This window comes from Paraburkholderia sp. RL17-383-BIF-A (assembly GCF_046028015.1).
Classification (GTDB): Bacteria; Pseudomonadota; Gammaproteobacteria; order Burkholderiales; family Burkholderiaceae; genus Paraburkholderia.
In genome coordinates this window covers 346,029-403,699 of record NZ_JARESR010000002.1, presented here as the reverse complement: position 1 = coordinate 403,699, position 57,671 = coordinate 346,029, and the positions used below count along the sequence as shown (strand labels likewise).

47 protein-coding genes (1 of these 47 only partly in view) are annotated in these 57,671 nt (G+C 64.3%); 17 read left to right on the top strand and 30 right to left on the bottom strand.

The window, feature by feature from the left end:
* Positions 1–398 precede the first annotated feature (398 nt).
* Complete coding sequence (ppsR, locus tag P0D71_RS04005; RefSeq protein ID WP_091793354.1) at positions 399–1,214, top strand: posphoenolpyruvate synthetase regulatory kinase/phosphorylase PpsR; 816 nt, start codon at positions 399–401, stop codon at positions 1,212–1,214.
* Positions 1,215–1,311: 97 nt separating this feature from the next.
* On the opposite strand, the gene P0D71_RS04000 is transcribed toward ppsR, so the two are convergent.
* The 16 genes from P0D71_RS04000 to rpsB all read right to left on the bottom strand — a co-directional run bounded on the left by P0D71_RS04000 (position 1,312) and on the right by rpsB (position 17,637).
* Positions 1,312–2,097 (bottom strand): TrmH family RNA methyltransferase, encoded by a 786-nt coding sequence (locus tag P0D71_RS04000; protein WP_408479303.1) that lies wholly within the window; start codon positions 2,095–2,097, stop codon positions 1,312–1,314.
* 81 nt (positions 2,098–2,178) lie between these two features.
* Complete coding sequence (rnhB, locus tag P0D71_RS03995) at positions 2,179–2,925, bottom strand: ribonuclease HII (RefSeq protein ID WP_408302766.1); 747 nt, start codon at positions 2,923–2,925, stop codon at positions 2,179–2,181.
* Entirely contained in the window at positions 2,922–4,091 is a 1,170-nt protein-coding gene (gene lpxB / locus P0D71_RS03990) for a lipid-A-disaccharide synthase (RefSeq protein WP_091793348.1), read from the bottom strand. The genes rnhB and lpxB overlap by 4 nt, the downstream gene beginning before the upstream one ends.
* 3 nt (positions 4,092–4,094) lie before the next feature.
* Entirely contained in the window at positions 4,095–4,883 is a 789-nt protein-coding gene (gene lpxA, locus P0D71_RS03985; protein ID WP_091793346.1) for an acyl-ACP--UDP-N-acetylglucosamine O-acyltransferase, read from the bottom strand.
* Positions 4,884–4,984: 101 nt separating this feature from the next.
* Positions 4,985–5,449: a 3-hydroxyacyl-ACP dehydratase FabZ gene (gene fabZ / locus P0D71_RS03980; protein WP_006048683.1), complete on the bottom strand. Its 465-nt coding sequence runs from the start codon at positions 5,447–5,449 to the stop codon at positions 4,985–4,987.
* A 234-nt stretch (positions 5,450–5,683) separates the two neighbouring features.
* Complete coding sequence (lpxD, locus tag P0D71_RS03975) at positions 5,684–6,796, bottom strand: UDP-3-O-(3-hydroxymyristoyl)glucosamine N-acyltransferase (protein WP_091793344.1); 1,113 nt, start codon at positions 6,794–6,796, stop codon at positions 5,684–5,686.
* A gap of 75 nt (positions 6,797–6,871) precedes the next feature.
* On the bottom strand, positions 6,872–7,393 hold the full coding sequence (locus tag P0D71_RS03970; RefSeq protein WP_177205078.1) for an OmpH/Skp family outer membrane protein: 522 nt from the start codon (positions 7,391–7,393) through the stop codon (positions 6,872–6,874).
* 61 nt (positions 7,394–7,454) lie between these two features.
* On the bottom strand, positions 7,455–9,758 hold the full coding sequence (bamA, locus tag P0D71_RS03965; protein ID WP_091793340.1) for an outer membrane protein assembly factor BamA: 2,304 nt from the start codon (positions 9,756–9,758) through the stop codon (positions 7,455–7,457).
* 67 nt (positions 9,759–9,825) lie between these two features.
* A complete protein-coding gene (rseP, locus tag P0D71_RS03960; protein WP_408479302.1) occupies positions 9,826–11,211 on the bottom strand; it encodes an RIP metalloprotease RseP in 1,386 nt (461 codons plus the stop codon).
* Between the two features lie 7 nt (positions 11,212–11,218).
* Positions 11,219–12,424: a 1-deoxy-D-xylulose-5-phosphate reductoisomerase gene (locus P0D71_RS03955; RefSeq protein ID WP_091793338.1), complete on the bottom strand. Its 1,206-nt coding sequence runs from the start codon at positions 12,422–12,424 to the stop codon at positions 11,219–11,221.
* A 10-nt stretch (positions 12,425–12,434) separates the two neighbouring features.
* Positions 12,435–13,256, bottom strand: a complete 822-nt coding sequence (locus P0D71_RS03950; RefSeq protein ID WP_408479301.1) for a phosphatidate cytidylyltransferase — start codon at positions 13,254–13,256, stop codon at positions 12,435–12,437.
* Entirely contained in the window at positions 13,250–14,032 is a 783-nt protein-coding gene (gene uppS, locus P0D71_RS03945; protein WP_091793334.1) for a polyprenyl diphosphate synthase, read from the bottom strand. Before uppS ends, P0D71_RS03950 begins: the two co-directional genes overlap by 7 nt.
* 169 nt (positions 14,033–14,201) lie before the next feature.
* The gene (gene frr, locus P0D71_RS03940; protein WP_012433445.1) at positions 14,202–14,762 is read right to left on the bottom strand and encodes a ribosome recycling factor; all 561 of its coding nucleotides are present in this window, start codon (positions 14,760–14,762) and stop codon (positions 14,202–14,204) included.
* A 100-nt stretch (positions 14,763–14,862) separates the two neighbouring features.
* Positions 14,863–15,576, bottom strand: coding sequence for a UMP kinase (gene pyrH, locus P0D71_RS03935; RefSeq protein WP_011488865.1), 714 nt, complete (start codon positions 15,574–15,576; stop codon positions 14,863–14,865).
* Positions 15,577–15,797: 221 nt separating this feature from the next.
* Entirely contained in the window at positions 15,798–16,679 is an 882-nt protein-coding gene (gene tsf, locus P0D71_RS03930; protein WP_408479318.1) for a translation elongation factor Ts, read from the bottom strand.
* 205 nt (positions 16,680–16,884) lie between these two features.
* Positions 16,885–17,637, bottom strand: coding sequence for a 30S ribosomal protein S2 (gene rpsB, locus P0D71_RS03925; RefSeq protein ID WP_007181432.1), 753 nt, complete (start codon positions 17,635–17,637; stop codon positions 16,885–16,887).
* A gap of 585 nt (positions 17,638–18,222) precedes the next feature.
* Between rpsB and map the strand changes: the two genes are divergently transcribed.
* The 3 genes from map to P0D71_RS03910 are packed head-to-tail and all read left to right on the top strand — an operon-like array spanning position 18,223 to position 23,774.
* Positions 18,223–19,032, top strand: coding sequence for a type I methionyl aminopeptidase (gene map / locus P0D71_RS03920; RefSeq protein ID WP_091793331.1), 810 nt, complete (start codon positions 18,223–18,225; stop codon positions 19,030–19,032).
* Between the two features lie 29 nt (positions 19,033–19,061).
* A complete protein-coding gene (locus P0D71_RS03915; RefSeq protein ID WP_408479300.1) occupies positions 19,062–21,641 on the top strand; it encodes a [protein-PII] uridylyltransferase in 2,580 nt (859 codons plus the stop codon).
* Between the two features lie 6 nt (positions 21,642–21,647).
* Positions 21,648–23,774, top strand: coding sequence for a pseudouridine synthase (locus P0D71_RS03910; RefSeq protein WP_408479299.1), 2,127 nt, complete (start codon positions 21,648–21,650; stop codon positions 23,772–23,774).
* Between the two features lie 295 nt (positions 23,775–24,069).
* On the opposite strand, the gene def is transcribed toward P0D71_RS03910, so the two are convergent.
* The 5 genes from def to P0D71_RS03885 form a co-directional block, all read right to left on the bottom strand.
* Positions 24,070–24,603, bottom strand: a complete 534-nt coding sequence (gene def / locus P0D71_RS03905; RefSeq protein ID WP_408479298.1) for a peptide deformylase — start codon at positions 24,601–24,603, stop codon at positions 24,070–24,072.
* Positions 24,600–26,666, bottom strand: coding sequence for an NAD-dependent DNA ligase LigA (gene ligA, locus P0D71_RS03900; protein ID WP_408479297.1), 2,067 nt, complete (start codon positions 26,664–26,666; stop codon positions 24,600–24,602). Before ligA ends, def begins: the two co-directional genes overlap by 4 nt.
* Before the next feature lie 190 nt (positions 26,667–26,856).
* Positions 26,857–28,149, bottom strand: coding sequence for a cell division protein ZipA C-terminal FtsZ-binding domain-containing protein (locus tag P0D71_RS03895; protein ID WP_408479296.1), 1,293 nt, complete (start codon positions 28,147–28,149; stop codon positions 26,857–26,859).
* A gap of 139 nt (positions 28,150–28,288) precedes the next feature.
* The gene (gene smc, locus P0D71_RS03890; RefSeq protein WP_408302783.1) at positions 28,289–31,807 is read right to left on the bottom strand and encodes a chromosome segregation protein SMC; all 3,519 of its coding nucleotides are present in this window, start codon (positions 31,805–31,807) and stop codon (positions 28,289–28,291) included.
* A gap of 158 nt (positions 31,808–31,965) precedes the next feature.
* Entirely contained in the window at positions 31,966–32,961 is a 996-nt protein-coding gene (locus P0D71_RS03885) for a DMT family transporter (protein WP_091793321.1), read from the bottom strand.
* 464 nt (positions 32,962–33,425) lie between these two features.
* Here P0D71_RS03885 and dapC point away from each other — a divergent pair, with 464 nt between their 5' ends.
* From dapC to cls, 6 genes are all read left to right on the top strand, one after another.
* Positions 33,426–34,643 carry a succinyldiaminopimelate transaminase gene (gene dapC / locus P0D71_RS03880; protein ID WP_408302787.1) on the top strand — a complete coding sequence of 406 codons (1,218 nt, stop codon included), beginning with the start codon at positions 33,426–33,428 and terminating at the stop codon, positions 34,641–34,643.
* Between the two features lie 72 nt (positions 34,644–34,715).
* Positions 34,716–35,543, top strand: coding sequence for a 2,3,4,5-tetrahydropyridine-2,6-dicarboxylate N-succinyltransferase (dapD, locus tag P0D71_RS03875; RefSeq protein ID WP_027213332.1), 828 nt, complete (start codon positions 34,716–34,718; stop codon positions 35,541–35,543).
* Entirely contained in the window at positions 35,543–35,908 is a 366-nt protein-coding gene (locus P0D71_RS03870; protein ID WP_091793317.1) for an ArsC family reductase, read from the top strand. The genes dapD and P0D71_RS03870 overlap by 1 nt, the downstream gene beginning before the upstream one ends.
* 205 nt (positions 35,909–36,113) lie before the next feature.
* Positions 36,114–37,253: a succinyl-diaminopimelate desuccinylase gene (gene dapE, locus P0D71_RS03865; RefSeq protein ID WP_408302837.1), complete on the top strand. Its 1,140-nt coding sequence runs from the start codon at positions 36,114–36,116 to the stop codon at positions 37,251–37,253.
* A gap of 16 nt (positions 37,254–37,269) precedes the next feature.
* The gene (prmB, locus tag P0D71_RS03860) at positions 37,270–38,154 is read left to right on the top strand and encodes a 50S ribosomal protein L3 N(5)-glutamine methyltransferase (protein ID WP_408185692.1); all 885 of its coding nucleotides are present in this window, start codon (positions 37,270–37,272) and stop codon (positions 38,152–38,154) included.
* A gap of 146 nt (positions 38,155–38,300) precedes the next feature.
* The gene (gene cls / locus P0D71_RS03855; RefSeq protein ID WP_408479295.1) at positions 38,301–39,752 is read left to right on the top strand and encodes a cardiolipin synthase; all 1,452 of its coding nucleotides are present in this window, start codon (positions 38,301–38,303) and stop codon (positions 39,750–39,752) included.
* 230 nt (positions 39,753–39,982) lie between these two features.
* On the opposite strand, the gene P0D71_RS03850 is transcribed toward cls, so the two are convergent.
* A complete protein-coding gene (locus P0D71_RS03850) occupies positions 39,983–40,462 on the bottom strand; it encodes a glutathione peroxidase (protein WP_091793311.1) in 480 nt (159 codons plus the stop codon).
* Between the two features lie 135 nt (positions 40,463–40,597).
* On the opposite strand from P0D71_RS03850, the gene P0D71_RS03845 reads away from it, so the two are divergent.
* Positions 40,598–42,553, top strand: coding sequence for an ATP-binding cassette domain-containing protein (locus P0D71_RS03845; protein WP_408353995.1), 1,956 nt, complete (start codon positions 40,598–40,600; stop codon positions 42,551–42,553).
* Between the two features lie 157 nt (positions 42,554–42,710).
* On the top strand, positions 42,711–43,769 hold the full coding sequence (locus tag P0D71_RS03840) for a CaiB/BaiF CoA transferase family protein (protein ID WP_408185717.1): 1,059 nt from the start codon (positions 42,711–42,713) through the stop codon (positions 43,767–43,769).
* Between the two features lie 38 nt (positions 43,770–43,807).
* Here P0D71_RS03840 and P0D71_RS03835 read toward each other — a convergent pair whose 3' ends face one another.
* The 3 genes from P0D71_RS03835 to alr all read right to left on the bottom strand — a co-directional run bounded on the left by P0D71_RS03835 (position 43,808) and on the right by alr (position 46,785).
* Positions 43,808–44,086 carry a DUF2866 domain-containing protein gene (locus P0D71_RS03835; protein ID WP_091793307.1) on the bottom strand — a complete coding sequence of 93 codons (279 nt, stop codon included), beginning with the start codon at positions 44,084–44,086 and terminating at the stop codon, positions 43,808–43,810.
* 142 nt (positions 44,087–44,228) lie between these two features.
* Positions 44,229–45,605: a DNA repair protein RadA gene (gene radA, locus P0D71_RS03830; RefSeq protein ID WP_091800361.1), complete on the bottom strand. Its 1,377-nt coding sequence runs from the start codon at positions 45,603–45,605 to the stop codon at positions 44,229–44,231.
* A 109-nt stretch (positions 45,606–45,714) separates the two neighbouring features.
* Positions 45,715–46,785, bottom strand: a complete 1,071-nt coding sequence (gene alr / locus P0D71_RS03825) for an alanine racemase (protein ID WP_091793305.1) — start codon at positions 46,783–46,785, stop codon at positions 45,715–45,717.
* A 218-nt stretch (positions 46,786–47,003) separates the two neighbouring features.
* On the opposite strand from alr, the gene lplT reads away from it, so the two are divergent.
* Positions 47,004–48,311 carry a lysophospholipid transporter LplT gene (gene lplT / locus P0D71_RS03820; protein ID WP_091793303.1) on the top strand — a complete coding sequence of 436 codons (1,308 nt, stop codon included), beginning with the start codon at positions 47,004–47,006 and terminating at the stop codon, positions 48,309–48,311.
* Positions 48,312–48,370: 59 nt separating this feature from the next.
* Positions 48,371–49,177 (top strand): bifunctional hydroxymethylpyrimidine kinase/phosphomethylpyrimidine kinase, encoded by an 807-nt coding sequence (gene thiD, locus P0D71_RS03815; RefSeq protein WP_091793301.1) that lies wholly within the window; start codon positions 48,371–48,373, stop codon positions 49,175–49,177.
* Positions 49,178–49,244: 67 nt separating this feature from the next.
* Here thiD and P0D71_RS03810 read toward each other — a convergent pair whose 3' ends face one another.
* From P0D71_RS03810 to tsaB, 4 genes are read right to left on the bottom strand one after another with little or no spacing between them, the layout of a single operon-like run.
* Entirely contained in the window at positions 49,245–50,336 is a 1,092-nt protein-coding gene (locus P0D71_RS03810; RefSeq protein WP_408302800.1) for a DUF1853 family protein, read from the bottom strand.
* Positions 50,333–51,607 carry a uracil-DNA glycosylase family protein gene (locus tag P0D71_RS03805; RefSeq protein WP_408302802.1) on the bottom strand — a complete coding sequence of 425 codons (1,275 nt, stop codon included), beginning with the start codon at positions 51,605–51,607 and terminating at the stop codon, positions 50,333–50,335. Before P0D71_RS03805 ends, P0D71_RS03810 begins: the two co-directional genes overlap by 4 nt.
* Positions 51,594–52,088 carry a ribosomal protein S18-alanine N-acetyltransferase gene (rimI, locus tag P0D71_RS03800; RefSeq protein WP_095418979.1) on the bottom strand — a complete coding sequence of 165 codons (495 nt, stop codon included), beginning with the start codon at positions 52,086–52,088 and terminating at the stop codon, positions 51,594–51,596. Before rimI ends, P0D71_RS03805 begins: the two co-directional genes overlap by 14 nt.
* Positions 52,085–52,888, bottom strand: coding sequence for a tRNA (adenosine(37)-N6)-threonylcarbamoyltransferase complex dimerization subunit type 1 TsaB (tsaB, locus tag P0D71_RS03795; RefSeq protein ID WP_408302804.1), 804 nt, complete (start codon positions 52,886–52,888; stop codon positions 52,085–52,087). The genes rimI and tsaB overlap by 4 nt, the downstream gene beginning before the upstream one ends.
* A gap of 205 nt (positions 52,889–53,093) precedes the next feature.
* On the opposite strand from tsaB, the gene P0D71_RS03790 reads away from it, so the two are divergent.
* The 3 genes from P0D71_RS03790 to aceA all read left to right on the top strand — a co-directional run bounded on the left by P0D71_RS03790 (position 53,094) and on the right by aceA (position 57,287).
* Complete coding sequence (locus P0D71_RS03790; RefSeq protein ID WP_408185686.1) at positions 53,094–53,363, top strand: acyl-CoA-binding protein; 270 nt, start codon at positions 53,094–53,096, stop codon at positions 53,361–53,363.
* 454 nt (positions 53,364–53,817) lie between these two features.
* Complete coding sequence (locus P0D71_RS03785; RefSeq protein ID WP_408185685.1) at positions 53,818–55,449, top strand: DEAD/DEAH box helicase; 1,632 nt, start codon at positions 53,818–53,820, stop codon at positions 55,447–55,449.
* Between the two features lie 533 nt (positions 55,450–55,982).
* Positions 55,983–57,287, top strand: a complete 1,305-nt coding sequence (aceA, locus tag P0D71_RS03780; RefSeq protein ID WP_408302807.1) for an isocitrate lyase — start codon at positions 55,983–55,985, stop codon at positions 57,285–57,287.
* Between the two features lie 243 nt (positions 57,288–57,530).
* Here the strand turns inward: aceA and P0D71_RS03775 are convergent, their stop codons facing one another.
* Positions 57,531–57,671, bottom strand: the end of a protein-coding gene (locus P0D71_RS03775) for a universal stress protein (protein ID WP_091793288.1). The gene runs 294 nt beyond the window's last position; the window shows 141 of its 435 coding nt (coding positions 295–435); the start codon falls outside the window, past its right edge; the stop codon is at positions 57,531–57,533.

Genomic DNA, 57,671 nt, shown 5'->3' with positions numbered 1-57,671 from the left:
ATGTGCGACGAAGAAGGCGAATGGACGAATTTACCGATCGATCCACCACGTTCGCCGCAACTTGGCGACTAAAATACCGGTTAAAAGCGAGGCGTTGAACGACCGTTCACGGTGAGTTAGACGCCAATCGCCTGCAATTGCTTATCCAACAGGTTGCCGCTATTCTACCGTGCCGACTTTGAAAATGTGACTGTCGGACGAGAATTGCGCCTCGAAACGCGCCCCGGACCGGCCAGCGGGCTTTTGCGAGGCCCCGCCACCATCCGGGCGCAGTTGCGGTGCCCACGGCGCGCTGGTTGAACGCCGCTGCAGCCTCCGGTTAGCCACCGGGCAGCGGCGTCGACACAGCGATGTTTCATTCGAGCGATTTTCCCCGCTCACGTTCCCCAGCCCCACTGATGCCGCCCACCGTATTCATCGTCTCCGACGGTACCGGGATCACTGCCGAAACCTTCGCGCATTCGATCCTCTCCCAGTTCGACCAGAAATTCCGCCTGGTTCGCGTGCCTTTCGTCGACTCGACGGAAAAGGCCTATGCCACGCTCGAAAAGATCAACGAAGCGATCCAGCAGGACGGCCGCCGCCCCATCGTGTTCACGACGCTGGTGGACAGCGCGTCGAATCAGATCGTCAAAGGCTCGAACGCGCTTGTGCTGGACATGTTTCAGACGTTCGTGGAACCGCTCGAACAGGAACTGGAACTGAAGTCGAGCCACGCGATGGGCCGCGGCCACCAGAACGCGGACACCGAGGAGTACAAGAACCGGATCGAGGCGATCAATTTCTCGCTCGCTCACGACGACGGCCAATCGAACCGCAATCTGGCCGACGCCGACGTGATTCTGGTCGGCGTATCGCGCAGCGGCAAAACGCCGACGAGCCTCTATCTGGCCATGCAGTATGGCGTGAAAGCGGCCAACTATCCGCTGATTCCGGAAGATTTCGAGCGCGGCAAATTGCCTACGCCGCTACTCGCGCATCGGCAGAAAATGTTCGGATTGTCGATCGATCCACAGCGGCTTTCGGAGATTCGCAACGAGCGTCGTCCCGGCAGCAAGTACGCGGCGCCGGAGAATTGCCGCTATGAGATCAACGAGGCCGAAACGATGATGCGGCGGGAAGGGATCAAGTGGCTGTCGTCGACGCACAAGTCGATCGAAGAGATTGCAACAACCATCCTGCAGGAAATCAAGCTGGACCGGCCGGCTTATTGAACCGCCGCGTCAGCCCGGCAGCCTGAAGAGGAGACACGCGCGGCAGCGCGCGCGTGTGTCAAAACGGCGTCAAACGCAAGGCGTCGAGCGAACGGCGTCAAGCGCGCCCGCGCTGCTGGCGGCACTGCTCGAACACGCATACAGCCGCCGCAGCCGCCACATTCAACGACTCCATGCCGCCCGGCTGGGGAATCGTCACCCGCAACGAGACCGCGTCGCGCCAGAGCTGCGAAACGCCCGCCCCTTCGTTGCCGAACACCCACGCGAGCGCTCCGCTCAGATCGCAGTCGTAGATCGCCTCGGCGCCGTGCGAATCCGTAATGACGATCGGCACCGCGAGGCGCTCGATCAGCGCCTGCGCTTCCACGTCCTCGTGAATCTGCAGGAGGAAATGCGCGCCCATGCCGGAGCGCAAGACCTTCGAGGACCACGCGTACGCCGTCCCCGGCGCGCAGAACACCTGCTGAATGCCGGCGGCCGCCGCGCTGCGCAGAATCGAGCCGACGTTGCCCGCGTCCTGCACGCCGTCGAGTACGAGGCAGGTTTGCGCGACGTTGTCTGGCAGCGGCGTGTCGAGCTTTTCGACCAGCAGCAGTATGCCCACACCGTGCACGACATTCGACAACTGCCCGAATAAAGCGTCCGGCAGCGTCACGACACGGTGATCTTCGATGCGTGAAACGATCGCCTGCGCTTCGTCATGGCGCAGCGCGCCGTCGGTGACGATGCACATTTCCGGCTGCCCGGCGACGTCGAGATACGCGCTCGCGAGATGAAACCCTTCGAGCAGCGCGTGGCCGCTCTTGCGCTGTTGATGCGTCGAGCCGGCCAATGCCTTCAGGCGTTTATAGAGCGGATTGTCCCGCGAGGTGATGGCTTTCACAGGCAGCGAAGACAGTGAGAATGAGGAAAGGGTTGTGACACGCGCCGCTAATGAAGCGCTCGCGCGACGTTCGCGTCAAGCTCAGACGGCGCTGCTGCGTTCGCCGAAGGCGTCGTCGTCGAACATCACTTCGGATACGACGATCACGTCGCGGGCCGGCAGCGGCACGCCGGTACGCAACCGCAGATGCGCCTCACGCACCGGCGCGAACGAACGCCGATGATGCTCGCAAGGTCCATGTTCGCGCAACGCCGCGAGATGCTGCGGCGTGCCGTAACCGGCATGCGCATTGAAGCCGTAGACGGGATACGTCTGGTGCAATTCGAGCAGCATGCGGTCACGCGTGACCTTGGCAAGAATCGACGCCGCGGAGATGCTCTTCACGAGCGCGTCGCCGCCGATCACCGCTTCACTGCGAACGCTCAGTGTCGGACAGCGATTGCCGTCGACTTTCACGAGCGTCGGCACGACGGACAGGCCCTCCACGGCGCGCTTCATTGCCAGCATGGTGGCGTGCAGAATATTAAGCGAATCGATTTCTTCGACCGATGCCGAAGCGATGCAGTAAGCGAGCGCACGGTCGACGATCTTGTCATACAGCTCGTCGCGCTTCTTCGCGGTCAGCGCTTTGGAATCGTCGAGGCCGCGAATCATCGGCTTGGCCGGATCGAAAATCACCGCCGCTGCCACCACCGGGCCGGCTAGCGGTCCGCGCCCCGCTTCGTCCACGCCGCAGACAATGTCCTCCGGCGTCTCGAAGTTCAGGCCGACCTGCTGGGCCGCCGCTCCGGCAACGGTTTTGCGGCGCGGTGCGCGTGCGCCGGTCACGGCCGCCCCTTGCGCTTTTCGATGACGCTCGCCACGACTTCCGCCGCGCGCTGCGCGGTGTTCTGCTTCAGCACGTGATGCATCTCCGTGAAGATTTCCGTCAGCGTGCGCCGGTTGGTCTCGTCGCGCAACTGTTTCAGCGTGGCTTCGGCCAGCGCCTGCGGCGTGGCGAAGTGCTGCAGGATCTCCGGCACCACGAACCGCCCCGCCAGGATGTTCGGCAGACCGACATAGGGCAGATACCCTTGACGGCGCATGATCTGGCCGGTCAGCCAAGGCACCTTGTACGAGATCACCATCGGCTTTTTCAGCAGCGCGGCTTCCAGCGTCACGGTGCCGCTCTTCACCAGGATCGCGTCGGCCGCGGTCATGGCGAGCTGCGACTGACCGTCGGTAATCGTCAGCGCGAGACCGGGGTGCGAATCCACCAGCGGCCGCAGCATCTCGCGCAGCGCCGGCGTGGCCGCCGGCATGACGAAGCGCAGACCGGGCTCCTGGTGCTGCATCATCTCCATCGCGGCGAAGAACGTCGGGCCGATCAGATCGATCTCCGAGCGCCGGCTACCCGGCAGCACCGCGATGATCGGGCCCTCTTCGGCCAGACCTAGCGCCCGCCGTGCACCGAGCGTGTCCGGTACGAGCGGAATCTCGTCGGCAAGCGGATGGCCGACGTACGATGCCGCGACGCCCGCCTTTTCCAGCAGCGCCGTTTCGAACGGGAACACGCACAGCATGTGGTCGACCGCCTTGGCGATCTTCTTGATGCGGCCACCGCGCCACGCCCAGATGGACGGACACACGAAGTGAACGGTCGGAATGCCGGCGTCGCGCAACGGATGCTCGAGCCCGAAGTTGAAATCGGGCGCATCCACGCCGACGAACACCGAGGGCGGCTCGGCCAGCAACTGGCGCTTCAGTTCGTTGCGGATGCCGAGAATGCCGGGAATGTGCTTCAGTGCCTCGACATAGCCGCGCACCGACAGCTTTTCCATCGGAAAATGGGCGTCGAAGCCCGTGGCGATCATGCGTGGGCCGCCGATTCCGTAGTACTGGGTACCGGCCGGCAAACGGCTCGCGAGACCGTCGAGCAGCGACGCCGCCAGCAGGTCGCCGGACGGTTCGCCGGCCACCATCGCCACGCGCAGTGGACTGGGTTGCAATGCCATCGGTTAGCGGATGATGCCGCGTTGCGACGCTTCGACGAACGCGAGCAGCGTCTGCACCGGTTCGTCACCGTCGCCGCCCGCGGACGCGAGTTCGCGCAGTTGCACCTTCGCCTCTTCCAGCGACAGGCCGTTCTTGTACAGCACGCGATAAGCCGCGCGCAGCGCCGAGATGGCGTCCGGCGAAAAACCGCGGCGGCGCAGGCCTTCGACGTTGATGCCGTGCGGCTCCGCCTTGTTGCCGGCGGCGATTACGAACGGCGGAATGTCCTGAACCAGCGCCGAGGCGCCGCCCAGCATGGAATGCGCGCCGATGCGCACGAACTGATGCACGCCCGACATGCCGCCGACGATCGCGTGGTCGCCAATCGTAACGTGGCCGGCCATCTGCGCATTGCTCGACAGAATGACGTTGCTGCCCACATGGCAATCGTGCCCGATGTGCACGTACGCCATGATCCAGTTGTCGTCACCGAGCGTGGTGACGCCCGCGTCCTGCACCGTGCCGGTGTGGATCGTGGTGAACTCGCGGATCGTGTTGCGGTTGCCGATAACGAGCCGGGTCGGCTCGTTGTTGTACTTCATGTCCTGCGGACGGCCGCCGACCGATGCGTAGTGGCCGATCCGGTTGTCTTCGCCGAGCGTGGTGTGACCTTCGATCACGCTGTGCGAACCGATCGTGGTCCGCGCACCGATCGTCACATGTGCGCCGATGACGGCATACGGTCCGACTTCGACGGATTCGTCGAGTTGTGCGCCCGGTTCGACGATCGCAGTGGGATGAATCCTGCTCATGCGTCCTCGCTTCTGATTCTGTTGCGTTGTCTGGATGGGCATCTGGCGGAGCGGCCAGCGTGTATGTCACGTCGCCGACCGCCCGGACACTGGCTAGCGCATCAAGCGTCCTTGTCCGTGTGCCGCACCGCGCACATCAGGTCCGCTTCCGCCGCTACCACGCCATCCACTTCGGCGCGCGCCTTGAACTTCCAGATGCCGCGCATATGACGCTCGAACGTGCAGTTCAGGATCAGCTGATCGCCCGGTTCCACCACGCGCTTGAAGCGCGCGTTGTCGATGCCGACGAACAGGTACAGCGTGTTCGACGGGTCGCTCGGCTCTTCAGAAAACGTCAGCAGAGCCGCCGTTTGCGCGAGCGCTTCGAGAATCAGCACACCCGGCATCACCGGACGCGTCGGGAAGTGACCCTGGAAATACGGTTCGTTGATCGACACGTTCTTCAACGCTTTGATGCTCTTGTGCGGCTCAAGTTCGAGCACCCGGTCGACCAGCAGGATCGGGTAACGATGTGGCAGCAGCGTGAGAATCTTATGAATGTCGAGATTGATTTTTTCGGTGCTCATGGTGTTTCTGCTCGCGCATTGACTGCGCGATGATGACTGCGGATGCTGGTGCAGGTGGGTTGATAACGCATGCTGCCGGCGCTCGCCATGACCCGGCGGCCGTGCCACCCGGTCACGGCAACCGACTTTGCTTCCTGATGCTCGCCCGCTATTTTACGCGGTGCCGGCAGGTTGCCCTGCGAAATGCATGGCGAATTGTCCCGCGAGTCGCCCTGAGAGTTACCCTGGTGCCGCTCAGGCCTGGTCGTCTGCGGAACGGCTCGCTGCATTGGCGGCCGGGCTGCCTTCTTTCTCAGCCGCGGCGTTTTCAAGCGCCTTGATACGATCACGGAGTTTGTCGATGTTACGCAGCAATGCCGCGCTCTTGTTCCAGTCTGCATGGTTCACGGCCGGGAAGGCACTGGTGTACATACCAGGCTTCAACAGCGATTTCGAAACGCCCGACTTGGCCGTGACGATCACGTAATCGGCCAGCGTGACGTGACCGGCGATCCCGACCGCGCCGCCGATCATGCAATGGCGGCCGATCGTGGTACTGCCCGCAATGCCCGCGCAGCCGGCGATCACCGTATAGGCACCGACCTTGCAGTTGTGACCGATCTGCACGAGATTGTCGATCTTCACGCACTCTTCGATGATGGTGTCGGCCATTGCGCCGCGGTCGATGGTGGTGTTCGCACCGATTTCGACGTCTGCCGCGATCGACACGCCGCCCACCTGCGGAATCTTCACCCAGCTGCCGGTGCGCGCGTCACCCTCGCCGACGAAATCCGGCGCGAAGCCGAAACCGTCCGAGCCGATCACCGCGCCCGCGTGCACGATCACGCGCTCGCCGAGCTTGCAACCGTAGTACACCGCGACATTGGGATAGAGATGTGAACCCGCGCCGATGCGCGTGCCACGGCCGATCACGACATTGGCGTCGAGCCGCACGTTTTCGCCAATCACCGCACCCGCCTCGACCGTGACGTGCGGACCGATCACCGCGCTCGCGGCAATCTGCGCCGACGGGTCGATGGTTGCGCTCGGATGCACGCCTGGCACCGCCTTGGGCGATGCGAGGTCGATGAAGGTCTGCGCGACCCGCGCAAAGTAAGCGTACGGATTCGGCGTGACGATGAAGTTACGATTCTCGCGGGAAGCGAGTTTGGCGAGGTCGTCGGCGTTGATCAACACCGCGCCCGCACGGGTCGTTTCGACCTGCGACAGGTACTTCGGATTGGCGAGGAACGCCAGCTGGTCCGGGCCTGCCTGGTCGAGCGGCGCGAGACTGCCGACGCGCTGCGAACCGTTTCCGACTACTTCACCGCCGAACCGTTGGACGATGTCCTCGAGCGTAAATGCCATGCCTATCCTGTCTCCTACCGTTCAGTCCAACTTGTCAGATCTTCTGTTGCCGGGCGACCTGCCCCACTGCAGCACTCAGTTACCCGACGCCGCCAGCGCCTTGAGCACCTGATCGGTGATGTCGATGCGCGGGCTCACGTACACCGCTTCCTGGACGATCAGGTCGTAGTGCTGGGCCTCTGCGATCTGCTTGATCACCTTGTTGGCGCGGTCGAGCACCGCCGCCAGTTCTTCGTTGCGGCGCTGGTTCAGATCCTCGCGAAACTCACGTTGCTTGCGCTGGAAATCCGTGTCCAGTTGCGACAGATCGCGCTGTTTTTGCGCGCGATCGGCGGGCGACATGGACGCGCCGTTCTTGTCGAGGGAGTCGGACATCGACTTCAGCTTCTGCGCCATGTCGGCCAAGTCCTTGTCACGCTTGGCGAACTCTGCCTCGAGCTTGACCTGCGCGGCCTTCGCAGCAGCGGATTCGCGCAGGATACGGTCGGAGTTGACCGCCGCGATCCTCGCCTCCTGCGCATGCGCCACCCCGACCCCCAAGGTCATTGCCAGCGCCAGCGCGCACGCCACACGTTTCGAAAACATACCGGTTAGCAAAGTCATCCTCTCGATACTGTAGTTTGGCCAGCCGCTTCTGGCCCAGCCGCCAGCCGCCCGATCAGAACGCCGTCCCGATCTGGAACTGGAATTTCTGATACTGGTCGCCCGTATGCTTCGTGAGCGGGAAGCCCAGGCTCAGCTTCAGCGGACCGATCGGCGAGATCCACGCCAGACCGACACCATAGCCGTAACGCAGACCGTTGGCGCCGATGCTGTTACCTTCCGTGCCCCACACGTTACCAGCGTCGAGGAACGTGAAGACACGCAGCGTGCGGTCGTAACCCGTGCCCGGCAGCGGGAACGTCAACTCGACGTTACCCACCAGCAGCTTCGAGCCGCCGATCGGGTCGTTCGTCTTGGCGTCGCGCGGACCCAGCGAGCTCGGCTCGTAGCCCCGCACCGAACCGATACCGCCCGCATAGTAGTTCTTGAAAATCGGATAAGGCTTGCCGCCGAGGCCGTTACCGTAACCGCCCTGGAAGTTGAAGCCCAGCACGAACCCGCGCGAGAACGAGTAATAGTACTGCGCGTTGATGTCGGCCTTGTAGTACTGCGTGCCACCGATCGGCGTGCCGTATTCGGCGTTCGCCTGCGTGAAGTAACCGCGGCTCGGCACCAGTGCGCTGTCACGCGCGTCGCGCGACCAGCCTACCGTGATCGGCACGTTGTTCGACACACGGCCGAATTCGTGCACGTAGTCGATATAGCTTTGCGGCGTGTTCGAGTCGATGTCGAGCTGGTTCTGCTCGAGGCCGGCGCCGAAGTAGACCGTGTCCACTTCGGAGAACGGAATACCGAACTTCAGGTCACCACCGATCGTGACGATCTTGAAGCTCGAATCCGTGGAGTAATACAGCGGCTGATACGTGCGGTAATAAACGTCGGTAATCCGCTTGATACCGTCGACCGTAAAGTACGGATCGACCTGCGTGACCGTCAACGTACGGTACGTCTTCGCGGTATTCACGTTCACCGCGAGACTCGTACCCGAGCCGAACACGTTGTCCTGCGAGACGCCTGCCGAGAGCACCACCTTGTCGGTCGACGAAAAGCCCGCACCCAGCGTGATCGCGCCAGTCGGCTTTTCCGCCACCTTGACGTCCACATCGACCTGGTCCGGCGTGCCTTCCACCGGCACCGTGGTCACGTCGACGTCCGTGAAATAGCCGAGACGGTTGATCCGGTCTTTCGACAGCGCGAGGCGGTTCGAATCGAACCACGAGCTTTCGAGCTGGCGCATTTCGCGGCGCACCACTTCGTCACGCGTGCGGGTGTTGCCCACCACGTTGATGCGGCGCACGTAGACGCGGCGGCTCGGGTCCACCTGCAGCGTCAGGTCGACCTTGTGGTTCGACTGATCGATCTGCGGCTGCGCATTGACGGTGGCGAACGCATAGCCGTATTCGCCCAGCTTGTCGACGATAGCCTTGGTGGTGGCTTGCAGCTTTTCAGCCGAGAAGCGGTCACCCGGTTTGATCTTGATGAGCTTGGCCAGCTCCGGCTCGCGGTCGAGCAGATTGCCTGCCAGCTTGATGCTCGAAATCGTGTACGGCTCGCCTTCATGCAGCGTGACCGTCAGATACATGTCCTTCTTGTCCGGCGAGATCGAGACCTGAGTCGAGTCGATGTTGAACTCGAGGTAGCCGCGATTCAGGTAATACGAGCGGACGTTTTCGAGGTCGCCGGTGAGCTTGTCTTTCGCGTACAGGTCGTTCTTCGTGTACCACGAGAACCAGTTCGGCGTGGACAGCTGCATTTCGTCGCGCAGCGTACCCGTGCTGAACGCCTTGTTGCCGATGAAGTTGATCTGGCGGATCTTCGCGCTCGGACCTTCGGCCACCGAGAACAGCACCGACACGCGGTTGCGGTCGATCGGCGTGATCGTGGTGGTGACCTCGGCGGCGTAATAACCGCGCGTGAGGTACTGACGCTTCAGTTCCTGCTCGGCCTTGTCGACGAGCGCCTTGTCGTAATAGCGGCCTTGCGACAAGCCGACCGCGCGCAGCGCCTTGGTCAGGTTTTCCTTGTCGAACTCATGAATGCCGGCGAAGTCGATCGTGCCGATAGCCGGACGCTCCAGCACCTGCACGATGACGACATTGCCTTCGGTCGCGATCTTGACGTCGTTGAAGAAGCCCGTGGCATACAGGGCGCGAATGGCCTCCGATGCCTTGTCGTCGCTGAAGGTGTCGCCCTGCTTGATGGGCAGGTAGGCGAACACGGTACCAGGTTCGACGCGTTGCAATCCCTCGATCCGGATGTCTTGCACCACGAAGGGCGTCGTTGCGTGAGCAACCAGCCCATGCGCGGCGAATGCCGCGGCTATAACCGTCTTTGGAACAAAGCGATGAGGTTTAAACAACGTGCTTCCCCAGTGTGTATAGCTGCATCAGGTCGGGCGGTCGCCATCGTGAACGCCGCCGAACACTTTAAAAATGGATTAAACGAGCCAGATCGTTGAACAGCGCGATCGCCGACAACGCGACGATGCAGGCGAGACCCGCCCTCTGAAAAACGAGTTGCCAGCGATCGGAGACAACTTTACCGGTAACAGCTTCAACCAAATAATATAACAGATGACCCCCGTCCAATACCGGAATTGGTAACAGGTTCAGTACGCCAAGACTAATACTGACAAGGGCCAGGAACGACAGGAATGCAGAAGGACCTAGACGTGCGCTCTTTCCTGCATAATCGGCGATCGTCACCGGCCCGGAAAGATTCTTGAGCGATGCTTCGCCCACGATCATCCTGCCGAACATCCGCACCGAATACACCGCGAGATCCCACGTGCGGCGCGCGCCCAGTTGCAGGCTTTCAACCGGCCCATAGTGCACGTCGATCGACGGCACCTGGGTAGCCAGTTCCGCGCCGATGCGACCGATCTGCTGGCCCGTCGCTTCGTCACGCTGCGCCTGCGGGACGATGTTCACGTCTTCGAGCTTGCCCGCCGCCTTACCTCCGCGCTCGACCTGCAACGTGACTGGTTTGCCGGCGTGCGATTTTACATAAGCGATAAAGGCCGTGGCATTTTCGGTCGGAATTCCGTCGACGGCGCGCAGACGATCGCCGGCGACGAGCCCAGCCTTTTGCGCCGCGCTGCCCGGCTGCACACCGGCCACCGTCAGCTTGCCACCACCCGGCTCGAAACCGAGATGCGACATGAAGTCGTCGTCGACGTCTTTTTCGGTGAGGCCGCGCAGATCGAGTTGAAAGTCCGACGTGCCGTGCGCGTCTTTCGCGCTCAGAACGACGCGCTTGTGATCGAATGCCGCACCCAGCAGTTTCCACCGCAGGTCCGACCATGAGCGCACCGGCTCGGATTGGCCGGCGTTCTCGGCACGCACGGCAACGATCGTCTCGCCGCCGTCGAAGCCGGCGAGCGCCGCGGGTGTATTCGGCGCGGGCGCCGCGACCACGGCCGCCGGCTCCGTCACGCCGGTGGCGAAGACGAGCGCGAACAGCACGATCGCCAGAAGGAAGTTCGCGACCGGGCCGGCCGCGACAATCGCAAAACGGCGCCACACGGACTGCCGGTTGAACGCATGCGGCAGTGCTTCTGCGGGAATCGGCTCAGCGCTGTTTTCGCGCTCGTCGAGCATCTTCACGTAGCCGCCGAGCGGCAGCGCGGCAATGGTCCATTCGGTGCCCGTCTTCGGGCTCACCCACTGGAACAGCGGCTTGCCGAAGCCGATCGAAAAGCGCAGCACCTTGACGCCGCACAGGCGTGCCACGCTGTAATGCCCATATTCGTGGACGACCACGAGTACGCCAATCGCGACCGCGAAGGCGAGCAGTTCGATCAGCAGGTTCATGAGCGCCTCACTGGACGGCGCGTTCCGTGCGACGGGCGCCGTCGGGCAGACGCGCGATGAATTCGGCAGCGGCGCGACGCGCGGCGGCATCCGCTTCGATCACGTCCTCGAGCGCGTGCGCGCTGCGGTTCGGCAGCGCGTTGAGCACCGCGTCGACCACCTGGGCAATCGCCATGAAACCGATCTGGCGTGCGAGGAACGCCTCCACCGCTATTTCGTTCGCGGCGTTCAGCGCCGCGCTCGCGAGGCCTCCCTCGGCGAGTGCCTTGACTGCAAGGGCGAGACACGGAAAGCGCGTGTAATCCGGCTTTTCGAACGACAACGACGCGACCTGTAGCAGATCGAGTTGCGCCACGCCCGAATCGACGCGATCCGGAAAGGCCAGCGCATGGGCGATCGGCGTGCGCATGTCGGGATTGCCAAGCTGCGCGAGCACCGAACCGTCGGCGTACGAGACCATCGAGTGGATCACGCTTTGCGGGTGAATCAGCACGTCGATGCGCTCGCCCGGCAGATCGAACAGCCAGTGCGCCTCGATCACTTCGAGGCCCTTGTTCATCATGGTGGCCGAGTCGACCGAAATCTTGCGACCCATGACCCAGTTCGGATGCTTACAGGCTTCTTCCGGCGTGACGTCGACGAGCGTGGCAGGTTCGCGCGTACGGAACGGGCCGCCCGAAGCGGTCAGAATGATCTTGGAGACGCCGCCGTGCAGCGCGGCTTCGCGCGGCAAGCATTGGAAAATCGCGTTGTGCTCGCTGTCCACCGGCAGCAGGACGGCGCCGTTGTCGCGCACCGCGTCCATGAAGATCGCGCCGGACATGACCAACGCTTCCTTGTTGGCGAGCAGGATGCGTTTGCCGGCGCGCGCGGCGGCAAGGCTCGGCGCGAGGCCGGCCGCGCCGACGATCGCCGCTACCACCGTATCGCAGCCGTCGCTCTTCGACACGTCGACGAGCGCCTGCGGTCCGTACGTGACCTCGGTCTTGCAACCCGCCTCGCGCAATTTCGCGGCGACGCTGGCGGCCGTGTCGGCGTCGCCAACCACCGCGACTTCGGGCTGAAAGCGCAGGCATTGCTCGACGAGCTTGTCGCCGTTGCGATGCGCGCTCAACGCATACACCGAAAAACGCTCGGGATGACGCGCGACGACGTCGAGCGTGCTGTCTCCAATCGAGCCCGTGGAACCGAGCAGTGTCAGACGTTTTTGCATATCTCTTTCTCTAGCCGAGCAGCAGCATGGCAAGCGGCAGCACCGGCAACAATGCGTCGATGCGGTCGAGCACGCCACCGTGCCCCGGCAACAGGCCGCTTGAATCTTTCACACCGGCCTGGCGTTTCATCATGGATTCGAACAGGTCGCCCACCACGCTGAAAACGACCAGCAGGGTCAGGGCGAGCAACGTGCGCACGGCGCCCCAATGCGCCAGCAACGCAGAATACAGGGTCGGCTCGAACGCATGCAAAAAGACCGCCGCCGCCGCGACGATCATCACCACCAGCCAGCCGCCGATCGCGCCCTCCCAAGTCTTACCCGGACTGATGGCAGGCGCCAGCTTGTGTTTTCCGAATGCTTTTCCCGAGAAGTATGCGCCGATATCGGCCAGCCATACCAATAGCAGCAACGACAGCACGAACGGCACGCCCTGCATGCGCGCGGCGACGAGAGCATGCCAGCACGCGACGAATACCACAATGCCGGCGAGAAACAGAAAGGAGCGCCATGCGCCTTGGGCGAGCGTGGGCTTGCGCAACAGCACGAACGGGCCGGCGATCACCCAGAAAATCGCGGCCGCCTGAAAGAGCGGCCTCGCCTGCTCGATACCGGTGCCAAGGCGCGTGCTGGCGACGAGCGCCACCGCGGCCACCAGCGCATAAATGACCGGGCCCGCGCCGCCCAGCTTGAGCAGGCGCGCCCACTCCCATGCGGCGAACACGACGACGAAGGCGATCAGCGCGCCGAACGCGCCCACCGGCGCGAACAACGTCACCGGCAGAAATACCGCCAGCAGGATGATCGCCGTGATGACACGGGTTTTTAGCATGGAAGCGAATCGACGTTTTGCGATTGCGGCTCGAGTTGAGCACTGGTGCGGCCGAAGCGGCGTTCGCGCTCCGCGTATGAAGCGATGGCGTGGCCGAGCGCGTCGGCGTCGAAATCCGGCCAGAACGTGTCGGTGAAGTAGAACTCGGTGTAAGCGAGCTGCCACAGCAGGAAGTTGCTGACACGGCGCTCGCCGCCGGTGCGGATGAACAGATCCGGCTCCGGCGCATAAGCCATGGAGAGGTGCTCGGCGAACGATTCCTCGGTCACCTCGACCGCCTTGCCCGCCAGCGCAGACTGTTCGGCGAGCTTGCGGGTGGCCTGCATGATGTCCCAGCGGCCGCCGTAGTTCGCGGCGATCGTGAGTGTAAGCCGGGTATTGCGCGCGGTCTTGGTCTCCGCGCGCTTGATCAGGTCGCGGATGCGCGTATCGAAGCGCGACAGATCGCCCACTACCCGCAAACGGATGCCGTTGGCGTGCAGTTTGCCGATCTCGCGCTCCAGCGCGGTCACGAACAGGCGCATCAGGAACGACACTTCGTCGTTGGGACGACGCCAGTTTTCCGAGCTGAAAGCGAACAGCGTCAGATATTCGACACCCTGACGGGCGCACGCCTCGACGGCCGCACGCACCGCGTCGACGCCGCGCGTATGGCCCGCCACGCGCGGCAGGCGCCGCTGGGTGGCCCAACGGCCGTTGCCGTCCATGATGATCGCGATATGTCGCGGCACCGCGGCGACATCAGGCACGCGCACGGTTGAGCTGGTATAGGTCATGGCCGTCGGGACAGTGACTGCAAATAAAGAAGTGGAAACCCTGAAAGTACCGAGTGCCCCCAAACCTGGCGCTTCACGCCAGCCGCCCGAGGGGGCAATCCCCAAAGGGGATGTCCTGCGGGGCGGAAAACCTGGGGCGGCCCGGCGTTTTTCTGAGAGGCGACCGGCCTCAGACCGTCATGATCTCGGCTTCTTTCGTCACGACGAGTTTGTCGATTTCGGCAACGAACTTGTCCGTCAGCTTCTGAACGTCGTCACCGGCACGACGCTCGTCGTCTTCCGAAATTTCTTTGTCCTTCACGAGCTTTTTCAGTTGCTCGTTGGCGTCACGGCGCAGGTTGCGCACGGCGACCTTGGCCGTTTCCGCTTCGCTCTTGACCACTTTGGTCAGTTCGCGGCGGCGCTCTTCGGTCAACGCGGGCATCGGCACGCGAATCACGTCGCCTTGCGTGGCCGGGTTCAGGCCCAGGTCCGACTCGCGGATCGCCTTTTCGACGACCTGAACCATCTTCTTTTCCCACGGCTGCACGCCAATCGTGCGGGCGTCGATCAGCGTCAGGTTCGCGACTTGTGAAATCGGCACCGGCGAACCGTAGTAATCGCACTGGATGTGATCCAGCAGGCCCGTATGCGCACGGCCCGTGCGGATCTTCGACAGGTCGTTCTTGAACGCGTCGATGGAGCGCTGCATCTTTTGTTCAGCGCCCTTTCGGATATCAGCCACAGACATTTTTAAACCTCCGAACCTTCAAAACGGTGCGAGCCGGCCAGCGCGCGCAAGATGCGGCGACCCGGGCTCGCGTCAAAGCCCACGTTATGTGAACGAGAGTTTACACGTGGACGAGAGTGCCTTCGTCCTCACCTTGTACGATGCGCTTGAGCGCGCCCGGCTTGACGATCGAAAACACCCGGATCGGCAGCTTCTGGTCGCGGCACAGTGCGAACGCCGTGGCGTCCATGACCTGCAGATTGCGGCCGATTGCCTCGTCGAAGCTGATCGTGGTGTAACGGGTCGCGCTCGGGTCTTTCTTCGGGTCGGCGGAGTAGACGCCGTCCACCTTCGTTGCTTTCAGCACGACTTCCGCGCCAATTTCCGAGCCGCGCAGCGCTGCGGCCGTGTCGGTCGTGAAGAACGGGTTGCCCGTGCCGGCCGCGAAAATCACGACTTTGCCTTCTTCGAGCTGGCGAATCGCGCGGGGCCGGATGTACGGCTCGACCACCTGGTCCATGCGCAGCGCCGATTGCACGCGCGCCTCGATACCGGCGTGGCGCATGGCGTCCTGCAGCGCCAGGGCGTTCATCATGGTGGCCAGCATGCCCATGTAGTCGGCCGTGGCGCGATCCATACCCGCCGCGCCGCCTGCGACGCCGCGGAAAATATTGCCGCCGCCGATCACCACGGCCAGCTGCGTTCCGAGACGGACCACTTCGGCCACGTCCGCCACCATTCGTTCGATGGTCGCGCGATTGATGCCAAAGGCATCGTCGCCCATCAGAGCTTCACCGGAGAGTTTGAGCAGGACGCGTTTATAAGCAGTGGGCATAGGGGTATCCAGATCGCGCAGAACAGGGCAACAACAAGGGACTAATGTAGGGGTGAAATGCTGATTCGGGCAAGCGTCGCCAAATTGACGAACCCTGGGGTTCGCCAGCGGCGGCTGCGCCACGAGGGTCAACCCGCGCGCAGCCTTGCGGCGCTGCCGACCGCGGCAAAGTCTTGCTCTGCCGCGGGTCCAACGATACAACAGTGATGCTTGGGTGAGACTTATTGTTGCTTTGCAGCAGCGACTTGAGCGGCCACTTCAGCTGCGAAGTCGTCCTGCTTCTTCTCGATGCCTTCGCCGACCACGAACAGTGCGAACTTCTGCACGCTCGCGTTGCCAGCCTTCAGCATCTGTTCGATCGTCTGCTTATCGTTCTTAACGAACGTCTGGTTCAGCAGCGACACTTCCTTCAGGTACTTCTGCACGCTGCCGTCGACCATCTTGGCGACGATTTCAGCCGGCTTGCCCGATTCGGCGGCCTTCTGTTCAGCAATGCTGCGTTCCTTGGCGATCAGATCCGCCGGCACGTCGTCCGACGACAGCGAAACCGGCTTCATTGCGGCGATGTGCATTGCCACGTCCTTGCCGATTTGCTCGTCCGCGCCCGTGTACTCGACCAGCACGCCGATACGCGTGCCGTGCAGGTACGCTGCCAGCTTGTTGGCGGTGTCGAAGCGCACGAAACGGCGGATCGACAGGTTTTCGCCGATCTTGCCGACCAGCGCGAGACGCACTGCGTCGACCGTCGAGCCGTCCAGCGGCAGTGCCGACAAAGCAGCGACGTCAGCCGGGTTTTGCGTAGCGACCAGCTCAGCGACCTTCTTCGAGAAAGCCAGGAAGTCGTCGTTCTTCGAAACGAAGTCGGTTTCGCAGTTCAGCTCGACCAGCGAACCTGCATTGCCGCCGATGAACGATGCGACCACGCCTTCAGCCGTCACGCGCGACGCTGCCTTGCTGGCCTTGTTGCCCAGCTTCACGCGCAGCAGCTCTTCAGCGCGCGCCATGTCGCCGTCGGCTTCCGTCAGTGCCTTCTTGCATTCCATCATCGGCGCGTCGGTCTTTGCGCGCAGTTCTGCAACCATGCTTGCGGTAATTGCCGCCATCATTTGCTCCTTGAGTTCCGTCTGTCACACGCCGCCCGCATTTCGATGCCGGCGGCAAGAATTCGTTTCAGCGTTGCGCGTACTTTTTTACGGACAACGCCTGGGCACCGCTCGGAAGACTGCCGGCCGCACCCTACTACAATATCGCGGCTTAAAAAAAGGGGGCCTGTAGAAAGCCCCCTTTTTTGCCGGACACGGGGCAGCTTTACGCTTCCGCGTTGACCTCGACGAACTCGTCGCCGTCGCCACCACGTGCAGCCTGCACCACTTCGTTGACCGCGTTCGCACGGCCTTCAACGATCGCGTCAGCCACGCCAGCCGTGTATAGAGCGACAGCCTTCGAGGCGTCGTCGTTACCCGGGATCACGTAGTCGATGCCTTCCGGCGAGTGGTTCGTGTCGACCACGGCGATGACCGGAATGCCGAGCTTGTTGGCTTCGGTCACGGCAATCTTGTGGTAGCCGACGTCGACCACGAAGATCGCGTCCGGAATGCCGCCCATGTCCTTCACGCCGCCGATCGACTTTTGCAGCTTGGCCATTTCGCGTTCGAACAGGAGCGCTTCCTTCTTGCTCATGCGCTCGGTTTCGCCTGCTTCCAGCGCCGCTTCCATGTCCTTCAGGCGCTTGATCGATACCTTCAGCGTCTTGAAGTTGGTCAGCATGCCGCCGAGCCAGCGAGCGTTGACGTACGGCATACCAGCGCGTTGTGCTTCTTCAGCGATGGTGTCGCGCGATTGACGCTTCGTGCCCACGAACAGGATCGTGCCGCGGTTCGCTGCCAGTTGACGCGCATACTTCAGCGCGTCGTTGTACATCGGCAGCGTCTTTTCGAGGTTGATGATGTGAATCTTGTTGCGATGACCGAAAATGAACGGGGCCATCTTCGGGTTCCAGAAGCGCGTTTGGTGACCGAAGTGGACACCGGCTTCCAGCATTTGACGCATGGTAACTGCCATGAAAATCTCCGCGAGGGTTGGGTCTTAAGCCGGCTGCCGTATCGGCCGCGCCGCCATTTCATCTATCTGGCTGAACGCGACGGACACCCTGGGTGCGCCGGCTTGCGAGTCTGCTGCCTTGTCATGCTTTACCACCTCATGGCGCAGGCAACCAGCGCCATGAGAAGCCGCTCCCGCCAAACTTTTCACTCACATGGAGACCATATGAAGCAATAAAGCAAGACAGAGATCGACTTAGCCAAAGATTATAGCACGCGACTATTGCACGACTCAACCTGCTCCGGTAGCTCCTGTCTGACGCCGCCGGTTGCACCCGCGTACTCGCCGCCCGCCCCCGATCGACCAGCCCGAGCCAGCCGACCCAACCCGCCCTGGCATGGTGCAATGCCGACTGCGGCGCGCCTTCGACACTGAGCGGCATTGCGCCACCGCGGCGAAAGCCGCCCGCTCAATGGACCACCTCTAGGGACCACCTCAAGGACTCGCGCACGAGCCCTCGACAGGCGTCACTCCCGTCGCAAAAGCCTGCGGCGGCAGGAATATGGTGCGATAATCTCGCAATAAATCGCATTTCAGGCCCGACTCATGGCTATTACGCTCAAAAACGAACACGATATCGCGCAGATGCGCGTCGCTTGCAAACTCGCGAGCGAAGTGCTCGACTACATCACGCCGTTCGTCACGGCGGGCATCACCACTGGCGAACTCGACCGCCTGTGCCACGAATACATGCTGAAGGAACAGGGCACGATTCCGGCGCCGCTGAACTATCAGCCGCCCGGCTACCCGCCCTACCCGAAAGCCACCTGCATTTCCGTCAACGACGTGATCTGCCACGGCATTCCGGGCGACAAGACCTTGAAGAACGGCGACGCGCTGAATATCGACGTCACCGTCATCAAGGAAGGCTATTTCGGCGACACCAGCCGCATGTTCATCGTCGGCGAAGGCTCGATCCTGGCCAAACGTCTGGTTCAGACCACCTTCGAATGCATGTGGCTCGGCATCGACCAGGTGCGTCCGGGCGCCCATCTCGGCGACATCGGCTATGCGATCCAGAAGCATGCGGAAGGCCAGGGCTACAGCGTGGTGCGCGAATATTGCGGTCACGGCATCGGCACGGTGTTCCACGAAGACCCGCAGATCCTGCACTACGGCCGCCCCGGTACTGGGCTCGAGCTGCAAACCGGCATGATCTTCACGATCGAGCCGATGATCAATGCCGGCCGCCGCGACATCCGCACCATGCCGGACCAGTGGACCGTCAAAACGAAAGACCGCAGCCTGTCGGCGCAGTGGGAGCATACCGTGCTCGTCACCGAAACCGGCTACGACGTGCTGACCGTTTCGGCCGGCACGCCCGCGCGTCCGCCGATCGTCGCGGCCACCGCCTGACTGACTTCCGAACCCACCGCCGCCTGCCAATGAGTAGTGTTCCAGCCCTCGCCCAATCCCCTGCCAGGTCGCTCAAGGCGGAGTACAAAGTGGCCAAAGCCCAACTGCTGGAACGCTTCAGGACGGCCACCAACGTCGAGGCGCTGATGGCCTCGCTCGCGCGCGCCACCGACGATTCCCTGCGCGCCGTCTGGAACACCTGCGACCTGCCGCCCGAGCTGGCCTTGCTGGCGGTGGGCGGCTACGGGCGCGGCGAACTGGCGCCGCATTCCGACATCGACATTCTGGTGTTGCTGCCCGACGCGCCGATCGGGCATCTGGAAGCCCGCATCGAACGCTTTATCAGTCTCGCCTGGGATTTGGGGCTCGAACTGGGCAGCAGCGTACGCAGCGTGTCGCAATGCCTCGATGAAGCCGCCAACGACGTCACGGTGCGCACCTCGCTGCTCGAAGCACGGCGCATAACCGGCAGCGCGGAGTTGTTCGACGACTTCGCGAAGCGTTACCGCGACGCGCTCGACCCCAAAGCCTTCTTCCAGGCCAAAGTGCTGGAAATGCGCCAGCGCCACGCCAAATTCCAGGACACGCCTTACTCGCTCGAACCCAACATCAAGGAGAGCCCGGGCGGCCTGCGCGATCTGCAACTGATTCTGTGGATCACCCAGGCGGCCGGTTTCGGCAGCAGCTGGCGCGAACTCGAAGCGCGCGGCCTGATCACCGAGCGCGAGGCACGCGAACTGCGCCGCAACGAGAGTTTCCTGAAAGCGCTGCGCGCGCGGTTGCATGTGATCGCCGGGCGTCGTCAGGACATCATGGTGTTCGACCTGCAAACGGCGGTGGCGGAGAGCTTCGGCTACAAGCCGACCGCCACCAAGCGCGCGAGCGAACAGCTCATGCGCCGCTACTACTGGTCTGCCAAGGCTGTCACGCAACTCGCCACGATCCTGATCCAGAACATCGAGGCGCAACTCTTTCCCAGCACGAGCGGCGTCACGCGCGTGCTGTCGGACCGCTTCGTCGAGAAGCAGGGCATGCTGGAGATCGCCAGCGACGACGTGTTCCAGCGCGAGCCGAACGCGATCCTCGAGGCTTTCCTGCTGTACGAACAGACCCCCGGCGTAAAAGGCCTGTCGGCGCGCACCCTGCGCGCGATCTACAACGCCCGCGACGTAATGGATCAGCATTGGCGGCGGGACCCGGAAAACCGGCGCCTCTTCATGGACATCCTGAAGCAGCCGGCCGGCATCACGCACGCACTGCGCCTGATGAACCAGACCAGCGTACTGGGGCGCTATCTGCTCAACTTCCGGCGCATTGTCGGGCAGATGCAGCACGATCTGTATCACGTCTACACCGTCGACCAGCACATTCTGATGGTGCTGCGCAATCTGCGGCGCTTCGCCGTGGCCGAGCACGCGCACGAATATCCGTTCTGCAGCCAGCTGATCGCGAACTTCGACCGGCCGTGGGTGCTGTACGTGGCGGCGCTGTTTCACGACATCGCCAAAGGCCGCGGCGGCGACCATTCCACGCTCGGCATGGCCGACGCGCGGCGCTTCTGCCGCAATCACGGCATTCTCGGCGACGACGGCGAACTCGTCGTGTGGCTGGTCCAGCAGCATCTGACCATGAGCCAGGTCGCGCAGAAGCAGGATACGAGCGACCCGGAAGTCATCAAGCGATTTGCCGAACTGGTCGGCACCGAGCGCCGCCTTACGGCGCTCTACCTGCTGACTGTGGCCGACATCCGCGGCACCAGTCCGAAAGTCTGGAACACGTGGAAAGGCAAGCTGCTCGAAGATCTGTACCGCGCCACCCTCTCCGTGCTCGGCGGCGCACGTCCGGATGCGCATTCGGAACTGAAGTCCCGGCAGGAAGAAGCGCTTGCGGTGCTGCGCCTCGAAACCGTGCCGGAAGGCGCGCAGAGGGCGCTATGGGACAAGCTCGACATCGGCTATTTCCTGCGTCACGATGCGGCGGATATCGCGTGGCAAACACGTGTGCTGTATCGCCATGTCGAAACGCCGACGCCGATCGTGCGGGCCCGTCCGTCGCCGATCGGCGAGGCGCTCCAGGTGCTGGTCTATGTGAAGGATCAGCCCGATCTGTTCGCCGGCATTTGCGCATATTTCGACCGCAATGGCTTGTCGGTGCTCGATGCGCGGGTCAGCACGACCCGTCACGGTTACGCGCTCGATAATTTCCTCGTCGCGCATACCGAAGAAGACGTGCATTATCGCGATATTGCCAATCTGGTCGAACAGGAACTGACCGCCCGCCTCACGGGTGACGGCACCCTGCTTCCGGGACCGTCGAAAGGCCGTCTTTCACGGCTGTCGCGGACCTTCCCTGTTACGCCGCGCGTCGATCTTCGGGCCGACGAGCGCGGCCAATATTACATCCTGTCCGTGTCGGCGAACGACCGGCCAGGCCTTCTTTATTCGATTGCGCGCGTGCTGGCCGAGCATCGGGTCGGCGTCGCTTCGGCGCGGATCAATACGCTCGGCGAACGCGTCGAAGACGTGTTCCTGCTTGATGGACGCGGCCTGTCTGACAGCCGCCTGCAAATTCAGGTCGAGACCGAACTGCTGCGCGCGATTGCAGTGTGAGATTTCATGCGAGTCAAATTAACAGCCAAGCACCCGCGGCCGGCTTCGTCCGAACGCGCCCCTGTCCGTACCGGAAGTCCATCGGCGCGTAAGCCGACGCGCCCGGCGGGGCCGAAGCCTTCTGAGTCGACGGCGGGTATCGGCGGAGCCCGGAGCGAACGCACTGGCGCGCCGACTGGAAGCGGCAAGCGACCGGCCGGCGGCAAGCCGGCGGGCGCTGGTGCGCGTCCGGCAAAGGCCGAAGGGTCGTTTTCGCGCGAGCGGACGGCGGGTGGGACTCAGCGCGCCGCGTCGGATCGGCCGCCGCGCCGCGAAGGCGCCGGCAGTACGGGTGCGCCGCGCCGGTTTGAAGGCAGCGGCGAGCGCGCTCCGCGTCGCGACGATGGTGAGCGGGCACCGCGCCGCTTTGAAGGTGGCAGCGAACGTGCCCCGCGCCGCGCCGAGGGAGAGCGCGCGCCACGTCGGTTTGAAGGTGGTGCTGACCGCAGCGAACGCCCACTCCGTCGCACCGAAGGTGAACGTGCACCGCGTCGCTTTGAAGGTGGCGCTGACCGCAGTGAACGCGCACCCCGCAGGGCTGAGGGTGAACGTGCACCGCGTCGGTTTGAAGGCAGCAGCGAGCGCGCCCCGCGTCGCGACGATGGCGAACGCGCCCCGCGCCGGTTTGAAGGCAGTGGTGATCGTAGCGAACGCGCCCCGCGCCGCGCTGAGGGTGAACGCGCCCCACGTCGGTTTGAAGGTGCCAGCGACCGCGCCCCCCGTCGCACCGAGGGTGAACGCCCGCCACGCCGGTTTGAAGGCAGCAGCGACCGCGCCCCGCGCCGCGACGATGGCGAACGCCGCCCGTTCAGCGGTGCGCGTCCTGGCGCGGGCCGTCCGTCCGAAGGCTCGTCGCGCGGCGATCGTCCGGAACGTCGTGAGCGCGATGCGTCCGACCGTCCGCGCTTCAGCAGCGACCGTGGCGCTCCGCAAGAGCGCCGTGGCGGTGAGCGCGGGCCGCGCAGCGACAGCGCGCCGCGTCGTTTCGAAGGCGAGCGCGGTTCGTCCGAACGCGGTGAACGCAGTTTTGCCAAGCCCGTTAAGAGCGGCTACGGCGAGCGCTCTGACCGTCCGGCTCGCGCTCCGCGCGACGAGCGCGGCGATCGCGCGCCGGCCAAACGCGAATTCGGCGACCGTCCTGCGCGCGGCGCGGAACGCACCGAGCGCACCGAGCGCCCTGCTCGCAGCTTTGACAAGACCTTGCCCGCCGCCGGACGCCGCTTCGGCGACGAGCGGCCCGCGCGCGCCGACAAGCCGCGCGGCGCAGCACGAAGCGAGCGCGATTCCGAAGTCGATGCCACGCCGCGCACGCCGCGTCGCGATTACGAAGACGCGCCGGGCACTTTGCGCCTGTCCAAGCTGATGTCGGAACTCGGTATGTGTTCGCGCCGCGAAGCCGACGAGTGGATCGAAAAAGGCTGGGTGATGGTGGACGGCGAGCGCATCGACACGCTCGGCACCAAGGTTCGCCCGGACCAGCGTATCGAGATCGACCCCGCCGCCGAAGCCGCGCAAGCAAGCCAGGTGACAGTGCTGATCCACAAGACAGTGGGCTTCGTCTCGGGTCAGGCGGAAGACGGTTATCAACCGGCCATCACGCTCGTTACGCCGGAGAACCGCTGGGAGGGCGACCGCTCGGACATTCGCTTTTCGGTCGCGCATTTGCGCCAGCTCGCACCGGCCGGCCGTCTGGATATCGACTCGACGGGCTTGCTGGTACTGACTCAGGACGGCCGTATCGCGAAGCAGCTGATCGGCGGTCATTCGGAAATCGACAAGGAGTATCTCGTGCGCGTGGCGTTCGGCGAGCACACCACCGACGTCGAAAGCCACTTCCCGCCGGAAAGTCTGGCGCTGCTGCGGCACGGCCTGTCGCTCGACGATGTGCCGCTCAAACCCGCGCAGGTCAGCTGGCAGAACGGCGAACAATTGCGTTTTGTGCTGCGCGAAGGCAAGAAGCGCCAGATTCGCCGCATGTGCGAACTGGTCGGCCTCGAAGTGATCGGCCTGAAGCGCGTGCGCATGGGCCGTGTGATGCTGGGCGCGCTGCCGCCTGGGCAATGGCGCTACCTGTCAGCCGACGAATCGTTCTGAAACTATGTGTCCGGTGCTGAGGGCGCGGTTAGATCCTCACCCGGTCGATAGCAAGGCGGCGGTGCAAAACGACCCCACGTTTGTTCGAAAACGTGGGGTCGTTTGCTAATGAGCCGGCCCTTCCGACGCCCTGCCGCCTGTCAGCGTGGACGACGCTGGACGAGTCTCACGCTTCACCAGGTCCGAGAGACGCGCCAGTTTGCCGCTATCCGTCAATTCTGCTTCGACTTCAATGGTTCCGCTATAGGAACACCCGCGGTGGTTCATCACCCCGCGGCACATCACCCTAACAGCTTCAATCGTCGCTATTCGGATCCATATCCGGAAACAGCACTTCCGTGAAACCGAACTTCGCGAAGTCGTTGATCCGCATCGGATAGAGCTTGCCGATCAGGTGATCGCACTCATGCTGCACGACGCGCGCGTGAAAACCCTCCGCGACGCGATCGATCGGTTTGCCGTACTGGTCGAAGCCGTGATATTTGATCATCGAAAACCGGTTCACCGCGCCGCGCAAGCCCGGCACCGACAGGCAGCCTTCCCAGCCCTCTTCCATGTCCTGCGAGACCGGCGTGATGGTCGGATTGATCAGCACCGTTTCCGGCACCGGCGGCGCGTCCGGATAACGTTCGTTGTGGCCGAAGCCGAAGATCACCACCTGCAGATTGACGCCGATCTGCGGCGCGGCAAGGCCCGCGCCATTGGCGTCATGCATGGTCTCGAACATGTCCTTCACGAGTTCATGCAATTCGGGCGTGTCGAAGTGATCGACCGGATCGGCAATACGCAAAAGGCGCGGATCGCCCATCTTAAGAATTTCGCGGATCATAACTGCCCCTCCAGGAGCTTACGCATACCATCTTCGTCGAGTACGGGAATGCCGAGTTCCTCGGCCTTCGCCAACTTGCTGCCAGCTTCGGCTCCCGCCACCACATAGTCCGTTTTCTTCGACACGGAGCCAGCCACCTTCGCGCCGGCGGCCTCCAGCATTTCCTTCGCCTCTTCGCGCGCGAGGCTCGGCAAGGTGCCGGTCAACACGACCGTCTTGCCGGCCAGCACGCCCACAGGCGCTTTCGGCGCCGGCGGCCCTTCCGCCCACGTGACTTTACCCGGCGCGCGCAGTTGTTCGATCACCGTGCGGTTGTGCTCTTCGGCGAAGAACTGATGAATCGACTCGGCCACTACCGGCCCGACGTCGTTGACCTCCAGCAAGGCTTCCACCGACGCGTCCATGATCGGATCCAGCGAGCCGAAGTGCTTGGCCAGGTCCTTTGCCGTGGACTCGCCCACATGGCGAATACCGAGCGCGTAGATGAAGCGCGCCAACGTGGTGTGCTTGGCCTTTTCGAGCGAGTCGAGCAGGTTTTGCGCGGACTTTTCCGCAAAGCGGTCGAGTTCGGCGAGCGTCGCGAAGCCGACATTGAACAGATCGGCCGGCGTACGCACGAGATTCTGCTCGACCAGTTGATCGATGATCTTTTCGCCCAGTCCGTCGATATCCAGCGCGCGCCGCTGCGCGAAATGCCACAGCGCCTGCTTGCGCTGCGCCGGGCAGAACAGTCCGCCGGAACAGCGCGCAATCGCCTCGTCCGGCAAGCGCTCGATATTCGAGCCGCACACCGGGCAATGCGTGGGCATGACGAACTCGCGGGCATCCTCAGGACGCCGGTCGAGCAGCGCGCTCACCACTTCGGGAATCACGTCGCCGGCGCGCCGCACGATCACCGTGTCGCCGATCCGGATATCCTTGCGGCGCACTTCGTCTTCGTTATGCAGCGTGGCGTTCGTGACCGTCGCGCCGCCGACGAACACCGGCTCGAGCCGCGCCACCGGCGTAATCGCACCGGTACGGCCCACCTGCACGTCGATCGCGACGAGTCTGGTGAGCGCCTCCTGCGCGGGGAATTTGTGCGCGAGCGCGAAACGCGGCGCGCGCGACACGAAACCGAGCGCCTCCTGCTCATCGCGCCGGTTGACCTTGTACACCACACCGTCGATGTCGTACGGCAGCTTCTCGCGCTTCTCGCCAACGGCGTGGAAAAACCCCAGCAAGCCCTCTGCGCCCTGCACCACCGCGCGTTCGCCATTCACCGGCAAGCCGAGTTCCTTGTACCAGTCGAGCAGTTCGCTATGCGTGGCCGGCATGTCCATGCCTTCGAGCACGCCGATTCCATAAGCGAAAAACGACAGCGGCCGCTGTGCGGTGATCTTCGAATCGAGCTGCCGCAAACTGCCCGCCGCCGCATTGCGCGGGTTGGCGAACTCCTTCTGTTCAGCAGCCCGCTGACGTTCATTCAGACGCTCGAAATCGCGCTTGAACATCAGCACTTCGCCGCGCACGTCGAGCACGGCCGGCACGCGTTTGCCCTTGAGCTTGAGCGGAATGGAGCGGATCGTGCGGACGTTTTCGGTAACGTTCTCGCCGGTCGTGCCGTCGCCGCGCGTGGACGCCTGAACGAACACGCCGTCGACGTAACGCAGCGAGATGGCAAGGCCGTCGAACTTCAGTTCGGCCGCGTAATCGACCGGCACCGGGGGCTCGCTCGCGTTTTTGCCGAGCGCATCGCCGATACGCTTGTCGAATGCAACGATGTCTTCGTCCGCGAAACCGTTGTTCAGCGACAGCATGGGCTGGTCGTGCACGACCGGCTCGAAACCGCTGGCCGCCTCGCCGCCCACGCGTTGAGTGGGCGAATCCGGCACGATCAGGTCAGGATGTTCCGTCTCGATGCGCTCGAGTTCCTTGAACAGCCGGTCATATTCCGCGTCGGGCAGGTCCGGCTGGTCGAGCACGTAGTACGCGTAATTGGCGCGTTCGAGTTCCGCGCGCAGCCACGCGGCGCGCTCTGCCGGGGCACTGCTTGCGGAGGGTGAGACGGGGGTTCGGGCCATGCTGTCGGAAGGTTCTTCAGTGAAAATCAGACATTGGATTATCGCAGGAAGCGTGCCCCTTTACATCGGCCGAATGGCCAGTTTCGGCACGGGGTGCATCCGGTCCTCGGCCGCGCGCGAAACCGCCGCCTGAAACGACAACGGCCGCACATCGTGCGGCCGCTGCGGACATCGGTAAAAACGTAAAAGATTACTGGCTGAACAAGCGCCGCGTGGCCGGCGAACCCGCGGGAATCCCCGCCTGTTCGAGCTTCGCATAGAGCGTCATCAACTGCTTTTCGATCGCGAGCAACGCGGTCTCCGGCAACGGACGGCGGCCGTCGTCGACCACCCGCCCGCCGATACGCTCAGCCAACGATTTTGCGTAGTCGCACATCAGGCGGAACGGCAGGATGTCTTCGTCGGCCACCGGCACGTCGAGCACCAGCGTGATCATCTGGCCGCCCTTGTAGGTGAGGTCGTCGCGCAGGAAGTTGGTGTCGCCGAATTGCAGCATGAACACCGGGCTTTGCCGCGCGTCGAGCTTGACGAAACGCGTACCGTCGCGCGACAGCAGCAGCCCGTCTTGCGACGCGATCGCCTGCACGTAGTTGGCGGACCAGGGCGCGCCGTCGGAGAGCACGTTGATCGACAATTGCGCGTCGCACTGCGCGGCGAAGCCGTCGAGTTCGCGCGCCATCGCCACCGTTTCGAGCATGTCGGGAAATTCCGGCGACGCATCCAGCGCGTCGGCAAATTGCTGCACGCCGGTGACGAACTCGGAGAACTCCAGTTCGTTGAGGGCGCCGCTGCGATTGGCCAACTGCGCGGCCGCGCGCAACTCTTCGTAGCGCGCGCCGTTTTGCAGCAGTTCCCACGCGCCGCCTTCGAGCTTGCCCTCGATATGTACCGGCTTGCTGCCCGCGCGGCGCAGACGTTGCGCAAGCGGGATCACCTTGTCGCCAGCGACCGGGCCATTCAAACGAATCGGCACGATACAGTCGATGCGGCGATCGACGATAGCCGGCGGCGCGGACGAAATCGTCGTGGCGGCTGGCAGAATCGGCTCGGCCGGTTCGTCGGTCTGGTGAGCGGCTTGCGCGGACTTGCCGGCCTGCGCGTGCTCGCCGCCTTCGGCTTCAGCCACGCCCTCGGCTTCCGGGTAGCCGTTCGGCGTGGTCGTCTCGGCCTGAATATCGGCCGGCGTATCGAGTGGCGCAGCCGCTGTAGCGGGGCCGCCGAAAGTCGGCTCGACGCGCGCCGCCGCGATTTCTCCTGCCGCTTCGGCGCCCACCACCGGCTCGCGGCGCGTGGTCGGCCGGGCCGGCTCGATGAACGGGCTCTGTTCCTCCTGATCGTCCCGCGCGAAGTTCTCGGCGGTGTCGGCCGGCATTGGCCGCGGCATCTTGCGGCGCACCTTCGCGCCCTGCCATGCGTTGTACACGACCACGCCCCCGACCACCACGGCACCCGCGCCGATCAAACCGAGTGTCAACTCGTCCATGCATGCTCCATCAGCAATTCTTTTATCTGCGCGGCTTCTACGCCCGGCTCACGTGTCGCGCGGCCAACGGCCGCTGCGCTGAACGCGGACACCCGCGAATGTCGACTCAAAAGCAAATCAAGCGCAACTCAAGCGCAACTCAAACGATATTCTGGGCGAAACCCGCAGCCGTTTCCATGTCGACGGCAACGATCCGCGACACGCCCTGCTCCTGCATGGTCACGCCGATCAACTGCTGCGCCATTTCCATCGCGATCTTGTTGTGCGAGATGAAAAGGAACTGGGTTTTGTCCGACATCGCACGCACGAGGTTCGCGAAGCGTTCCGTATTGGCGTCGTCGAGCGGCGCGTCCACTTCGTCGAGCAGACAGAACGGCGCGGGATTCAGCTGGAACATCGCGAACACCAGTGCGGTGGCGGTCAGCGCTTTTTCGCCGCCCGACAGCAGGTGAATCGTCGAATTCTTCTTGCCCGGCGGCTGCGCCATGACCTGCACGCCGGCGTCGAGAATCTCGTCGCCGGTCATGATCAGCCTCGCCTGGCCGCCGCCGAACAGACGCGGGAACAGTTCGCCGAAATGCTGGTTCACCTGGTCGAAGGTGCCTTGCAACAGCGTGCGCGTTTCCGCGTCGATCTTGCGGATCGCGTCTTCGAGCGTTTCGATCGCGCTGTTCAGGTCGGCCGATTGCGAGTCGAGGAACGACTTGCGCTCGGTCGCCGCCTTCAGTTCGTCGAGCGCGGCCATGTTGACCGGACCGAGCGCGGTGATCGCGTTGTTGATGCGCGTGACTTCGCCCTGCAGATACGACGGCTTCATGTCCGGCGTGAGCTTGGCCTGCAATTGCGCCTCGTCGACACCGGCCGCGGCCAGTTGCTCGATGAACTGCTCGCCGTTCAGGCGCGCCGCCTGTTCCTTCAACTGCAATTCGTTGATCCGGTCGCGCAACGGCTGCAGCGCGCGCTCGGCCGTGAGACGCGTTTCGTCGGCGGCACGCAGCTTGGCGGTGAGATCGTCGAGTTCGAGGCGCGCGGCGTGCAGCGCTTCTTCCTTGACCGCGCGAATGTCGAGCGCGTCCTGCAAGCCGGTGTGCGCGGTCTGCTCGTTGATCGTTTCCAGCTCGGCGCGCGCGTCTTCCAGCGACGCCGCGACACGCTCGCTCTGCTCGTGCGCGACCTGAATGCTGCGCTTCAATTCGTCGATGCGGTTCGCCATGTTACGCGCGGCAAAGCGCGCGTCGGTGGCGGCGCGGTCGAGATCGCGGGCCTGAGCGCGCGCGGCGGTGAGTTGTTCGTCGAGCGCCTCGAACGCCAGCTGATGATCTTCGAAACGCGCCTGCAATTCGGCCAGCTCACCATCGTGACGCTCGAAGTTCGCTTCCGACTCCGCACGCATGGCGCGCTGCTCTTCGATCTGCGCGGTGATCTCTTCGAGTTCCTCGCGAATCTGCGTGCTGCGCTGCGTGTAACGCTCGTGCGCCTGGGTGAGCTTGAGCACGTCCATCTGCAAGGCGTGCACCCGCTGCGTGGCGCGCTCCGCCTGCTGACGCACCTCGGTCAAGGCCTGGGCGGCTTGCGTGTGCGCGGCTTCGGCGCGGATCGCGGCGGCCTTCGCCTCGTCGGCGAGCAAGGCTTGCGCGCGCACCTGGCGCGCCAGATTTTCGATTTCCTGCTGACGGGCCAGCATGCCGGCCTGTTCGGAGTCGGCGGCATACAGTTGCACGCCCACGCGCGTCACCACATGGCCCGCCTTGACGACAAACGAGCCGCCTTCCGGCAACTGCGAGCGCATGGCGAGCGCCTGCTGCAGATCGTCGGCGACGAACGCGAGGCCGAGCCAGTCGTTGAGCACCGCGCGGATGCCCGCGTCGTCGATCCGCACCAGCGACAGCAGCGGCCGCAGCGCGGGCGGCGTGACGGACGGCTGCCCGGCCACGGGCGGCGCGTAGAAGGCGAGCTTGGCGGGCGGCGCGTCGGTGGCGAATGCCTTGACCCAGTCGAGGTTCGACACTTCCAGCGCGGCGAGCCGCTCGCGCAGCACGGCCTCGAGCGCAGCTTCCCAACCAGCTTCGACATGCAGCTTTTTCCACAGACGCGGCAAGCCGCCCAGTTCATGCTTTTCGAGCCACGGCTGGATCTTGCCTTCGGTCTGGACGTTTTCCTGCAACTGCTTGAGCGCGGCGAGGCGCGCGTCGAGCTGATGAATCTGCGCGCTTTCCGCCTGCACGCGCTCCTGCGCGGCGCGGCGTTCGCCGTCCAGACGCGGCAGCGTTTCCTGCGCGTCGGCGAGACGCGTTTGTGCGTCGTGCAGGATTTCTTCGTGCTCGGCAAGCTGCATGCGCAAGTCTTCGAGCTGCGCTTCGTCGGGGGCGTCGAGACCGCCTGCTTCCGACTTCAAACGCTCGTGACGCGCCTGCAATTGCTGCAATTGCTGATCGGCATTGCGCTGATGCGCGGCTTCGAGCTTGAGCGCCTGTTCGGTTTGCGCGATCCCGCCGCGCTCGGCGTTCAACTCCGTTTGCGCATCGCGCCAGCGCGCTTCGAGCGCGGGCATCGCGTCGTGCTTGGCGGCGGCTTCGTCTTCGGCTAGCGCGGCTTTTTCTTCGGCAACGGCCAGTTGTTCTTCGGCGTCCGCGAGATCGTCTTGCGCTTTTTGCGCCTGCGACTGCCACTGCTCACGCTGCGCATTCAGCGCGGCGATCTGCGCCTGCACGCGATTGCGCGATTCGACGATGAACTTGATCTCGGCTTCGAGCCGACTGACTTCAGAATTTGCCTCGTAGAGCGCGCCTTGCGCGCCCTGCATCGCGTCGCTCGCGGAGTAATGCGCGACGCGCAGCGTTTCGAGTTGCGCTTCGACTTCGCGCAGCTTCGCAGTGTGCGCTTCGAGATCGATCTGGGCCTGTTCGATCGCACGCTGCTGGCGTTCCTGCTCGCTGCCGGCTTCGTTCTTGCGCAACAGCCACAAGAGCCGTTGCTTCTCTTCGCCGTCGGTCTGCAATTCCTTGTAACGCGTGGCGACCACCGCCTGCGCTTCCAGCTTCTCGAGGTTCGCCCCCAGTTCGCGGACGATGTCCTCGACCCGCGTCAGATTCTCGCGCGTGTCGTGCAACCGGTTCTCGGTTTCGCGGCGGCGTTCCTTGTACTTCGACACACCTGCGGCTTCTTCGAGGAACACGCGCAACTCTTCCGGCTTCGCCTCGATCAGGCGCGCGATCATGCCCTGCCCGATGATCGCGTAGGCGCGCGGCCCGAGACCGGTGCCGAGGAAGATGTCCTGAATGTCCCGGCGACGCGCCGGCAGATTGTTGATGTAGTAGCTCGAGGTGCCGTCGCGCGTGAGCACGCGCTTGACGGCGATTTCGGCATACTGCCCCCACTGGCCGGCGGCACGTCCGTCGGCATTGTCGAACACGAGTTCGACGCTGGCGCGGCTACCCGGCTTGCGCGCGGTCGAGCCATTGAAGATCACGTCCTGCATCGATTCGCCGCGCAACTCGGAGGCGCGCGATTCGCCGAGCACCCAGCGCACGGCGTCGATGATATTGGACTTGCCGCACCCGTTCGGTCCGACCACGCCGACTAGCTGGCCCGGAACCTGGAAATGCGTGGGATCGACGAATGACTTGAAGCCAGCGAGTTTGATCGAGGTCAGACGCACGGCGATTTCGCTGTTTGAAAAGGGAAAAAATGGGTGGCTCGTGAAGGCCGCGCCAGCCGTTCGCCGAAAGAGCGACACGGCCCGCGAAACCCAACAAACCCTCGGGACACGGGTGCCGGCTTCATGCGTTCAGACATGTGCCGGCTAATGAGGGGCAATCATACCATCGCGCGTGGAGGGTTCTTGCCGTCCTTGTGCTCGCCGAGGTCTGCATTGCGTTCATTCACGAGGCTTTCTTCCTGAATGGCCGGATCGGGCGGCATGGCCTTGGTCCGATGCACCCAACTGGACAGCGCCGAGGCCAGCACGATGCACACGCCGCCGGCCCATTCGCGCGGACCGGGCGTCTCGCCGGCGAAAAGCCACGCCGACAACGCCGTGACTACGATCTCGAACAGCATGATGATCGAAGCGCGGTTGGCCGGCACGCGCGCGAGCCCGTACTGCACCAGCATATTGTTCGACGCGAGCAGAAAACCGAGGCCGAGCACCAGTAACGCGGCCGTGCCGAGATGCGCGCCGGTGGGCGGCGCGGGCATCGCCTCGAATAGCGAAGCACAGGCGCCGAAAATCGCCGCGCCGCCGAAGATCGTCGCGGTGCGCATTTCCGGCTTCATATCAGGCAACACGCGGCTCGTCTTGAGAATCAGCACGTTGCTCATGGCAAAGCCCATGCCGCCCGCGAGGCCCGCCCATTCGGCGAGATTGCCCGGCACGGGAATGCCCAGTTGCGGCGACCACAACATGGTCATCGCGCCGGCTAGCGACAGCGCGGCCAGCCCCGCCCCCGACCACGTGAGCCGCTCATGCAGGATGAAGTGCGCGAAGAGCGCGGTCCACGCCGGGGTGAGATAGAACAGCAGCAACACACGCATCACCTCGCCATGAATCGAACCCCACACGAAGCCGAGGTTGGTGATGCCCGCGGCCAGCGCGAGAGCGGGCAGCAGCCAGTGCCAGCGCACAGTCTTGAGCGCGCGATACCGCACCAGCAGCACGAACAGGCAGCCGGCGCCGCTCGTCAGCGCGCTGGCTGCCGTGCCGGTCACGCCGAGCGCATTCAGCATGCGCAATGGATACCAGATCATTCCCCACACCGACGCGCCCAGCATGATCGCGAGCGTGGGCCAACCGTTGCGAAGCCAGTTGGTCATGGTGCGGAACTCCTTGCGGAGGCGTTCGGGGTGTGTCTGTCACGGACCGCGGCGCTCCCGCGCCTGTTGTGTCCGGATGTCTCCGGGGCTGCTGCGTACATTGCTGCTCCTGCTTCTTGCTTGCGCGAACCGTCGGCGGCTCGCGTCGTTCCCGCTGCAGCGCATTGCCTGCGCCACCTGGCGGGTTGCGCCGGTGCTTGCCGGCGCGGGGTCCCTAATCTGCTTGACCGTTCAACTGGCCGGGCCGGGCCTGGCGTGGCGCGGCGCGGCGCCGCCGGCTCAGGCCCGCCCGCGAAACCCTGCGCCACGGTAGGCCCGCCACGCCAGGCTCACCACGCTATAATCATCCGCTCGCCGCTGCTGCCATCTTTCGAGCGTGTTTTTGCGCTTTACCGCCGCCAGCGCGTGCGCCGCTTCTTTCTGCATCCGTCAGCGCCCATCTTCGATCAGGCTCGATCCGCCCAGTGAACCCGCTACTCGACTCCCTTCAGCCCTACCCGTTCGAAAAGCTGCGCGCGCTTTTCGCGGACGTCACGCCGAACGCCGGCCTCGCGCATATCAGCTTCGGCATCGGCGAGCCGAAACACCCCACGCCGGCGCTGATCCGCGACGCCGTGGTGGCCTCGCTCGGCGGCTTGTCCGCGTATCCGGCCACGATCGGAACGCCTGCCCTGCGCGAGTCGATCGCGAAGTGGGTTACGCAGCGCTACAACCTGCCGCCGGTCGATCCGGCCACCCAGGTGCTGCCGGTATCGGGTTCGCGCGAGGCGTTGTTCGCCCTCGCCCAAACCGTGCTCGACCCGAAAAAGAATGCTGACGGCGAGCCTGCGATCGTACTCTGTCCGAACCCGTTCTACCAAATCTACGAAGGCGCGGCGATTCTGGGCGGCGCGCAGCCGTACTTCGTCAATAGCGACCCGGCGCGCAACTTTGCCTGCGACTATTCGGCGGTGCCGGCCGATATCTGGGCGCGCACGCAGCTGCTTTACGTCTGCTCGCCCGGCAATCCGACCGGCGCGGTGCTCACGCTCGACGACTGGCGCGAACTGTTCGCGCTGTCGGACCGCTACGGTTTCGTGATCGCCTCGGACGAGTGCTACTCCGAAATCTATTTCGACGAAGCCAGCCCGCCGCTCGGCGGTCTGGAAGCGGCCCACAAGCTCGGCCGCGGGTTCGAGCGGCTCATCATGCTATCGAGCCTGTCCAAGCGTTCGAACGTGCCGGGCATGCGCTCGGGATTCGTCGCGGGCGACGCGGCGATTCTCAAGAGCTTCCTGCTATACCGGACATACCACGGCGCGGCCTTGTCGACCGTGTTCCAGAATGCCAGCATCGCCGCCTGGAATGACGAGGCGCACGTGCGCGAGAACCGTGCGAAGTATGTGCAGAAGTTTTCCACGGTCACGCCAATGCTCGCCGAGGTGCTCGACGTGCGCCTGCCGGATGCCGCGTTCTACCTGTGGGCGGACGTCTCGCGCACGGGCCTCACGGACACCGAGTTCGCCCAGCGCCTCTACGCCGACTATAATGTGACGGTTCTGCCGGGCTCGTTCCTCGCGCGCACAGCGCATGGCGTGAACCCCGGCCGCAATTTCGTGCGCATGGCGCTCGTCGCCGACGTCGACGAATGCACGCAAGGCGCGCAGCGGATCGTCGACTTTTGCCGTGCGCTGGCGGGTTGAGTCTTCACTGATTGCAACCCTCGCGCACCGCATCCCCTTCTTCAGACTTCAACTCTTCGATAAAGCACGCATATGTCGCAACAACTTCAGCAGATCATTGACACCGCCTGGGAAAACCGCGCCGAACTGTCGCCGAAGGCCGCTCCGGCCGACGTGCGCGAAGCCGTCGCCCACGCCATCGAGCAACTGGACAAGGGCGCACTGCGCGTCGCCGAGAAGAAAGACGGCGACTGGGTCGTCAATCAGTGGCTGAAGAAAGCCGTGCTGCTGTCGTTCCGTCTGGAAGACAACGCGCCCATGCCTGCGGGTGGTTACTCGCAGTTCTACGACAAGGTGCCGTCCAAGTTCGCCAACTACACCGCTGAAGACTTCGCTGCCGGCGGCTTCCGCGTGGTGCCGCCCGCCATCGCGCGCCGCGGCTCGTTCATCGCGAAGAACGTCGTGCTGATGCCGTCGTACACCAACATCGGCGCGTACGTGGACGAAGGCACGATGGTCGACACGTGGGCCACCGTCGGTTCGTGCGCGCAGATCGGCAAGAACGTTCACCTGTCGGGTGGCGTGGGCATCGGCGGCGTGCTGGAGCCGCTGCAGGCGAACCCGGTCATCATTGAAGACAACTGCTTCATCGGCGCGCGTTCGGAAGTGGTGGAAGGCGTGATCGTCGAAGAGAATTCGGTGATCTCGATGGGTGTGTACCTCGGCCAGAGCACCAAGATTTACGACCGCGAAACCGGCGAAGTCACGTATGGCCGCATTCCGGCGGGTTCGGTGGTGGTGGCGGGCAACCTGCCGTCGAAAGACGGTTCGCACAGCCTCTACTGCGCCGTGATCGTGAAGAAGGTCGACGCCAAGACGCGTGCGAAGGTCGGCCTGAACGAGCTGCTGCGAGGCGACTGATGGCGCGCGGCACCAAAACCGTCGTCTACGGCATCCCGAACTGCGACACCGTGAAGAAAGCCCGCGTGTGGCTGGAAGAACACGGCGTCGAGTTCGAGTTCCACGACTTCAAGAAGCATGGCGTGACCGAACCGCTCGTGCAGGACTGGCTGAAAGACGTGAAGCTCGACGCGTTGCTGAACCGTCGCGGCACCACGTGGCGCGCCCTGTCCGACGACATGAAGGCGGCCGCGGACACGCAATCGGGCGCGATCGCGTTGATGATCCACAAGCCGTCGGTGATCAAGCGGCCGGTGCTGGTGGTCAACGGGCGCGTGAAATCGCTCGGTTTTTCCGCGGACGAGTACGAAGCGCTGTTTGCGTAAGAGCAGCACTGTTCGTCGGATCCGGCGCGCGGAGTTGAGCGCCGCCGGATCTGCTAGCCGTCTGGCGCGAGTCCATGCGCCGGCGCCGCGAACGCAAAACGTAGTAAAACGCGACCCTGGTCGCGTGGCTCAAAAGCTGTTGCCGGCTGCGGTGTTCAACCGCCAGCCGGCATTTTTTCATTTCAAAGTGGCTTGTATCGAATCCATGTCCGGCACCCTCGCCCTTACCGAACAACTGATCGCGCGCGCGTCCGTCACGCCCGACGACCAGCATTGCCAGCGCCTCCTGATCGAACGCCTGGCCGCGCTCGGCTTCGAGCACGAGACGATCGAATCGAACGGCGTGACCAACCTGTGGGCCGTGAAACGCGGCGTCGACGGCACTGAGGGCAAACTGCTCACATTCGCCGGTCATACCGACGTGGTGCCGACCGGCCCGCTCGAACAGTGGCACTCGGCGCCGTTCGAGCCGACCCAGCGTGACGGCAAACTGTACGGCCGCGGCGCGGCGGACATGAAAGCGTCGATCGCGGGCTTCGTGGTGGCGAGCGAGGAGTTCGTCGCCGCGCACCCGGCGCACCGCGGCTCGATCGCGTTCCTGATCACGAGCGACGAAGAAGGCCCCGCCACCGACGGCACCATCAAGGTCGTCGAGGCGCTGCAGGCGCGCGGCGAACGCATGGACTACTGCATCGTCGGCGAACCCACTTCGAGCGCGCAGCTCGGCGATATGGTGAAGAACGGCCGGCGCGGTTCGATGTCCGGCAAGCTTATCGTCAAGGGCGTGCAAGGCCATATCGCCTATCCCCATCTGGCGAAAAATCCGGTGCATCTGCTCGCGCCCGCGCTCGCCGAACTGGTGGCGGAGCGCTGGGACGACGGCAACGAATATTTCCCGCCCACCACGTGGCAAGTGTCGAACATTCACAGCGGCACCGGCGCGACCAACGTGATTGCCGGCCACGCGGACGTGATGTTCAACTTCCGTTTTTCGACGGCGAGCACGGTGGAAGGTTTGCAGGCGCGCGTGCACGCGATTCTCGACAAACACGGGCTCGATTACGATCTGCAATGGACCGTGAGCGGGCTGCCGTTCCTCACGCCGCGCGGCGATCTGTCGAACGCGCTTGCCAAGGCGATCAAGGACGAAACCGGCGTGACCACCGAACTGTCGACGACCGGCGGCACTTCGGACGGCCGCTTCATCGCGCGCATCTGCCCGCAGGTGATCGAATTCGGCCCGCTGAACGCCAGCATCCACAAGATCGACGAACATATCGAAGTCGCACACATCGAGCCGCTGAAAAACGTGTACCGCCGCGTGCTCGAACAACTGATTGCGTGACCCAAGGACTATTGCGATGACGCTCCCGTTTTCCACCGTTCGCGACCTGCTGCGTTTCGCGGTTTCGCGCTTCAACCAGGCCGATCTGTCGTTCGGCCACGGTTCGGCCAATGCTTACGACGAAGCCGCCTATCTGATCCTGCACACGCTGCATCTGCCGCTCGATCTGCTGGAGCCGTTTCTCGACGCGCGTTTGAGCGCCGCTGAAATCGACGCCGTGCTGAACGTGATCGAGCGCCGCGCCACCGAGCGCGTGCCGGCCGCCTACATCACGCAGGAAGCGTGGATGCACGGCTTCCGCTTCTATGTGGACGAACGCGTGATCGTGCCGCGCTCGTTCATCGGCGAACTGCTGCAGGACGGTTTGCAGCCCTACGTGGAAGATCCCGAACAGGTGAGCGCCGTGTTGGAGTTGTGCACCGGCTCGGGCTGCCTCGCGATTCTCGCGGCCCATGCGTTCCCGAACGCGGATATCGACGCGGTGGATCTGTCCGCGCCCGCGCTGGAAGTCGCCACGCGCAACGTCACGGACTACAAGCTCGACGACCGCATCGCCCTGTTCGAAGGCGATCTGTACGCGCCGCTCGCCGAGCGCCGCTACGACGTGATCATCACCAACCCGCCGTACGTGAACGCCGCGTCCATGCAGGAACTGCCCGCAGAATACAAGCACGAGCCGGACATGGCGCTGGCGGGCGGCGCCGATGGCATGGACATCGTGCGCCGGATCATCGCCGAAGCGCGCAACTGGCTGACCGATGAAGGCGTGCTGGTGGTGGAAATCGGCAATGAGCGCGCGCACGTGGAAGCGGCGTTCGGCGGCCTCGATCTGGTCTGGCTGTCGACCAGCGCCGGCGACGACAACGTGTTCCTGATTCAGGCGGCTGATTTGCCGGTCTAAAGTTTTGCTGCGCTCGCGCAGCAAAACCGCCCGCCTCGAGCCGCACGCGCCCCGAATGCACGCGCGTTCGGTAAGATGGGCGAGCTCAGCTACCCGGCGCTCATCGAGCCAGCCAGGCCAGCCCCTCGCCAACCCTTCGTCCACCTATGCAATTCGACCTGCTTCACATCGGCACGCTGGTCGGCCTCTGCCATATTCTCGGCGTGGTCGCGGCGTGCCATGCGATTCTGAACACCCGCACATCGCAAGGCGCGATTGCGTGGGCCGTGTCGCTGGTCGCAATGCCCTATCTGACGCTGATCCCGTATCTGTTCCTCGGCCGCAGCAAGTTTGCCGGCTATGCGGACGCGCGCCGCGTCGAAAACGAACTGCTGCGCACACGCGCGCATCCGCCGGAATGGGACACGCGCGCTTCGTCGGCGAACCTGCCCACGCTGGAGCTGGGCGGCAGGCTCGTGCATTCGCTCACGCGTCTTGGCGGCATGCCGTTTCTGCCCGGCAACACGGTGCGCACACTGGTCAACGGCGCGGCGACTTTCGAGGCCATCTTCGAGGCGATCGAGAATGCGCGCCGTTACGTAATCGTGCAGTTCTTCATCGTGCGCGACGACGCGCTCGGCGAGATGCTCAAAGACGCACTGATTGCGAAAGCAAAACAGGGCGTGCGCGTCTACTTCCTGTACGACAGCATCGGCAGCTTCGATCTGCCTCACCGCTATGTGGCGGCGCTACGCGCGGGCGGCGTGGAGACGCATCCGTTCGCCACCCATCGCCGCTTCGTCAACCGTCTGCAGGTGAACTTCCGCAATCACCGCAAGATCGTTTCGGTGGACGGCGAACGCGCGTTTGTCGGCGGACACAACGTGGGCGTGGAATATCTCGGCGGCAAGCCACCACTTTCGCCATGGCGCGATACGCATATCGAAGTGCGCGGCCCCGCGGTCGCAAGCATTCAGTTCGTCTTCACCGAAGACTGGCACTGGGCCACGCAGCAGTTGCCCGAATTCGACATGCCGCCCCCTCCGGCCATCCAGCCTGATGGCGGCCGGGGCATGCATTGCCTCGTGGTGCCGAGCGGCCCGGCGGACAAGCAGGAGACCTGCTCGCTCTTTTTCGTCGAAGCGATCAATGCGGCGCGCGAGCGGATCTGGATCACCTCGCCCTACCTGATTCCCGATGAAGCCGTGTTCTCGGCATTACGGCTCGCGGCGCTGCGCGGCGTGGACGTACGCATTCTGATTCCGAGCCGGCGCGATCACCTCGTCGTGTTCGCGGCCTCGAAGCTGTATGCGTATGACTCGCTGCGCGCGGGCATCCGGATCTTCCGCTACCAGCCGGGCTTCCTGCATCAGAAGGTCGTGCTGATCGACAGCGTGGCCGCGGCAGTCGGCAGCGCCAACCTCGACAACCGCTCGTTCCGCCTGAACTTCGAGATCATGGTGCTGACCGTGGATCGCGGCTTCGCCGAAGAGGTCGAAACGATGCTGCTGGCCGACTTCGCCGAATCGCGCGAAATCGACCGCAACGAGTACCGGCAGGCAAGCGCCTTGAAGCGCGTGCTCATGCACGTAGCGCGGCTGTTTTCGCCAATTCTGTGAGGCCGCGCTGCTGCAAACAGCGCTGATTCGCCGCAACGGCGTGAAACTGAAGTCGGCGCCCGCGCCCAGCCGGCCGGCTGCCGATTCTAAGCAGTCCAGCAAGGCAGCCGCGCTAAGGACTAACGCCCAGGACTAACCCAAGGCCGTAAGGGCGCTTGCGCTGCAGCCGTGTCGCAACAGTACCGGCCTTTAGCGACGACGCGAGGCCAACTCTTGTTTCCCACCGCGTCTCACAGCAGCTTTTCGATATCCTCGGTAATCGCCTCGGGCTTCGTCAGCGGCGCGTAACGCTTCACCACGTTGCCGTCACGGTCGATCAGAAACTTGGTGAAATTCCACTTGATCGCCTCCAGACCGAGCACACCCGGCGCTTCACCGGTCAGGTAGCGGAACAGCGGATGCGCGTTCGCACCGTTCACGTCGACCTTATCGAACATCGGGAAAGTCACGCCGTAATTCTTTTCGCAGAAGCTGCCGATCTGCGCGGCGTCGCCCGGCTCCTGCTTGCCGAACTGGTTGCAGGGAAAACCGAGTACCGTGAGCCCGCGCGCCGCGTAGGTGTCGTACAGCTTTTGCAAGCCGGCGTACTGCGGCGTGAACCCGCATTCGCTTGCCGTATTGACGATCAGCAAAACCTTGCCGTCATACTGCCCAAGGCTCACTTCCTCGCCACCCAGCGTGCGCGCCGAAAACGAATAAATCGATGCCATGTGCTCCCCCCGTAAAAGCCGTCAGTCTATGCCAAAAGCTTCGCCGATACAGTCGGCCGAATGGCCGATCCCGGCTGAGCGCCCGGTGTCAGCCCCGGCAGTCTAAAATAGCGGTTTTCTCCAGCCGGCCTTTTCGTGATCCGCTTTAACCAGTTCAGCCTAGCGCGCGGCACCAAGCCGCTCTTCGACAACACCACGTTCACCCTCAATCCCGGCGAAAAGGCCGGCCTGGTGGGGGCGAACGGCGCGGGCAAGTCAACGCTGTTCGCCGTGCTGCGCGGCGAGCTGCATGCGGACGGCGGCGATTTTTCGATCCCGCCGACCTGGCAGATCGCGCACGTCGCGCAGGAAACGCCGGCCGCGGACAAAACCGCCCTCGCCTACACGCTGGATGGCGACGCCGCCTTACGCACGATCGAAGCGCGCATTGCCGCCGCCTCCGCCGCCCATGACGGCGCGGCCGAAGGCGAGGCGCACGCCGCATTCGCCGACGCCGACGGTTACACCGCGCCCGCGCGCGCCGAAGCCCTGCTGCTAGGGCTCGGCTTCACGCTCGACCAGACACGCGAACCGGTCAGCAGCTTTTCGGGCGGCTGGCGCATGCGGCTGAATCTCGCGCAGGCGCTGATGTGCCGCTCCGACCTGCTGCTGCTCGACGAACCGACCAACCACCTGGATCTCGACGCGATCGTCTGGCTGGAAGACTGGCTGGCCCGTTATCCGGGCACGCTGATCGTGATCTCGCACGACCGCGAATTCCTCGATTCCGTATGCAACGTCACGCTGCATCTGGAGCAGCAGCAGATCAAGCGCTACGGCGGCAATTACTCGCAATTCGAAGTGCTGCGCGCGCAGCAGATCGCGTTGCAGCAAAGCGCATACGAGAAACAGCAGCGCACGGTCGAGCATTTGCAGAGTTACATCAACCGCTTCAAGGCGCAGGCCACCAAGGCGCGCCAGGCGCAAAGCCGCGTCAAGGCGTTGGAAAAGATGGAGCTGATCGCGCCGGCGCATGCGGCCTCGCCGTTCACGTTCGAGTTCCGCACGCCCGATTCCGCGCCGAATCCGATGATGGTGATGGAAGACGTGCGCTGCGGCTATCGCAGCGAAGACGAACCGGGCGTCGAGATTCCGATCGTCGATCACGTCATGCTGTCGATCCAGAACGGGCAGCGCATCGGTCTGCTTGGCGCGAACGGCCAAGGCAAGTCCACGCTGATCAAGACGCTCGCCGGCACGCTCGAGGCGCTCGGCGGCCACGTGCGGGAAGGCAAGGGGCTGCGCATCGGCTATTTCGCGCAGCATCAGCTCGAAACCCTGCGCCCCGACGACACGCCGTTGCAGCACCTCGCGCGCCTCGCCCCGGACACGCGCGAGCAGGAATTGCGCGACTTCCTCGGCAGCTTCAACTTTTCCGGCGAGATGGCGACCTCGAAGATCGCGCCCTTCTCAGGCGGCGAAAAGGCCCGCCTCGCGCTCGCGCTGATCATCTGGCAAAAGCCGAACCTGCTGCTGCTCGACGAACCGACCAATCACCTGGATCTCGAAACGCGTCACGCGCTGACCATGGCGCTCGCCCAGTTCGAAGGCACGCTCATTCTGGTGTCGCACGACCGGCACCTGCTGCGCGCCACCACGGATCAGTTCATGCTGGTCGCGAAACATCGCCTGCAGGAGTTCGACGGCGACCTCGACGACTACCGCGACTGGCTGCTTCAGCACGCGGCCGAACAGCGCGCGGCGCTCAAGGCGGGCACGGCGTCGAACGGCGGCAATGGCGCTGACGGCGGTGCGGACAACGGCGTCAACCGCAAGGAACAGCGGCGCCTCGAAGCCGAAACGCGTCAGAAGCTCGCGCATCTGAAAAAACCGCTGCAAAGCCGGATCACCAAGATCGAAAAGGAAATGGACGCGCTCAACGCGGAGAAAGCGACGCTCGATGCGTTCGTCGCCGATCCGGCGAGTTACGAGCCCGCACAGAAAAGCAAACTGACGGAGGCGATCCGCCGTCAGGCAGACGTGAACGCGCGCCTCGAAGCGCTCGAAGCCGAATGGCTCGAGACTCACGAGGAACTCGAACAAATCGGTTAGCGGCACGCTGTTTCAGGTCCGCGCCGGCATCGACGAGAGGTTGGCTTTGTCTTCTGCGACATCATCCGTCTCAACGGCCGCAACGATGGCCAAGTCATCGGCCAAGTCATCGGCCAGGTCACCGGCCAGCTCATCGGCCAGTCCCGCGCCGCCCGCGCTGCAAGGTTTGCGAGTGCTCGACCTGACTCGCCTGCTGCCGGGGCCGGTGGCCGCCTTGCGGCTGGCCGAGCTGGGCGCCGATGTGCTGAAGATCGAAGCGCCAGGCGCCGGCGACCCCACCCGCACGATGATGCAATCGTCGAGCGATCGCGTGGCCGGGCGGCCCGGCGCGTTCTACCGGCTGGTGAATCGCGGCAAGCGCGAAACGCGCCTCGACCTCAAATCCGAGGCGGGGCGCAACGTGCTGTGCGCGCTCGCGGCCGAAGCGGATGTGCTGATCGAGAGTTTCCGGCCCGGCGTGATGGAGCGGCTCGGCATCGGCTACGACACGTTGCGCGCGGTCAATCCCCGGCTGGTCTATTGCGCGATCAGCGGCTACGGCGCGAGCGGTCCATTCGTCGATCACGCCGGTCACGATCTGAACTACATCGGCTACGCGGGTGTGCTCGACCAACTGGCGGGCCGTGACGGCGCGCCGATCCTGCCCAATTTTCAGATTGCCGATCTGCTCGGCGGTGCCTTGAGCGCAGTCACGCAGATTCTCGCGGCGTTATGGCAGGTGTCGCGCGGCGGCACAGGCCGCTTCGTCGACGTATCCATGACGCACGTCACCTACGCGCACAACGTCGTGGCGCAGGTTGCGCTCGCCAATGAAGGCGCGGCGCCGGCCGCAGGCGCCGGTCTGCTGAATGGCGGCGTGCCCTGCTACAACCTCTACCGCACACTCGATAACCGCTGGCTCGCGGTCGGCGCGCTCGAATTGAAGTTCTGGGAAACGCTCTGCATGGCGCTCGACCGGCCCGAATGGGCCACGCGCCACTGGAGTCTCGGCCAGGCCATTGGTGGCCCGGACGCAGCCGCGCTCACGCAGGAACTCGCCGAGGTGATCGGCAAGCGTCCGCTGGAAGAATGGGTGGTGATGCTGGAGGCGCTCGACTGCTGTGTCTCGCCAGTGCTGACAGCGGCCGAAGCCGCGCGCCATCCGCTGTTCAATCCGCAGGCTTACGATGCGGCGAACGTACGCGGCGAAGACGAGGAAGACCGGTTGGTCCGGTAACGCGCGGGAGAAGCCGCGCCTTACCGCCCTCAACGCCCTCAACGCCGCGCGGCAGTCTGCCGCGGCAAGGTCTGACGCGGCGTCTTTTCATCGTCGTACAGCATGTGCTTGCGGCCTTCCACATGACGGTCGATCGTCGCGCGGACTTCGGCGGCCGTGGCGTGTTCGGCCACCACCCGCCGCGAAATCTGCCCCGCCGTGTCGATCCACTCGACGATCCGGCAGGCGCCGCCCCATGGCTGGCGAATGGGCGCGGAGACGCGGCAACCGCGCACCTGTATCGGCCGCTCGGCTACGGTTTCATATGACTGTTTCAAGGCGCGATCCTTTTTCGGGCACCGGAAGGGATGCAAACCCTTGCAGCTTAGGAAAAAGGAATGTCCGGCAGGTTACAGCCAATATGGAGATATTTACCGGCCATTACGGAGCGGCGGGCGCCTGGAGGCGCACGAGCCCCGTCTATTCGAGCGTTCGGACCCGGTCGATGGCCTGTTCGATCCGCTCGACCGCAACGACCTGTAAGCCTTCTATCGGCTGCTTCGGCGCATTGGCCTTGGGAATCACCGCGACTGAGAAGCCCAGTTTGGCGGCCTCCTTCAGACGCTCCTGACCGCGCGGCGACGGCCGGATTTCACCGGCGAGACCCACTTCCCCGAACACCACCAGCCCCTTGGGCAACGGCTTGTTGCGCATGGACGAGTGGATCGCGAGCAGCACGGCCAGGTCGGCGGCGGGCTCGGTAATCTTCACACCGCCCACGGCGTTCAGGAACACGTCCTGGTCGAAGCACGCGATGCCCGCATGCCGGTGCAGCACCGCCAGCAGCATCGCGAGCCGGTTCTGCTCCAGGCCGACCGCCAGGCGCCGCGGGTTCGGCGCGTTGGCGGCGTCCACGAGCGCCTGCACTTCGACCAGCAGCGGCCGCGTGCCTTCCTGCGTCACCAGCACGCAGGAACCCGGCACCGACTGCTCATGCTGCGACAGAAACAGCGCCGACGGATTGGCCACGCCGCGCAAGCCGCGCTCGGTCATGGCGAACACGCCGAGCTCATTCACCGCGCCGAAACGGTTCTTGATCGCGCGCACGAGACGATACGACGAATGCGTGTCGCCTTCGAAGTACAACACCGTATCGACAATGTGTTCCAGCACGCGCGGCCCCGCCAGCGCGCCTTCCTTGGTCACGTGGCCGACCATGATGATGGTGGTGCCCGACTGCTTGGCAATGCGCGTGAGCTGCGCCGCGCACTCGCGCACCTGGGCGACCGAGCCCGGCGCGGAAGTCAGCGCGTCGGAATAGACCGTCTGGATCGAGTCGATCACCGCGACATCGGGTCGCTGCTCGGCGATCGTCGCCTGGATTTTTTCGAGCTGGATTTCGGCCAGCAGTTGCAGTTCGCTCGCCTTCGAGCCCGGCTCCAGCAGCGAAAGTCGTTGCGCGCGCAACGCAATCTGCGCGGCGGATTCTTCGCCGCTGATGTAAAGCGCGCGTTTGTCAGCGGCGATTTCCGCAAGCGATTGCAGCAACAGCGTCGATTTGCCGATGCCCGGATCGCCGCCGATCAGCACCACGCCGCCCGGCACCAGACCACCGCCGAGCACGCGGTCGAACTCGCTCACGCCGGTGGAAAAGCGCGGCACGTCGGACGCTTCGATATCGGCGAGACGGCGCACCGGCGCGCTCTTCGCGAGCGACTGGAAGCGGTGCGTGGAAGGCGCTTCCGCCACCGACTCGACCAACGTGTTCCAGGCATTGCATGAGGGGCACTGGCCGGCCCATTTCGGCGATTGCCCGCCGCATTCACTACAGATGTACACCGTCTTGGGTTTAGCCACGCGCTTGTTGCCTGTGTTGCTGTTCTTTGGATTGGAACTTCCGCTGGGCGCGAGGCACCAGCCCGCGCCCATGTTCGACCTTTACTTCGCGACCTTTACTTGGCGACCTTTACTCCGCACGCACCGGCACGCGCGGCGCCACGGCGCACATCAGCTCATAACCGATGGTGCCGCACGCCTGGGCGACGTCGTCGATCGGCAGCGCGTTACCCCACAGCTCGACGCGCGAGCCGACGTTGGCGGTCGGAATCGGCGTCAGGTCGACGGTGAGCATGTCCATCGACACGCGGCCGACGACCCGCGTGCGCACGCCGTCGACGATCACCGGCGTGCCTTCCGGCGCGACGCGCGGATAGCCGTCCGCGTAGCCGCAGGCCACCACGCCGATGCGCATCGGGCCGCGCGCCTTGAACGACGAACCGTAGCCGACCGTATGGCCTTCGCTGAGCGTTTGCACGGCGATCAGTTCCGAGGCGAGCGTCATGGCCGGCTGCAAGCCGGTGCCCTGAATCGCGGCATGGACGCCGGAGGGCGACGCGCCGTACATGATGATGCCCGGACGCACCCAATCGAAGTGCGTGGCCGGATGCCACAGCGTGGCCGCCGAATTGGCCAGGCTGCGCGCGCCGGCAATGCCCTGCGCGCCGCGCTCGAACGCCTCCACCTGATAGTCGACGCCGCGATCGCCGTCGGCGTCCGAGAAATGGGTCATCAGGGTGATCTGGCCGACGCCCTGGCAGGCGCGCGCGCGTTCCCACGCGGCACGGAACTTCTCCGGCGTGTAACCGAGGCGGTTCATGCCAGTGTTCATCTTCAGCTGGATGTTGACCGGTTTGGACAGCCGCGCCATTTCGAGCATGCGCAACTGTTCGTCCGAATGGAGCGCGGTGGTCAGGCTGTAACGGTCGATCACGTCGATGTCAGTCGGGCGAAAGAAGCCTTCGAGCAGAAGAATTGGCCCGGCCCAACCCAATTCACGCAACTTCACGGCTTCTTCGAGGTCCAGCAACCCAAAGCCGTCGGTGGCGCGCAGGCCCGGGAAGACGCGCGCAAGGCCATGCCCATAAGCATTGGCCTTGACGACAGCCCAGATTTTGGATTTCGGCGCGTGGCGCCGGGCGACGGCCAGGTTATTGGCGAGAGCGGAGGTATGAATCGTGGCTGAAAGGGGGCGCGGCATGGGATATTTTCGTAAAGACGCTTGCGAATCAGCGGCTTACAGGGCGTTTTCAGCGCTCGGCAGCCCGCTGGGCGGTGCGATCAAGGATTTTGCTAGTCCGAATCCAGCTATTTTCATGATATAAAGCCGTGCGCACAACCCATTTCGAACGGCATAAGCCCGGACGCTCAACCAGCGGCCGGGGCGGACAGACCGCAGCGAGGACAGCATCGCATCAGATGAAAAAAGGTTTTTACACCATCATGGCCGCGCAGTTTTTTTCGTCGCTGGCCGACAATGCGCTTCTGATCGCCGCTATCGCACTGCTGAAAGATCTTCACGCCCCGAACTGGATGACACCGCTGCTCAAGTTGTTCTTTGTGCTGTCGTACGTCGTTCTCGCCGCCTTCGTGGGCGCCTTCGCCGATTCCCGTCCGAAAGGACGCGTGATGTTCGTCACCAACACGATCAAGGTGGTCGGCTGCATCACGATGCTGGTCGGCGCGCATCCGTTGATTGCGTATGGCATCGTGGGTTTCGGCGCGGCGGCCTATTCGCCCGCCAAATACGGCATTCTCACCGAGCTGCTGCCGCCTGACCGGCTGGTCGCCGCGAACGGCTGGATCGAAGGCACGACGGTCGGCTCGATCATTCTCGGCACCGTGCTCGGCGGAGCGCTCATCAGCCCGCATATTGCCGCGCCGATCCTGCGGCATCACATTCCCACCGTCAACACGCCCGCCGAGGCGGCGATGCTGGTGATCATGGTGATCTATGTGATCGCCGCCCTGTTCAATCTGCGCATTCCCGACACCGGCGCGCGCTATCCGAAACAGGAGCGCGGCCCGATCAAGCTCGTCACCGATTTCGCCGACTGTTTTCTCGTGCTGTGGCGCGACAAGCTCGGGCAGATTTCGCTCGCCGTCACCACCCTGTTCTGGGGCGCCGGCGCGACGCTGCAATTCATCGTCCTGAAGTGGGCCGAAGTGTCGCTCAGCATGTCGCTCTCCGAGGCGGCCATCCTGCAGGCGGTGGTCGCCGTGGGCGTGGCGGCCGGCGCGATTTTCGCGGCCTCGCGCGTGCCGTTGAAGAAGTCGCTCTCGGTGTTGCCGGTCGGCATCATGATGGGCATCGCCGTGATGCTGATGGCGTTTTACACGCGCGATCTGTTCCCCGCCCATTGGGGGCTCTATTTCGGCCGCATGCATGTGCCGGGCTATCTGATCGTCGCGTATGTGTTCCTGATGATCGTCGGCGGCCTGTCGGGCTTTTTCGTGGTGCCGATGAACGCGTTGCTCCAGCATCGCGGTCACGTGCTGCTGTCGGCGGGTCACTCGATCGCCGTGCAGAACTTCAACGAAAACCTTTCCGTGCTCGTGATGCTGTGCCTCTACGCCGTGCTGGTCTGGCTCGACGTGCCGGTCACGGCGGTGATCGTGCTGTTCGGCACCTTCGTGTGCGTGATGATGTGGTTCGTCATGCGGCGCCACCAGGCCAACCAGCGCGCGTTCGACTCGGTCGCGCTGATCGGCGAAGCCAAGCACTGACCCGCGCCGGGTTGTCCGCTCACCTCGGGGCCCGCGCCTTCCTCCTTCCTCGCTTTGCCATGACTCAACCGATTCCCAATGTGCTGACGATCGCCGGTTCCGATTCCGGCGGCGGCGCCGGTATTCAGGCCGACCTGAAGGCTTTCTCGGCGCTCGGCGCGTATGGCGCGAGCGTGATCACCGCGCTCACCGCGCAGAACACGCGCGGCGTCACCGCGATTCACGCGCCGGACCCCGGTTTCATTACCGCGCAACTCGACGCGGTGTTCGACGACATCCGCATCGACGCCGTAAAAATCGGCATGCTGGCGAACGCGCCGATCGCGCGCGCCGTGGCCGACGCGCTGCGCCGGCACAAGCCGAAGCACATCGTGCTCGACACGGTGATGATTTCCAAGAGCAATCACGCGTTGCTGCTGCCCGACGCGGTCGCGGCGGTGCGCGACGAATTGCTGCCGCTCGCCGATCTGCTGACGCCGAATTTGCCGGAAGCCGCCGCGCTGCTCGGCGTGCCGGCCGCGACCGATGAAGCAGGCATGGTCGAGCAAGGCGAAGCGCTGCGCGCGCTCGGTGCGCGTGCGGTGCTGATGAAAGGCGGCCATCTGAGCGCGACGGATAGTCCGGACTGGCTGGTGCAGGAGAGCGGCACGCTGCGTCTGGGCGGCCCGCGTGTGCCGGTGAAGAATACGCACGGGACGGGCTGCACGCTGTCGTCGGCGATCGCGGCGCTGATTCCGCAACGCGGCGATCTGGCGAGCGCCGTCGCCGACGCGAAGCAGTATCTGACCGGCGCGCTGCAGGCGAGCGATCGACTCGACGTCGGCAGCGGCGTCGGGCCGGTGCATCATTTTTATCGGTGGTGGTGAGGGGAGCGTGGGCGGGGCTGGCCGGTTGGGCTCGCCTCTGAGTTTGCCGTCTGAGTCGGCGGCCATATTACGCGCCGGTCTCTCCGCTTCCCCGCTGCTGCTCGCGCGCGTAGTTTTGTGCCTGCTCGAGCCACTCGTCCGGCACGATGAAGCCGCGCGAGCGCTCGATCAGGTTGCCCGCGCCGTCTTCGGTGAACGCGGCGACCATCGCCGGTCCATGCTGATGCGAGGTTTGCCCGGCGAGAGTGTGCGCATCGACGAAAACCAATCCTGCGGCCTGCGCCTCGTCAGCTGAATGACGCCGCGGCGCAAGCCATTCCAGCCGCGGCAAAGGCCGCCACTTTTGCGTGTTGCCTGCAGCGAAGGCCGGCCAATCGCTGCGCGTCACCCACCAGCCACGGCCATGCGCTGGATCGAGTTCGACGGGATCGAGCGGAGTTTCGCCGTGCCGGTAAAACAGCCAGCCTTTGATGAACATCTGCGGCGTCCACGGCCCCGGATAGCCGACCGATGCGAACTCCTCACGCGCGCTCAACGGCAACTGGTGATTCAGCACATGGGCGAGCTTGAGGTCGAAACGGTCTTTCAGATTCGGGCCAACGTAGTCTGATAACCGCGCGGGTGACTGTCTGGGTAACTGCGTGCGTGATTGCGCGGGCAACACCGCAGCCAACTCCCCGCGTGCTTCGCCGGCGTGCAGATAGCACTTCACGGCCAGTTCCCAATGCAGACGCGCGCCCCGCCGCGTCTGGACCAGAAAATCGCATTCACCGAGCGTGACGCCCGCGCGCCGCAAGGGCACGCCCGCGGCCACCAGTCGCGCCGCCGGCCCATGTTGCAGAAACCAGCCGAGCAGCCGTTCGGCATAGCGGCCGAGACGCGTGATGCGCGTCGCCGCGAGATCGTGATGCAAGGATTCGGGCGCGGCGTCGAGCGCGCGCAGCCACGCGACGCTCGCCTGCGCTTCCTGCGGCGTATCGAAGGGATTCGCCAGGATGCCCACCGGTGGTTGCGGGCGCAACAGATCGGCGCTCAGCAATAACCAGGCGAGATCGCGCACGGCGGGATCATGCAAAGTGTCGAGCAGCGCAGCGCGGCTCGCGGCATCCATGCCGGGTGCGCCGGTGGAACCGGCCGCCGGCCCCTCGGCAGCCGTCACTTCGACGCGTTCGACGGCGCACCGCCCGCCGCACGCCACGTGTCGCGCGCGAGGCACAGGTCGGCCCAGGCTTTCGCCTTGTCGGGCAGACTGCGCAGCAGATACGCGGGATGATAGGTGACGATCACGGGCACCCCTTCGTACTCGTGTACGCGACCACGCAGCGACGAAATGCTCGCGTCGGTTTTCAGCAGACTTTGCGCCGCAAAGCGGCCGAGCGCGACGATCAGCTTCGGCTTGACCAGCCCCACCTGACGTTGCAAATACGGCTCGCAACGCGCGACTTCGTCCGGTTCGGGATTGCGGTTGCCAGGCGGCCGGCATTTGATCACGTTCGCGATGTACACGTTGGTGTCGCGCGCGAGCGTCAGCGAACGCAGCATGTTGTCGAGCAGCTTGCCGGCCTGGCCGACGAACGGCTCGCCCAGACGGTCTTCGTTCTCACCCGGCGCTTCGCCGATCAGCATCCAGTCAGCACCGCGGTCGCCGACGCCGAACACCGTATTCGTGCGCTTCTCGCATAGACGGCAAAGGCGGCAGGCGGCGACGCGCTCGCTTAGCGCGTCCCAGTCGAGCGTGTGGATTGCGGGAGCTGCGGGCGCCTCGCTACGGGCGTCCGCGGGCGCGTGGGTCGGCAGGTCGTCGAACCACGCGAAATCGTCGTCCGGTGGCGCGTCGAAAACCGGCGGCTCGGGCATGCGTGATGGCGGCGGCTGGGGTATTGGGTGACGCTTTTCCGCGGGCATTTGCGACCGCTCTTGCGCTGCCTGCGCTGGTTCTTGTGCGGGCCGCACGCGGTGTTCGCCGTGCGCGGCGTCGGCGCTTCGCGCCTCGCCCGCGTGTGGGGCGGCCGAGGCGCTTGCCGGCGCCCGTAGCATGGACGGTGCGGGTTCAGGCGCAGGCGACGCGAACGACGAGGTTTCCGGCGTTCCCGCTGCGAACGACGCGGTTTCCGGCGCTCCCGCTGCGAACGACGCGGTTTGCTGCGGACGCACGGCAGACGGTGCGGTTTGCTGGAAGCGCACGGCGGATGGCGCGGTTTCCGGCGCACGCACAGTCTCCAGCGGGCGCGTGACGGCAGCCGCGGCGGGCTGCGACCCGTGCGCATCGTCACGACGCGCGCCCGAGCCGGCCACGTCGCCAGTGCCCTGCCCCGCTAAGCCTTCGGCTTGGGCTTCAACAACAGCCGGTTGCTCGGCCGCCGCCATTCCGCGACGCACCCACAGCGGCGCGAGTCCGAATTCTTCCAGTACCGATTCATGCAGCGCCATCTGCGCCCTCCGTGGCAAACGAGAAACGCATCACGATGGCGTCCTCCCGGCTGCGATGCCGCGCCGGATAATAATTTTTGCGCCGCCCAATCGAAGCAAACCCGAAGCGCTCATACAACCGGATCGCCCGATGATTCGACGGCCGCACTTCGAGCAGCAAGCCGTCGAGCTTTTCGGCGCGGGTGATCCGCACGGCTTCGCGCAGCAGCGCGAGTCCGGCGCCGGCGCCTTGCGCCGCGGGCGTCACGCACAGATTGAGCAGATGCATTTCGTCGACCACCGGCATCAACACGCAATAGCCGATCAAGGTGCCCGTGACATGGCGCAGACAGACGCCGAAGTAACCGTTGCGCAGCGAGTCGCCGAAATTGCCCCGGCTCCACGGAAACTCATAAGCGATCTTTTCGATGGCGGCGACCTCGTCGAGGTCGCCCTCGGTCATCGGCGACATATAGCGGTCCGCGAGCAACACGCCACTCATTGCCGGCCCTCGCCGTGAGCCGCGTCGTGCGCGAGTCTGGCCGCCTTTTCAGCTTTCTCGGCGACCCGCTCGGCCGTGGTCTGCGCAACCTTGTCGCGCACGTACTCCGGCGCGGCCTGATCGGCGGGCACCGTGCGGCCGGCGCGCAACGCGCGCAGCGCAGCGTGGGCGAGCGGCACGGCGTGCGGCAACGCTTCGCCGTCGACGCTGCGCGCCGCCGCGAGCGCCGGCAGCCGCGCGCCGAAGGCCGCGGCGGCGTTGCCTGCCAGCGTGAACGGGACGTCGGGCAACACGAGCCGGTCCGGCGCGTCGAGCGAAGCGCTCTGCACGGTGCGCCATTCACCTTGCGCGTCGTCCCAGGCGTAGTCGGCCCAGTAGATCTCGTCCATGCGGGCGTCGAGCGCGGCGAGCACCCGCGCGGCCGACGGATGGCGCAGGCGGGCGCTTTCAGCGCAGACAAGCAGCGTGCTGATCGGCACGACCGGCAGGTTCAGGCCGAATGCGAGACCTTGGGCGACGCCGGTCGCCGTACGCAAACCAGTGAACGAGCCCGGACCGGAGCCGAAAGCGATAGCGTCGCAGTCCGCCAGTTTCAGGCCGGCTTCGTCGAACAGTTCGCGAATGGCGGGGAGCAGGCGCGTGCTGGAAACCGCGCCGGTTTGCTCGTGGCGCACCCAGACGCGCGGTTCGGCGCGGGTCTCTCCAGTTACGGCGCCGGCAGCATGGCCGGCAACCGACAGAAGCGCTACCGAGCAGAATTCGGTCGAGGTATCGAGGGCGAGGAGCACAGTTTGAGTCATGGACCGTATTGTAATCGGCACTGCGCGCGCAAATGTGGTTTGGCTTGCGCCCCGGATTGAACCGGCTCGCGTCCTGGATGGTCCGCGCTTCGCGCCAAGCCCCGCGTCCTGTTTTTGGAATAAGCCCTCAGCCCCGCAGCGGCATGCAATTGCTATGATCGTCAGCCGACCTTCACCCCTGTCCCGCCCGGCGGGCAAAACGACCATGACCGACATCAATACGCAGTTCACGCAGGCTCAGGAAGATGTGAAACAACTGCCGGAGCGCCCGGGCAACCTCACGCTGCTGCGGCTGTACGCCCTCTTCAAACAGGCTAGCGAAGGCGATGTTCACGGCGACAAGCCGGGTTTCACCGACATCGTCGGCAAATACAAGTATGACGCGTGGGCCGCGCTCAAAGGCACGGCGGAGGAAGCCGCGAAGCAGCAATACGTCGAACTGGTCGAATCGCTGAAGAGCGGCGCCTCGGCCTGAGCTGGCGCCGAAGGCTTACCCGGCGGCCCGATTGGAGATGGCAGGCCATTCGTCCAGTCGGCCGCCGCAACTTTTCTGCCAGGAAGATTCCTAATAGTGGCGCAGTGCAGCAAAACCCTATACAATGCTGCCTGCGCTTCACTGCTTTGCCCGGCTTTCCTCTAGCGGCCTTTGCGGCGCAGCGCCTCGTAGCGTTTAGCTCCAATCCAGTTTAGAACCTGTCCCCTCCTGCCTAGCCCCCTACGGGCGATCATGTCCCAGGCTGGCGGCACGCCGTGTTGGCATGTCGCATCCGATACAGCTTCTAACGAAAAGCTCGCCTTCATTGCCGCGAGCTGCCCCCGTTTTTCGATTTGCTCGCTGCTTCTTTGCTCGCTGAATCCGACGACTTGGGTATGCCGATTGGCGCCGACGTTTTAATTCCGTGTGTACCAAGGATTTACCAAGGATTCTCATGACTTCGAGCAATACCCCCAGCAGCCCGTTGAACGCCATCGCCGACCAAGCCCTCGGTCTCGCCGACGCACCCGCTCAAGCCGCAGCCGTTGCTGCCGCTCCGGAAGCCGTCGCCGCTGAAGCCGCAGCACCGTCCGGCCCGTCGTTCGCGTCGCTCGGTCTGTCCCCGGACGTCGTCTCTGCCCTGACCGCCGCTGGTTATCAAACCCCGACGCCGGTTCAGCAACGTGCCATCCCCGCCGGCATCGCCGGCCGTGACCTGCTGGTCTCGAGCCCGACCGGTTCGGGCAAGACCGCCGCGTTCATGCTGCCCGCCATCGAGCGTTTCTCGCAATTGCAAAAGGCGCAAGCCAGCCAGCCGCGCGAGCCGCGTCCGGCCGACGGCGCCCGCACGCGCCGCCCGCAACCGGTTGCCCGTCCGACCATGCTGGTTCTGACGCCGACCCGCGAACTCGCGATGCAGGTCACCACCGCTGCCGCCACGTACGGCAAGCACCTGAAGCGTCTGCGCACCGTCAGCATTCTGGGCGGCGTCGCTTACGGCCAGCAATTGATGCTGCTCGCGAAGAACCCGGAAATCCTGGTCGCTACGCCGGGCCGTCTGATCGATCACCTGGAACGCGGCCGTATCGATCTGTCGCAACTGCAGATCCTCGTGCTCGACGAAGCTGACCGCATGCTCGACATGGGCTTCATCGAAGACATCGAAACGATCGTTGCCGCTACGCCGGCTACGCGTCAAACCATGTTGTTCTCGGCCACGCTCGACGGCAAGATCGGTTCGCTGACCGGCCGCCTGCTGAAGGATCCGGAGCGTATCGAGATCGTCCAGCGTCTGGAGCAACGTACCAACATCGCGCAAACCGTTCATTACGTCGACGACCGCGATCACAAGGATCGTCTGCTCGACCATCTGCTGCGCGGCGAGGGCCTCGACCAGGCTATCGTCTTCACGGCAACCAAGATGGACGCCGACCAGTTGGCTGGCCGTCTGGCCGACGCCGGTTTCGAATCGGCCGCCCTGCACGGTGACCTGCCGCAAGGCGCGCGTAACCGCACGATCAAAGCCCTGCGCGAGCGCCGTGTGCGCGTGCTGGTGGCCACGGACGTCGCCGCTCGCGGTATCGACATCCCCGGCATCACGCACGTGTTCAACTACGACCTGCCGAAGTTCGCCGAAGACTACGTGCACCGTATCGGCCGTACCGGCCGTGCCGGCCGCTCGGGTATCGCGGTGAGCCTCGTGCATCACGCGGAACAAGGCGCGTTGAAGCGCATCGAGCGCTTCGTGCGCACCCCGCTGCCGGTCAATGTCGTCGAAGGCTTCGAGCCGCGCAAGTCGGCTCCGTCGGGTAACGGCCGTCCTGGCTTTGGCGGCCGCGGCCGTCCGGGCGGTGGCAACGGCGGTGGCCGTCGCTTCGGTAGCGGTTCGGGCAAGCCGGCCGGTAACGGCGGCGGTGCGCGCAGCGGCAGCGGCAATGGCGGCGGCTGGGCCGGCAAGTCGGCTGGTGGCGGTTCGCGTGAAGGCGGCTTCGGTGGCGGTTCGCGTGAAGGCTACGGCGGTTCGCGCGACGGCGGCTACGGCGCACGCCGCAGCGACGGCCCGCGTACGGCGCGTCGCGGCAGCTAATTGGCCGCTAATTGGCCGCTCAGTACTGAGCAGGAGCGCACTCCGTTTCAGGGCACACAGCCCTTTGCGGCGCCCAGGCGGTACGTTGCAGCCAGCTAAAAAAGACCCGGACGGCTTTACGCTGTCTGTGGGTCGGAAGAAACCGGTGCTTAGGCGCCGGTTTTTTTTCGCCTGTACGCCGCGCACCCCAAATTTCACGATGTGGAAAATTTTTTTGCGTCGTAAAAAATCGTGCTGCAAGGCACAAGACGCCTATTGCAAGATGGAAAAAGTCTTTTCTCAATGTGAAACAAAGACAGTAAGCGACTGATTATAAATAACAATAAATATCAGAAAAACATGCTCCGACGGCTACTGCGCGACCTTGGACTTGCCTAGACTCTTATATAAGACTTCACCAAACGAAACGCCCGACCGGGCTGGCCGCTTTGGCGAAGATTGCAAGTTTCCTGTATCGGACCAGAACAAGCGCTCACGCGGCGACGCTGGTCGACAGAGTCACTCAGCCATTACAGGCAACCAAGGAGCAAATCATGTCCCGTCTAGAACAAGCCAGGCAACTTCAACAGCAGTGGGAAACCGATCCGCGCTGGAAAGGCGTGAAGCGCAGCTACACGGCTGACGACGTGATCCGCCTGCGTGGCTCGGTGCAAGTCGAACACACACTCGCCAAGCGCGGCGCGCAAAAGCTGTGGGAAAGCGTGAACAACGAGCCGTTCGTCAACTCGCTCGGCGCGCTGACCGGCAACCAGGCCATGCAACAGGTCAAGGCCGGCCTCAAGGCGATCTATCTGTCGGGCTGGCAGGTCGCGGGCGATGCGAACGTCGCCGGTGAAATGTACCCGGACCAGTCGCTGTACCCGGCGAACTCGGTGCCGCTCGTCGTGAAACGCATCAACAACACGCTCACCCGCGCTGACCAGATCCAGTGGTCGGAAGGCAAGAATCCGGGCGACGAAGGTTACGTGGACTACTTCCAGCCTATCGTGGCGGATGCGGAAGCCGGCTTCGGCGGCGTGCTGAACGCGTTCGAACTGATGAAGGCGATGATCGAAGCGGGCGCAGCGGGCGTGCACTTCGAAGACCAGTTGGCTTCGGTGAAGAAATGCGGCCACATGGGCGGCAAGGTGCTCGTGCCGACGCGCGAAAACATCGCCAAGCTGACAGCCGCGCGTCTGGCCGCCGACGTCTCCGGCACGCCGACCGTGCTGCTCGCTCGTACCGATGCGGAAGCCGCCGACCTGATCACGTCGGACATCGACGACAACGACAAGCCGTTCCTGACCGGCGAGCGCACGGTGGAAGGCTTCTACCGCACGAAGCCGGGTCTCGAACAGGCGATCTCGCGTGGCCTCGCCTACGCACCGTACGCCGACATGATCTGGTGCGAAACCGGCAAGCCGGACCTCGAGTTCGCGAAGAAATTCGCTGACGCGATCCACAAGGAATACCCGGATCAACTGCTGTCGTACAACTGCTCGCCGTCGTTCAACTGGAAGAAGAACCTCGACGATGCAACGATCGCCAAGTTCCAGCGCGAACTCGGTGCGATGGGCTACAAGTTCCAGTTCATCACGCTGGCCGGCTTCCACGCGCTGAACTACTCGATGTTCAACCTCGCGCACGGTTATGCCCGCAACCAGATGACCGCCTTCGTCGAAATGCAGCAGGCTGAATTCGCTGCGGCCGAAAAGGGCTTCACCGCGGTCAAGCACCAGCGCGAAGTGGGCACGGGCTACTTCGACGCCGTGACGCAAACGGTCGAACGCGAAGCCTCGACGACCGCGCTGCACGGCTCGACGGAAGACGAACAGTTCTTCGACAAGCGGGTCGCGTAATTTACCCGCAGGCCGATCGCAGTAACAGGGCAACAGACGGACTACCGGCTTTCGTCAGAGAGCCGCCGTCACAGGGAGGAGCAAGGCCGCCGGGGCGCCGGGTCGTGAACGGTTAGCGCCGACGGCTTGAATCTGGGAGAGATCGCAGCAGTGCAGAGAAAGCCAGCGCAACAGATTGCGCGGCGAACACAGCGCGCGCCGGCCTCACCGCCGGCGCGTTTTTTGTGGGCTTCAGGTTTCGGCTCAGCGATACACGATGACCGGAATCTTGGTATGCGTGAGCACCCGCTGCGTTTCGCTGCCGATCAGCAGGCTGCCCAGACCACGGCGCCCATGCGACGCCATGAAGATCACGTCGCAGCCGCCCTGCTCCGCGGCTTCGAT

Bases quoted from the DNA above. Each gene is read 5' to 3' on its own strand.
- ppsR (WP_091793354.1), top strand. From the start codon at position 399: ATGCCGCCCACCGTATTCATCGTCTCCGACGGTACCGGGATCACTGCC.
- lpxB (WP_091793348.1), bottom strand. From the start codon at position 4,091: ATGGCATTGCAACCCAGTCCACTGCGCGTGGCGATGGTGGCCGGCGAA.
- lpxA (WP_091793346.1), bottom strand. From the start codon at position 4,883: ATGAGCAGGATTCATCCCACTGCGATCGTCGAACCGGGCGCACAACTC.
- fabZ (WP_006048683.1), bottom strand. From the start codon at position 5,449: ATGAGCACCGAAAAAATCAATCTCGACATTCATAAGATTCTCACGCTG.
- lpxD (WP_091793344.1), bottom strand. From the start codon at position 6,796: ATGGCATTTACGCTCGAGGACATCGTCCAACGGTTCGGCGGTGAAGTA.
- rseP (WP_408479302.1), bottom strand. From the start codon at position 11,211: ATGAACCTGCTGATCGAACTGCTCGCCTTCGCGGTCGCGATTGGCGTA.
- P0D71_RS03955 (WP_091793338.1), bottom strand. From the start codon at position 12,424: ATGCAAAAACGTCTGACACTGCTCGGTTCCACGGGCTCGATTGGAGAC.
- P0D71_RS03950 (WP_408479301.1), bottom strand. From the start codon at position 13,256: ATGCTAAAAACCCGTGTCATCACGGCGATCATCCTGCTGGCGGTATTT.
- uppS (WP_091793334.1), bottom strand. From the start codon at position 14,032: ATGACCTATACCAGCTCAACCGTGCGCGTGCCTGATGTCGCCGCGGTG.
- frr (WP_012433445.1), bottom strand. From the start codon at position 14,762: ATGTCTGTGGCTGATATCCGAAAGGGCGCTGAACAAAAGATGCAGCGC.
- pyrH (WP_011488865.1), bottom strand. From the start codon at position 15,576: ATGCCCACTGCTTATAAACGCGTCCTGCTCAAACTCTCCGGTGAAGCT.
- tsf (WP_408479318.1), bottom strand. From the start codon at position 16,679: ATGGCGGCAATTACCGCAAGCATGGTTGCAGAACTGCGCGCAAAGACC.
- rpsB (WP_007181432.1), bottom strand. From the start codon at position 17,637: ATGGCAGTTACCATGCGTCAAATGCTGGAAGCCGGTGTCCACTTCGGT.
- map (WP_091793331.1), top strand. From the start codon at position 18,223: ATGGCTATTACGCTCAAAAACGAACACGATATCGCGCAGATGCGCGTC.
- P0D71_RS03915 (WP_408479300.1), top strand. From the start codon at position 19,062: ATGAGTAGTGTTCCAGCCCTCGCCCAATCCCCTGCCAGGTCGCTCAAG.
- P0D71_RS03910 (WP_408479299.1), top strand. From the start codon at position 21,648: ATGCGAGTCAAATTAACAGCCAAGCACCCGCGGCCGGCTTCGTCCGAA.
- def (WP_408479298.1), bottom strand. From the start codon at position 24,603: ATGATCCGCGAAATTCTTAAGATGGGCGATCCGCGCCTTTTGCGTATT.
- ligA (WP_408479297.1), bottom strand. From the start codon at position 26,666: ATGGCCCGAACCCCCGTCTCACCCTCCGCAAGCAGTGCCCCGGCAGAG.
- P0D71_RS03895 (WP_408479296.1), bottom strand. From the start codon at position 28,149: ATGGACGAGTTGACACTCGGTTTGATCGGCGCGGGTGCCGTGGTGGTC.
- P0D71_RS03885 (WP_091793321.1), bottom strand. From the start codon at position 32,961: ATGACCAACTGGCTTCGCAACGGTTGGCCCACGCTCGCGATCATGCTG.
- dapD (WP_027213332.1), top strand. From the start codon at position 34,716: ATGTCGCAACAACTTCAGCAGATCATTGACACCGCCTGGGAAAACCGC.
- P0D71_RS03870 (WP_091793317.1), top strand. From the start codon at position 35,543: ATGGCGCGCGGCACCAAAACCGTCGTCTACGGCATCCCGAACTGCGAC.
- dapE (WP_408302837.1), top strand. From the start codon at position 36,114: ATGTCCGGCACCCTCGCCCTTACCGAACAACTGATCGCGCGCGCGTCC.
- prmB (WP_408185692.1), top strand. From the start codon at position 37,270: ATGACGCTCCCGTTTTCCACCGTTCGCGACCTGCTGCGTTTCGCGGTT.
- cls (WP_408479295.1), top strand. From the start codon at position 38,301: ATGCAATTCGACCTGCTTCACATCGGCACGCTGGTCGGCCTCTGCCAT.
- P0D71_RS03850 (WP_091793311.1), bottom strand. From the start codon at position 40,462: ATGGCATCGATTTATTCGTTTTCGGCGCGCACGCTGGGTGGCGAGGAA.
- alr (WP_091793305.1), bottom strand. From the start codon at position 46,785: ATGCCGCGCCCCCTTTCAGCCACGATTCATACCTCCGCTCTCGCCAAT.
- lplT (WP_091793303.1), top strand. From the start codon at position 47,004: ATGAAAAAAGGTTTTTACACCATCATGGCCGCGCAGTTTTTTTCGTCG.
- thiD (WP_091793301.1), top strand. From the start codon at position 48,371: ATGACTCAACCGATTCCCAATGTGCTGACGATCGCCGGTTCCGATTCC.
- P0D71_RS03805 (WP_408302802.1), bottom strand. From the start codon at position 51,607: ATGGCGCTGCATGAATCGGTACTGGAAGAATTCGGACTCGCGCCGCTG.
- rimI (WP_095418979.1), bottom strand. From the start codon at position 52,088: ATGAGTGGCGTGTTGCTCGCGGACCGCTATATGTCGCCGATGACCGAG.
- tsaB (WP_408302804.1), bottom strand. From the start codon at position 52,888: ATGACTCAAACTGTGCTCCTCGCCCTCGATACCTCGACCGAATTCTGC.
- P0D71_RS03790 (WP_408185686.1), top strand. From the start codon at position 53,094: ATGACCGACATCAATACGCAGTTCACGCAGGCTCAGGAAGATGTGAAA.
- P0D71_RS03785 (WP_408185685.1), top strand. From the start codon at position 53,818: ATGACTTCGAGCAATACCCCCAGCAGCCCGTTGAACGCCATCGCCGAC.
- aceA (WP_408302807.1), top strand. From the start codon at position 55,983: ATGTCCCGTCTAGAACAAGCCAGGCAACTTCAACAGCAGTGGGAAACC.